This window comes from Amygdalobacter indicium (genome assembly GCF_029101545.1).
Taxonomy (GTDB): Bacteria; Bacillota; Clostridia; order Saccharofermentanales; family Fastidiosipilaceae; genus Amygdalobacter; species Amygdalobacter indicium.
The window spans coordinates 345,001-402,671 of record NZ_CP118866.1; the positions used below are offsets into that span (position 1 = coordinate 345,001).

The following is a 57,671-nucleotide window of genomic DNA, read 5'->3' on the forward strand; positions in this document are numbered from 1 at the left end:
ACCACCCTCCAAGCCTAAATACTACATGGTGAGCGATAGAGAAGAAGTACTGTGAAGGAAAGGTGAAAAGAACCCCGGGAGGGGAGTGAAAGAGAACCTGAAACCCTGTGTTTACAAGCAGTTAGAGAGCGTTAAAGCTCGATAGCGTACTTTTTGTAGAACGGTCCAACGAGTTATGGCATTTAGCGAGGTTAAGGACTAAAGGTCCGGAGCCGAAGGGAAACCGAGTGTGATAAGCGCGTAAAGTTAGATGTTATAGACCCGAAACCGGGTGACCTACCCATGAGCAGGTTGAAGGAGAGGTAAAACTCTCTGGAGGACCGAACCCGTATCTGTTGAAAAAGGTTGGGATGACTTGTGGGTAGCGGAGAAATTCCAATCGAACCCGGAGATAGCTGGTTCTCCCCGAAATAACTTTAGGGCTAGCCCAGTGACAGAGTCTTACGGAGGTAGAGCACTGAATGGTCTAGGGGCCTTACCAGGCTACCAAAACTTATCAAACTCCGAATGCCGCAAAGATAGAAACTGGAGTCAGTCAGTGACAGATAAGTGCCATTGACAAGAGGGAAACAACCCAGATCGTCAGCTAAGGTCCCTAAATTACAGCTAAGTGGAAAAGGATGTGAGTTTGCATAAACAGCTAGGATGTTGGCTTAGAAGCAGCCACTCATTAAAAGAGTGCGTAATAGCTCACTAGTCGAGTGAATTTGCGCCGAAGATAAACGGGGCTAAGCTGTATACCGAAGCTACGGAATCGAAAGATTGGTAGGGGAGCGTACTGTAAGCAGGAGAAGCATGATCGTGAGGACATGTGGATGTATCAGTAGTGAGAATGTTGGAATAAGTAACGAGAGCAAGGTGAGAATCCTTGCCGTCGAAAATCTAAGGTTTCCCGGGGAAGGTTCGTCCGCCCGGGGTTAGTCGGGACCTAAGACGAGGCCGAGAGGCGTAGCCGATGGATAACAGGTCAAAATTCCTGTACCACCGTTTCATGTATAAGAGAAGCAGGGACACAGGAGGATAGTAACGCTCACTGCAAAAAGAGTGAGTTTAAGCAGAATAACCGGTATGTAGTAAAGTACGCATACGGAAGGTAAGCTGTGATGAGGAGGGAAATCAAGTACCGAAGGTTATGATTCCACACTGGCGAGAAAAGCTGCTATTTAGTGGAAAGGTGCCCGTACCGTAAACCGACACAGGTAGATGAGGAGAGAATCCTAAGACGAGCGGGAGAAGCGTTGTTAAGGAACTCGGCAAATTAACCCCGTAAGTTAGCGAGAAGGGGAGCCTAAGAAATTAGGCCGCAGAGAAATGGCTCGAGCAACTGTTTAGCAAAAACACAGGTCTCCGCTAAATCGTAAGATGAAGTATGGGGGCTGACGCCTGCCCGGTGCTGGAAGGTCAAGGGGAAATGTTAGAGCAATCGAAGCATAGAACTTAAGCCCCAGTAAACGGCGGCCGTAACTATAACGGTCCTAAGGTAGCGAAATTCCTTGTCAGGTAAGTTCTGACCCGCACGAATGGCGTAATGACTTGAGCACTGTCTCAACAACGTACCCGGTGAAATTGTAGTACTTGTGAAGATGCAAGTTACCCGCAACTAGACGGAAAGACCCCATGGAGCTTCACTGTAGATTGTTACTGGGATTCGATATTATCTGTACAGGATAGGTGGGAAGCTGAGAACTTAGCTCGTCAGAACTAAGGGAGCTGTCGGTGGGATACCACTCTGATGATATTGAGTTTCTAACCAGTTACCATGATCTGGTAATGGGACAATGGCAGTCGGACAGTTTGACTGGGGCGGTCGCCTCCAAAAAGGTAACGGAGGCGTTCAAAGGTTTCCTCAGCACGGTTGGAAATCGTGCAACGAGTGCAAAGGCATAAGGGAGCCTGACTGCGAGACATACAAGTCGAGCAGATACGAAAGTAGGACTTAGTGATCCGGCGGTAGAAAGTGGAATTGCCGTCGCTCAACGGATAAAAGTTACCCTGGGGATAACAGGCTGATTCCTCCCAAGAGTTCACATCGACGGGGGAGTTTGGCACCTCGATGTCGGCTCATCACATCCTGGAGGGGAAGTCCCTTCCAAGGGTTCGGCTGTTCGCCGATTAAAGTGGTACGCGAGCTGGGTTCAGAACGTCGTGAGACAGTTCGGTCCCTATCTGTTGTGGGCGTTGGAAATTTGAGAAGAGCTGTCCCTAGTACGAGAGGACCGGGATGGACAAACCTCTGGTGCACCAGTTGTCATGTTTATGGCACAGCTGGGTAGCTATGTTTGGACGGGATAAACGCTGAAAGCATCTAAGCGTGAAGCCTCCTTCAAGATGAGATTTCCTAAACCTTTAAGGTTATAAGATCCCTGAAAGATAAACAGGTTGATAGGTCTGGAGTGGAAGACAGTAATGTACGTAGCGGACAGATACTAATGATCGAAAACTTGACCACAATTTCAACTCAAGTAAATCATAGATGAACTTGGACTGAAGTTTCAGAGTGCTTTGAGCTCTATGTAGTTTTGAGGGTGTTTCACCCTTACCATTCCGGTGAAGATTACGAGGAGGCCACACCTGTTCCCATTCCGAACACAGAAGTTAAGCTCCTTTGTGCCGAAGATACTTGGCTGGAGACGGCCCGGGAAAATAGGTTTTCGCCGGATTTTTATTAAGATTAATTTTATGTTATAATAAGCACATTCAGTGCTTATGCCTGGTTAGCTCAATGGTAGAGCATTCGGCTGTTAACCGAAGGGTTGAGGGTTCGAGCCCCCCACCAGGCGCTTAAGGAGTTCTTCGGAACTCCTTTTTTTTATTGCTTATTATCGGAGATTTTGGCATAATGATGATAACTAAACTTTAGGAGTGTTTTTTATGCGGCGTTTAGGTGTATCTATTTATCCTGAAAAATCCACAAAGGATGAGATTTTTGCTTATTTGACGGAGGCGGCTAAGATCGGAGCTTCACGTATTTTTTCCTGTTTGTTGTCCGTTCCGCATGATCCGGCTTTGATTAAAGCTGATTTTATTGCGATTCACGATTTTGCTCATAAATTGGGTTATGAGATTATTTTGGACGTTAATCCGGCAGTTTTTCAAAAGTTGGGTATCAGTTACAATGATTTAAGTTTTTTTAAAGATATTCATGCTGACGGTATTCGCTTGGATCAGGGATTCGGCGGCTTTCAAGAGGCGATGATGACTTTTAATCCTTTTAATCTGAAAATTGAGCTTAATCTCAGTAATTGTACCCATATGTTGGAGACTATTATGGATTATCAGCCGGATCGTTCCAATTTGTTGGCTTGTCATAATTTTTATCCGCATAAGTTCAGCGGTTTAACGGTCGATTTTTTGAATCGCTGTACGAATGTTGCGGCTGAATACGGATTGCGTACGGCGGCTTTTATTTCTTGTGCTGACGGTTTCGGACCGTGGCCGACGCGTGAAGGCTTGCCGACTTTGGAGATTCATCGTAATTTGCCGATTCAAGTTCAGGCAAAACATTTTGTGGCTTTGGGTAATATTGATGATATTATTATTTCCAATTGCTATCCGACGGCAGCCGAGCTTAAGGCTTTGGCACAGGTTAATTTGCGCCAGGTTAATTTCAGTTTTAAACCTGTTCCTCAACTGCCGGATTTGGAGCGGTCTATTGTCTTGGATGAGTTGCACTTTAAGCGCGGCGATGTTCCGGCGCATATGATTCGTTCTTCTGTAAGTCGGATTAAGTATGCCGATCGCAATTTCCCTTTGTTCAATGCGCCTGATGTTCTTAAGCGCGGTGATGTCGTGATAGAAAGCAGTTTGTATGATACTTATGCCGGTGAATTGCAGGTGGTGTTGCAGGATATGCCCAATAGTGGTTGTAGTAACGTCGTCGGGCAGGTGGCGCCGGAAGAAATGTTTATTGCCGATATTTTAAAGCCTTGGCAAAAATTCAGCTTTATTTAATTAGTGTTTAAGTTTGTTAAATACATGAGCGGTGGTTAGGTGGCCACCGCTCTAAACTTTTAGTTCTGATTTTTATTATCCTTGAATTTCAGCTCTATCTGTAGGTGATAGTTGGCGTGACGTTCTGCTTCGGGTTTATTTCGTTGAGAAATGTTGTAATAGTAAAAATGCAAGACTGTGTCTTTAGTTTTGGCCAGATTTATCTTATATATAAGTACACCGGGACTTCCTCCGTCACGTACTTTATCAACAGGTACGGAAAAACGTTCTTTTCTATATTCAAATGATTTAACATCAACCAGTTCATTTGAAAATTTCCAAAAATAAAACATACTGTCAGGCAAAATAATTTCCCAATCTGTGCGTGCAGTATCTGTATGCACGGTTAGAGTTTCATTAACAGTTTTCAGGTTTTTAGGGCATAATCGGGCGTTAGTATCAGGATTGTTAAAAATAGGCAACTCATATGTTTGGCCATTGATTAACAATATTCCCTGCTTAGGATAATAATTATTACAAGGGAAGTTGCGCCAAGTTAGTTCTTCCTTAGGTCCCAAGAATTTATATAGCAGGAAAATTCCTATAAGTAGAAGGCAAATATATCCTAAAATTCGCTTGTTCCTATCCATGACATCTCATCTCCTTCAAGTACATATGTGAAAATCCCATTGGAATTAAGTGTTACACTTTTACTTTTCCATCCTTGAATTTCAGCTCTATCTGTAGGTGATAGTTGGCGTGACGCTCTGCTTCGGGCTTTTTATATTGAGAAATGTTGTAATAGTAAAAATGCAAGACGGTATCTTTAGGTTCTGTTAAGTTTATGTTGTAAACAAGTACGCAGGGCTTAGCGCCTATAACCTTCTCTTTACGCTTAAGAAGAATTTCTTTTTTTATAAGGTATTCTCTTTTTATATCATAGTGCCTGGATACGTTTTTCTGTTTGGGAAATTCCCAATAGAAAACAATAGAAGAATCAGGCAAAACAATTTCCCATTCATAATCGGCAGAAGCGGAATTAACAACAATTGTTTCATTAAATGTGTTTAAATTTTTTGGACATAAGTGTACCGGTAAGTTCGGATTTTTAAATATCGGCAAATCGTACTTTTTTCCGTTAATTAATATTACGCTGTGTTTAGGATAGCCGGTGTCGTCATAGCAAGGGTAATCTCGCCAAGTTAATAAACTATTAGCGGGAGGGATGAACTTATATAGCAAGGAAAGGCTTATAATCAGTACAGCGAAACCGGCTAAAATTCGAACGTTCCTATCCATAGATAGCTTAGATAAATTGTGTATTATGCTGAACTTTCTCATCCATAAGCCTCCTTAATTAAAATTGCTTTTATCTTATCATTAGAGCTGCATAGGAAACAAGCCGATGTTTAGGAGGTACTTGCTTTTCTCTATTTTTACCAAATTTCAAATAATAATTTGGACACTTTGCATAAGATAGGGAGGGATATGTATGGAGGAAGCGAAACTACTGGTTTTTGATGTCCTGCATGTATTCGTCGTAAATAGCTTGCCACGAACCTATGTCGCGGAAGTTTTCCAACTTTTCCAAGGTTTTCAAAGGCGGATAGGCATTCTGATCCTTTTGCACTTCTGCAGGCAGTAATTTTTTTGCGACACTTGCAGGAATTGCGTAACCGACTTCTTCGGCGTTGGCTGCCATATTTTCCGGTTGCAGCATAAAGTTGATGAAAGCATGTGCTCCTTTGAGATTGAGAGCGTTTTTGGGAATACACATGGCATCAGTCCAGATATTGGAATTAGGCGGAATAAAGTAGCGCAGTTTCGGGTTTTCCGCTATAGCGTCCAAAGCATCGCCGGAATACAGGACGGCCAAAGCGCACTCTTCGTTAATCATATGATCTTTGGCCTGATCGACCAGGTAGGCGTAAACCAGCGGAAATTGTTGCATCAGGTCGGATTTGGCGAGGTTTAATTCGTTTAAATCGGTGCTGTTGGCACTGAAACCTCTTTGACGCAGGGCAATCATAAAATTATCGCGCGAAGAGTCGAGCATAATGATGTTGCCCTTGTATTTTTTATTAAACAGAATGTCCCAACCTGTAACCGGGTCGGATACAAGATCCGGGTTATAGAGAATGCCGACTGTTCCCCAGAAAAAAGGCTGCGAATAGCGATTACCGACATCATAGCCGGCATGTTTGAATTTATCGTCTATATATTTGCTGTTGGGTAATAGTGTGTAATCCAAAGGATAAAGGAGTTTTTCTTTTATCATTCGTTCTACCATATAGTCGGAGGGGACGATGACGTCATAACGATTGGAAGAGTTGGTCAATTTGACATAAAGGTCTTCATTGCTGTTGAAAGTTTCATATATGACGTTTATTCCTGTTTCGGCGGTAAATTTCTGCAGTAATTCAGGGTCGATGTAAGAGCCCCAATTATATACGTGAATACAGTTACTGTCGGCGGCGCCGGAAGGAACGAGGCTGCAGGCTTGCAGTGTGAATGACACGGTTAAAGTTAATATTAATAGCAACAGGAGTTTGTGTAATTTTCGGTTCATAGTTATCGTTCGCTTTCCAAGCTGCAGTTTTGCTTTGAGACTGCTTTGTCGCTGTTCAAGTCCGGTTCCAACAGATTCAGTTCCGCCTGAATGTCACCGGAAGTTTCACCGGCAGCCTTGCGGGCTGTTTGATAATTAATGATTATTAATAGTAGTAAAGTTATTAAAAACATAACGGTAGAAAGGGCGTTGATAACAGGGTTAATGCCTCTTCTGGTCATTGAAAAGACGTGAGTTGCGACCGTGCTGACCCCGTTACCGCCGGTAAAAAACGAGATGACGAAATCATCAATTGACAGTGTAAATGCCAGTAAGGCGGATTGCAGGATTGCCGGTTTGATTTCAGGTAATATAATTTTGTATACGCATTGGCCGGGAGTTGCGCCCAAGTCCAAGGCCGCTTCGGGTAAGGAGCTTTCCATCGTGTTCAAGCGTGGCATGATTGACAGCAGAACATAAGGTATCAGGAAGATTATATGGGCCAAGGTGAGGGAGAAGAGCCCTAAATTGAGATGAAATATGTGGAACAGTACCATCAAGGAAATAGCAGTCACTATATCGGGGTTAAGGACCGGAATTTGGTTTAAGGCCAAAATCAGGCGCCTTTGCGATTTTTTCATATAATACAGGCCGATGGCGGCAAAAGTTCCGATAATTGTGGCAATGACGGTAGCGATAACAGCAATCAGCAAGGTGTTGGTCATGGCGGAAATAACGGCCGAGTCGTGTAACAGCGCATCATACCATTTAAGGGAAAAACCGGTCCAATGTCCGCGGGTTTTGGAGCTGTTAAAGGAAAAGATAATCAAAATAGCAATCGGTAAATAAAGGAATAGGAAGATAAACGCCAGGTAAAGACCGGCGAACAGGCGCTTGATAAAATCGGATCGCTCAGGCATTTTGATTTTCCTCCTTGTCAAATAATAATGAAATTAAAATAAAAATCATCAAAATTAACGAGATAGTCGAACCGTAGTGCCAGTCACCGACCACGGTAAATTGTTGTTCAATCATATTGCCTATTAAGTTGCTTTTGTTGCCTCCAAGTAAAGCTGTGATTTCAAAGGTAGAGATAGCGGGAATAAAAACCATGGTTATACCGCTGATGATACCGGGTTTGGAGAGCGGCAAAATTACATACAAAAAAACTTGGCGCCGATTAGCACCCAAGTCCAAGGCGGCGTCGATAAAACATTGCTGATTTTGCTCAAGGACGGTGTAGATTGGCAGGACCATGAAGGGAAGAAAGTTATAGACCATGCCTAAAATGACGGCGGCTTGAGTATAGAGCAAGTCGGTCGGCGCTAAGCCGAGTTGAACTAAGAAACTGTTTAATATACCTTGGCGTGAAAGGATACTGACCCAGGCATAAGTGCGTAAAAGGAAGTTCATCCACATGGGGATGATGACAAGTAAGCAGGCGGTAGTCCGATATTTGACCGGTAATTTGGCCATTAAATAAGCTAAAGGATATCCGAGAACTAAACAGATTAAAGTGGAGAAAAAAGCGCATTTTACGGCATTGAACAGGGGTTTCAGGGCCGAAATTTGTAAAAATTTGCTGAAGTTGCCGAGGCTGAGGACCCCGTTGCTGTCGGTGAAACTCAGATAAAGCATCATAAATAGAGGCACAATTATAAAAGTAATCAGCCAAACATTATAGGGATATACAAATCGGCGAAATTTATGCACGCTTAAAGCTCCTTTCTCGTTTATTCAGAAATGTTGGCACTTGTGTTTTCACTCAGTGCTAACGGGTCATCCGATTTATGCATAATTTGGAGGTTATCGGGAGTTACGGAAAGGCCAACCGTCTGCCCGACTTTGAAATTACGGGTATTATGGGCTTTGAAAGTGAAGTGTTCCGTCGCGATAATTAATTCGTAATGAACGCCTTTGAAAAGGGAGGAGAGTATGCGGCCGTTCAGTTGACCGTAATCGGGGTTGTCGTTAATTTCTATATCTTCCGGGCGGATGACAACGTCGACTTCTTCATTCGGGGCAAAACCTTTGTCTACGCAAACAAAGTCACGGTGACAGAAATTTACCAGACAATCTGCCGGCATAACGCCGCTGATGATGTTGGATTCGCCGATGAAGCGGGCAACAAAGCGGTTACACGGTTCGTTATAAATATCGATAGGCGAGCCGATTTGCTGGATTTTGCCGTTATGCATGACAACAATGCGATCGGACATGGTTAAGGCTTCTTCCTGATCATGCGTGACGTAAATGAATGTAATACCGGCAATTTTTTGAATCCGCTTCAGTTCAATCTGCATATCTTTGCGCAGGCGTAAATCCAAAGCCGCCAAAGGTTCATCCAACAGCAGAACTTCCGGCTCATTAATTAAAGCGCGAGCGATGGCGACTCTTTGCTGTTGACCGCCTGAAAGGGTTTGCGGCATGCGGGAGGCGAAATTTTGTAAGTTGACCAGATCGAGCATCTGCTTAACTTTAAGGTTGATTTCCGCTTTGGGCCGCTTTTTTAATTTCAGACCGAAAGCAATGTTGTCGTAAACATTCAAATGCGGAAACAGAGCATAACGTTGGAAGACCGTGTTGAACGGCCGCTTGTACGGCGGAATATTCGTTATGTTTTCTCGGTTGAATATAACGTCTCCGCAATCGGGCAAAGTGAAGCCGGCGATAATTCTCAATGTTGTAGTTTTACCGCATCCTGATGGACCAAGCAAAGTCAAAAATTCGTCCTCTTCAACAGTTAAATTCAAATTGTCCAGGACTTTTTGACCGTCAAATGCTGTACTGATCCCACGAAGTTCAATTTGTGTCGCCATCAAACAGCCCCCCATAAGTCATTTATTTTGGTACAGCTTGTCAGCCGGTAACTGACAAAACAGTGTATCCTCAATGATAAGGTATATTCTCTATATGTGCAAATGAAAAATTTCGGCGGCATTTGGCGTGGCAGTTTATTATGCTCCCGGATTTGCACAGTTCAAGGAAAAAAGCTTAAAATTATGCTATGAAAATATTGCGTGAAAGAATTTTAACTTATAGGAGTACTTTGTTTTTACAGGTGCTTCTGCTTGTCAATTATATTTTCAGCTTTCTGTGGCAAGCTTATTTGACCGGAGTTTTAGGTAATATTATTTACGGCAAATTGTTTATGGGCGACAAGTTGATGTTTACCTTGGCGTGTCTTTTGGATTTGGGGTACTTGCCGACGGCGGCGGCTAAGTGGCAAAGTGTAGGGAAGGAAGAGCGGCAGCAATTATTCAGTTGTGTAATTATCTGTAAGTTATTGACGACGCTCCTTTTTATCGGTGTGTTTTTTCTTTTTAATTACGCATATTTGCACTTGGAGTTGACGGACAAAATAAATTATTTGTTTTTCTTTCTTTCTACTGTAGCTGAACGTCTGGTTGCCGATTTTGTTTATCGGGCGATACATAAGATGTATTTATTGTTATTGTTTAATTTGCTTACGCGTTTATCTATCAGCGCCGGTTTGCTTTATTTTGTGCGGGATGCTGCAAGTTATGCCGCTGTTGCTTTGATTTTTGCCGGCGGTAATTTGCTTTTGTTGCTGTTAAGCCTATTACCGTTGCTGTATCAGCATTTTAAGTTGTTTACGCGTGTATCGGCGGCGAAGGTTAAAGCTGTGGCGCGACAGGCATTGCTGCTTTCCGGCGACAAGTGGGCTTTACTCGGGTTTAATCTGATAACCTTTTTAGCTTGCAGTTCGGGAAAATTATCATCGGAAAGTGTCAGCTATCTGGTTTTGTTGGACTTATTGATGCTTACCGGTCGCAAAGTTGTTTTTCGCCTGGGCGAGTCTTTTTATGTGCATTTAGTGCATACGCGGGATTTTCGCTGGTATACGGTACGAGCTTTATGCTTATTTTCGGCGGTTGTTGCAGTGCTGTTTATCTTGATTGTTCAGGCGCGCCTTTTTCTGACATTATTATTCGGCGAGCATTTTCAGGGAGCGACACAATATTTGCAAATTATGGCAGTAGGAGCGATATTTATTTCTTTTGATGCTCTTTTGGCTTATCCGCTGTTGGCGGCGCAGGGTTTGCTCAAGCAGTTGAATCGGGCTTGCTGTAGCGGAATTATTATGTATGCTGCGATTCTGGGCATTTTATATTTTTCAGATTGTCTGAATGCGCTTAATTTGGTGCTGGCATATACTGCGGCTTTGTTCGGGGAATTTGTTTTTAATCTTTTTTTCCTGCAAAAGTACCACTTGTTTCATTCTAAAGGGTATAATGAAGAAAGGAGTGTTTATGAAGGTTGAGTTTTCTTTATATCGAGGTAAAATTTTATTGCAGACGGAAATAGAGGAGTGTAACGATTATTCTATCCCCTTTAATATGCGTTTGCAGAACTGTTTGGAGGAATTTTGCCGTAAGTGTGATGCGGATCTGCCGATTTGGATGAGTAATAATACCAAGGAATTGGCGGCCTTTCACTTAACGACCTTCAGTGAAGAACATTTTTTACGGAAACCGTTTTTTGATCGTCTGGTGTTGAAATTTCTCGGCGATTAGGTGAATTTTTCCGGAGATGAGATGGCCGGAGCTTGGACGGGAGCAGCAAATGCGAATAGACAAATTTTTGAAAACGGCACGAATTATTAAGCGCCGTACGGTAGCTAATGAAATGTGTGATGCCGGCAGGGTGGAGGTTAACGGCAAAGTGGTGAAAGCTTCCTGTGAAGTTGTCGCCGGTGACTGTGTGACTTTGCATTTCGGCAGCGGTGATGTAAAATTCAGAATCAATGCAGTCAAAGAAGTTGTGCGCAAAGATGAAGCGGGCGATTTGTATGAACAGTTATCCTGACGGTGATACTAAAAGGAACGGATATGGCGGTAAAACGAAATAGCTTTAAGTTGAGCGATTTATATAATAATGACTACGGTTCATTATTCTGGTTAATTATAGTTGTAGTTACTTTGTTGTCTTTGGTTATAGTCAGCGCTTTGTTTTTCAAGCAGAAGGACGAGTTTACGGCCAATGCCGCTATTAACAGGCAATTAAGGCAGGAATACAGTAATTTGCAGCTTGATGCCAAGCAGTTGGAACGTAAAGAACTTAATGCCGACGTGAAAGAATTTATTGAACAGCTGGCTCGGAGCGAACTTAATATGGTGCGCCCGGGAGATAGGGTTTATGTGGAAAAAAGTGAATAATGTCGGCTGCCCGGTTTGGCGTGCAGATAGTGTGCTCAGCTGCCGGGTCGCTCGATTTCCCTACGATTGGAAATAGCCTGTCCCAAAGTTACCTCATCGGCAAATTCCAAGTTGCTGCCGACCGGAATACCGTGAGCCATTTGACTTATTTTTATACCTGAAGGCTGCAATAATCTGGCAATATACAGAGCGGTCGATTCACCCTCCGTGCCGACGTTATTGGCCAAAATGATTTCGGAAATTGCCGGATTCTGTAAAAGTCGGTTGAATAATTCTTTGAGGTGAATATCATTCGGGCCGATATTGCGCAAAGGTGAGATTGAGCCGTGTAAAACGTGATAAAGGCCGTGATACACTCCGGTTTTTTCGATAGCTTCGACATCCGAAGCACTCTCAACAATACAAATTATATTGCGATTACGTTCTGCATCGGCACAGATGGGGCACAAGTCGGTATCGGTGAAATTGCAACATTCCGGACAAAGGTGAATGCTGGTACAGGCTTGCAAAAGTGTATCGCTGATTTCCTGCCCCAGTTCACGATGCTGAGACAAAATATAGAAAACCAGACGGTTAGCGGTTTTTTGGCCGATACCCGGAAGTTTGCTTAAAGCTTTGATTGCTTGTCTAATAGTTTCAGGCTGACGCATCAGAACATTTTACCTAAATTATCCAAACCGGGGATGCCGGCAGTGATTTTTTTGCTTTCAGCATCAACTTGAGCCAAAACGCCGTTTACGGCCGTGAGAATTAAATCACTCAACATTTCGGGATCTTCAGGATCGATAATTTCAGGTTTGATGTTAATCCCGGTGATGACTTTCTCGCCGTTACAAGTGATGGTTACAGCACTGCCGCCGACAGAATAAGTAAATTCCTGCTTGGCCAGATCGGCTTGCTTTTGCTGTAATGCCTGCATCTGTTGCTGTGCCTGTTTCAACATTTGATTCATATTAAAGCCGCCGGGCATTGCGCCGCGAAATTTATTTGCCATATTTACCTCGACATAATTTATTGTTTACCTGCATATCTTACCACTCCGAAGGGGAGTTTGTCTGCTCTTCTTCTACTTGAAAGGTCAGTTGTTCCGCCTGCGCATATTCCTGCAATTTTTGCAGCCAAAGCGGGGCGGCAGCGTCGTTGCCGTTCGCTGTTGCCGTTGTTACTGTTGCTTTCGGCGGGCCGAGAACTTCGATTGTATAAGGCGTTGTTGCACCTAAAACTTTTTTCAAAGCTTGATTTAAGGCAGCCTGAGCGGAGGCACTGCCGGCTATTTGCTCAAAGTTCTGTTCCCGGTCATTGAAAGGAATCAGGATTTTACGGCCCTGCAATTTCAGCGGTCGATAGGTCAAAATTAAACTGAGAGCGGCCTGTTTGGCATCTTTTAAGGCTTCAAGCAGTTTCTCCGAAAGTTCATTCAAATCAAGGTCAGGGTCAGGGCCGTCGGCCGGAGAAGCGGCAACAGGTAGATCAGCTGCTTTTTCTGCTCGGACGGGCAGAGGCGGGACTTCAGGTTGTGTATCTGTGTCCGGCGCTAGCGGTTGTGGGGCGCAAAGCGGCTGTTGTTCGGGTTGCTTCGGCTCAGGCTGCTGAACGGGCTGCAGAACGGGTGGCTGTTTAATCTGCTGTTCGGGTGCAGGCTGCGGTGCCTGCTGCGGTTTAGGCTGTGTTACCTGTTGTGTTGCAGGCTGCTGTGCCGGCTGCTGTTTCGGTTGCGGTACCTGCTGTTGTGCCGGCTGTGTTGCAGGCTTTGGTGCCGGCTGCGGTACCTCTTGTGCTGCAGACTGTGGTGCAGGCTTTGGTGTCGGCTGTTGTGCCGGCCGTGGTGCAGGTTCGCAATTTGCCTCCGCTTCTACGCTATTTTCCTCGGCTGCAACTTCAGACTTAAGTTCCGTTAACGGCACCGGCGTCGGTGTCGTTGTAGGTGTAGGCATAGGAGCTGAACTTGTATCGGCGGAACGCGCCGGTTCCTGCTTGATTTTTTGCTCATCCAAAAGTGATAAAAGCCCGATTTCCAAGGTGAGACGCGGCTGAAAACTGTAATGTAAATTATTAATTAAGGTATTAAGAGCTTGAATTCGACGTAAACAGCTGCTTAAAGTTAAATTTGCACTCATAATTTTTAAAGCCTGAAAATCGTCCGCATTTAAATCAGGGAAATCGGCCGCCGTCACGGCCGGAGAGAGCTTGATTAATAATAATTGGCGAAAATCATAGGCCAGATCAGTCAAAAAGCGGCCGTAATCCAAACCGCTTTGCGCCAAACTTTCAATTAAGCGGGTCAATTCCACGGCCTGATTTTGCATTAGAGCCTGTAGACAATTCAGGACAAAAGCACTGTCAGTCTTACCCAATAAGCGTTCCAAAGCGCTTAAACGTAAAACATGATCGGCTTGAATTGCAGTTTTAGCTTGGTCAAGTAAAGAAATGGCATCGCGCATACTGCCGTCGGCTAAACGGGTTATAAGCTGTAAACAGGCCGGTTCCGGTTGGATGTTCAAACTTTGAGCGATTTGGGTCAGATGATCAAGAATAGATTGATTATCCAAACGGCGAAAATTGAAACGTTGACAACGGGATAAGATGGTCGCCGGAATCTTATTGATTTCGGTCGTTGCCAGAATGAAAACGACGTGTTGCGGCGGTTCTTCCAGGGTTTTCAATAAGGCGTTAAAGGCGCTTGTAGAGAGCATGTGGACTTCATCGATAATATATACCTTATATTTAGTGAGAGAAGGTAAGAACGGTACTTCGTCGATCAGACGCCGGATATTATCGACACTGTTATTGGAAGCGGCATCCATTTCCGTGACGTCCAAAGTTTGTTCCTGTAAAATCGCCTGACAAACGGAGCACTTATTACAGGGCTCGCCGGCCTCAGGCTGCAGGCAATTAATTGCCCGGCTGAAAATTTTGGCCAGGGAAGTTTTGCCCGTACCGCGCGTGCCGGCAAACAAATAGGCATGAGAAATATCTTGATTGATTACTGCCTGCTTCAATGTAGAAGTTATGGCATCCTGTCCACATACTTCGTGAAAAGTCATGGGCCGCCATTGCCTGTAAAGAGCTTGATGTTCCGCTGCTTGCATAACTAACCTCGCTATCAGCTTAATTATAGATTATAGCCAAATCCCCCGGGTGAAGTTGTTTAGACTGATCTACGGCACATCATCGTCGACTTAGTGCTGCTTCCTTCCGGACCTGACACGATTCACCGATTAAGATTGCGTAGGGCCCAAACAACTTGACCCGAGGGAAATTACTTTTTCATTATACCATAAATTGTGGCCGCAATTGTGGCGGCGGGAAAAATAAAACTGCGGCCGGAAAGCCGCAGTTCGGTTATAGCATTCAATCTTTGCCGGCTTGGCAGTGCAAACCCGAGCCAAGCAGGGATTGAGATGTCAGCATTTGTAACGGCGTTTGATTGCATAAACGCAGGTAGCGGCGATGAAACAAACTAAAGACAGGGAAATGGAAGCTGCCGTTTCACCGGTGCTTTGCACAACACTGGTGTCGTTGGAGGCGACAACTTTGCTGCTGTATTTGGATTGTTTACGTTCTATAGAAGGAGCAGCCGACTTTTCGTCACTGCTTTTTTGCTCGGATACTCCGGCTTGAGCGCCGGCTTTAGCGGAACTCTGCTTGTCCTTTTTGGCGGAACTGCGATCGCTGTCTTTGCGCGTTGACAATTTGCCGGTATAGACATCGGGCAGGTTTTTCTGCAGGACAGGGAGGACGAACAGATCGTTATCATTATTATTCGATTTGCCATCCTTGATCATTGTGTAACTTAAAGTATAAAACCCGTAATTTAAGTCTTTTTTCGGATTTTCAGCGGCCCAAAGAGCAGCAGATGCGGGCAATTTATCGTTGGCGTCGTAAGTTACGCCTTCTATTAAATCGACAATTCTTTTAACATCTCCGTTTAATTTCTGCTTGTGATTTAATTCTTTGATTTTTTTCGTCACGTTGGCGAAAGTGCTCTTTTCACGGCTCGATTCACTGTTTAATAAACCGGTGAAATAGGCCGACGGTGCTTGCGGCGATTGACTGCCTTCATAATACAATTTCAGGACTTTATCAGTTTCATCGTAGCGAACTTTCTTTAAAGTGTAATTTTTCAATTGCAAATTCAGCAACCAGGCTTCCGGTTTAGCGGCGCGGAAATAAAATTCATTGCTGCGCAAATTCTTGGCAGTTTCGCTTGTTCCGCTTAATTTTAAATTGTCGCTTTCAGGTGAAAAACAGAGTGACGGTAAGTCCGCTTCGGAAAATTTCATCTGTTTCGGAGCTTTCTCAATTGTGCTGCGATCGATGATCATAGCGGTAGATGCGAAATTGAGGAAATCGATCTGCTTGATATCTAATTTTAACGGCTTGTTCTGTTGCGTCCAAAGCTCGACTTTAATTTTCGCATCCGTCTTTTGCGCGGCAGAAGCAGCTTTACTGGTTGCGGGGAGGAGTAATGCCGGCAATACTGCCAGGGAGATTACCCATGCGCCTAAACGGCGTTTTGCCTGATTTGTAAACATAAGTTTTACCTCTTTATTTTGCACTGTCAAACAAGAAGATTACATTTGTGTTACAAAAGCGGAAGCTGAAAAACGTTGATATCCACATTGTTTACCTAAAAAAGAGCAAAAATATGATATAATGCAGCTTAAACAGCTTCATTTCCGAACAACATTTCATCTCTATAACTCGTTTGTTACAGTGATATTACAACAGAATTACAGTGAGGTCAAGTGCCGATGCGCAAAAATTTCAAATTGAGAAGCGGTAGTCCGCGGCCGGGAAGCAGAGAAAAACTGCTCTATTTCATTGGTTTAAGTGTCCTGATTATCGTGTTGCTATTTATTGCTGTATTTTTTTATTTACCGGCAAATTATTACAAGGATCGGGCGCAGGAAAGAGAATTGGAGGCCAATATTAAGAATTATGTGGCTGAAGCTGTAAATTCCGCCGATAATGTGCTTTTAGCAGCTTCAGCGGAGCCGGGAAGCGACGAAATTACCTTGACAATGAGAAAAATTACTGATTTGGCAAGTTTTGTAAAGAAATCCAAACGACCGGTTCTTCTGGCCATCAGAGAATTGGGAAACGGGCGGGCCGAACCGGTGATTGAGCCGCTTTTGGAAGATCTGGCGGAGAAATATTACCGCAAACTTTATGTTGTACTTGTCGATCCGGATCAGAAAGACGATTTTCTGGAAAACTTGGATTTTCGCTATGTTCCGACTTTTTATTTATGGCAAAGCGGTATAATAAAGGCAGAAATCAGCGGCTATACGGATCAGGCACTGCAGGAGCTGCAGCAGAAAGTACAGGAGATAACTTTAAGTAATCAAAATCATTGATAATGGTGATTGAATATGTTAAAATATACTTATAAAGGATATTGCCGTGAACACATCTAATATCACCAATTACAAAAAACGATAATCGTCAGATTGTTATTTGTGCCGGAGTATCTACAAGAAACTTTTGTAAGTATAAAAAACAAATAGAAGGGGATGAGGAAATTGCTAAAGAGCTTCAAAACGGAAATAAATCCGACAGTTGAGCAAAAAATCAAGATTAACAAGACTATCGGCACTTGCAGATATGTTTACAACTTCTATCTTGATCACAACAAAGCCTTATACGATAAAGGTGAAAAGTTTATGACCGGCAAGAGCTTTAGCGTCTGGCTCAATAATGAGTACATTCCTAATAACCCTGAAAAAGTCTGGATTAAAGAAGTGTATGCAAAAGCTGTAAAAAAGTCTATTGAAAATGGATGTACTGCATTTACAAGATTTTTTAAACATCAAAGTGCTTTTCCTAATTTCAAAAAGAAAGGTAAATCTGATGTAAAAATGTATTTCGTAAAGAATAATCCTAAGGATTGCAGAAGTGAGAGACATAGGCTGAACATACCTACTTTAGGTTGGGTACGCATTAAAGAAAAAGGCTATATACCGACAACTAAAGACGGCTGGAAAATCAAAAGCGGTACAGTATCCATCAAAGCGGGCAGATATTATGTGTCAGCTCTTGTGGAAATGCCTGCCGCTAAGATTGCTGATAACAGCAATGACGGTATAGGAATTGACCTTGGATTGAAAGACTTGGCGATTGTTTCTAACGGCAAAACTTATAGAAATATCAACAAGTCGGCAAGAGTTAAAAAATTGGAAAAGAAATTGCGCCGAGAACAAAGATGTCTCTCACGCAAGTATGAGAATTTAAAGAAAGGAAAGTCCACTCAAAAGAATATACAAAAGCAAAAGCTTAAAGTGCAAAGAGTTTATCATAAAATGGATAATATCCGTACTGACTATATCAACAAATCAATAGCCGAGATAGTGAAAGCCAAGCCGTCTTATATAACTATTGAAGATTTGAATGTATCAGGAATGATGAAGAACAGACATCTATCCAAAGCCGTTGCATCACAAAAGTTCTATGAATTTAGAACTAAGCTTAAAGCTAAGTGTGATGAAACAGGTATTGAATTAAGAGTCGTAGACAGATGGTATCCATCGTCCAAAACGTGTCACTGCTGTGGAACTGTCAAGAAAGATTTGAAGCTTTCAGATAGAATATACCGTTGTAATTGTGGCTATGTCGAGGATAGGGATTTTAATGCAGCACTTAATCTGAGAGATGCTTTAACTTACGAAGTTGCATAATGAAAGCAAACGTAAGTATGTACTGCGGGCTATCGCAGGAATTTACGACTGTGGAGTGTACAAGAGCTTGTGAGTAGCGTATTGTTTGCAATCGCCAAAGCATACACGTTGAAGCAGTAAGAAGTATCCGCAAGGACTTTAATTTCTCGATGTGGTTGAGTATGTTTCAACACATTTTGAGTGGCAGATAACGGAATGGTTGTTACACGGGTAGGATTTGGGGAAGATTCGCATGCTTTTGTCAGGGATCTTGTGTCTTTACAGGCGGAACATAATGTTTCCGTACTTTCCGCCGACTATATCACTTTAGCGGGGGCGAAGATCAATACCCCGCTCAAACTGCAGGCCAACAGTGACGGAGATGTAGTTTTGCATGCTGTTTGTCGAGCTTTGCAAACTTTAAGCGGTCGTGAAGTTTTAGGTGAAATTGCCGATAAGCGCGTTCAGGCCGGTCACTTTGACAGTGCCTATTTTGTCAATTTGGCTTTACAGGATTTATATGCCCAAACTTCAACTGTTTATCGTTGCTGGCGTAATTTGTATATCAGTCAAATTGCTTTGCAAATTGAAGCGGCTGCACCGAAGCTTTCGCCGTATTATGCAGAAATGAAAAGTAATATTGTCCGCATCTTTAACAGTTCACCGGTAACGACTGAGTATCCTTTGACAGTCGAGCAGGTAGGAATAAGTGCTATGAGCGGTGAAGGTTTGACGGCTGTCGGCAGCGGCAAGGGTATTGCCGTAAGAGCTTTGGTGACGGTATGTACTGAGATAGAAATGTAATTTGGAGGACATTAAAGACAACTCCAATATGAAGAAAAGAGGTAAAAATATGTTTGATATAATTATTGTCGGCGGCGGTCCTGCCGGAATAAGTGCAGGCATTTATGCTCATACTCGCGGCTTGAAAGTTTTGCTGTTGGAGCAGAAGAGCTTAGGCGGTTTAATTGCCGGCGTGTCTGTTGTTACGCACTATTTGGGAGCTTTACCGCAGGAAAACGGGCGGGCTTTTGCGGACAGAATGGCGCTGCAGGCTGAAAGTTATAATCTGCCTGTACGTTATGAGCAGGTAAAAAAGACGGAATTGGCGGAACATATCAAGACTGTTTGTACGGATAAAGAGGAATATCGGGCTAAGTGCGTAATTATAGCTAACGGTTGTCATCCGCTGGATTTGCAAATTCCCGGAGAAAAACAGCTTTACGGAACTTATTACGGCTTAAATGCGGTCAGAGACGGTCAACGATTCCGCAAACATAGAGTGTTTGTGGTCGGCGGCGGTGACGGAGCGGCAAAAGAAGCCCTATTTTTATCTACATTTGTGCAGGAAGTGGTAATTGTCAATCTGACTGCCGGTCTCACCTGTATAGACGAGTTCAAACAAAAAATTGTGCAGGCACCGAATATTACAGTATGGAATAATACTTCGATTCAGGGTATAAAAGGCACAAATCAATTGGAAAGCATAACTGTTTGGCATCGGGAAACGGGGCTTTCGGAAGAGGTGGAAGCGCAGGCCTGCGGTATTTTTGTGTATGCCGGTATTACGCCGAACAGTGAAATTTATCCGGAATTGCATTTGCAACAAGGGTATATAAATACAGATGCGAAGATGCAAACGGAACTAAGCGGTGTATTTGCCGCCGGCGATATTCGTTTGAAAGATGTGCGCCAGATTTCTACGGCCGTCAGTGACGGAACAATAGCGGCAATCAATGCACAGAAATATATTCAGAGTGAAAATTTCTGATTTTTTTAGCTGCTTTCTGCAGCTTCTAAGGCGGAACACCGACATTTTGTCGGTGTTCAATTATTTCAGACGCTCCAGATCGGAGAAAGATGTCAACTTAAAATTGTTTTCCTCTCCTTTAACATAACGGATATCGCCACCGTAAGCGGCATAAAGACTGCTGTCATCGGTGAAATGCTCGTAAAAACTTTTGTGTTCCGCGGTTATCGGCGGTAAAAAGGATAAAAGATAGGAGAGAGCGGTGGAACTGAAAACCTGCGGTGTCTGCAAGGCGAACAAGCGGCTGCGGTCCAAATGCTCCGGTTTATTATTTTCACCGGCATTGAAATAGACAACCGAGTCGCTGAGCGGCAACATAGGAATTGCCGTGTGATAAAGCCAAGCGTTGATTAAAAGGCGATCAAGCAGTTCGTCCGACACCTGCAACCGAGCCGCATCATGAATGAAAAACAATTCTTCTGCCGGCGTAAAAGTTACGGGCGCAACTGAAGATTCAGGCAAATTTATCGATCTTAAAGCCTGTATCGCTGTAGCTTCTCGGGCAAAGCTGCCGTCAACAAAACAAATTTCTACCGGATTTTCCGTATAACATAAGGGAGAGAATAATTCCCGCTCTTCTTTCCGGGTAGCTATTATCAGTCGGAATTTCAGGTTTATTTGTGCCGATAAGGCGAGTAATTGCGCTTTTTTTGTCGGCGGACAGGATAATTTCTCTGCTTCCTGTTGTAGGCGTCGGCGGAAAATTTCAGGGTTACGGTAATAAACGTCGATGTATTCCGTCAGACGGCGCCAAAGCCGGGAAAAAATCACTTCACCGTTATATTTGTACAACAGTTTATTGACCGCTTGCCCGAAACGCTGTCCCTGACCGGCTGCCAGGAGCAAAAAATTAATTGTTAAATTATTCATCATTGCCTCCGCTTTTGACATTATAGCAAGTTTTGGAATTTTTGAATGAAAAAAATTACTTTTTTCCCGTGACATACTTTACAATTAAAGGATGAATTGCAAGAGGTGGAATTAAACATGGCCAAGACGAAGAAGATATATATTTGCTCCGAGTGTAATTATGAGAGCATTAATTGGTTGGGACGCTGCCCCAATTGTCAAAGCTGGAACAGTTTCACGGAAGAAACGCGCATCCCGGAAACTGCCGCCACTGACAAAGGCATTAATTCGTGGCTTGAAGATACGGCGGGCCGAAGCGAGGCTGTGGAATTGAATCAGGCTGCCGGTGTAATAGAGAGCCGTTTCGCACCGTTAAAAGATTTTACGGATTTTAATCGGGTTTTAGGCGGAGGTCTGGTTAAAGGTTCGTTAACTTTGTTGGGCGGAGAACCGGGAATAGGAAAATCCACCTTGCTCCTGCAATTATGTCGCTCCGTTGCCGCCGCCAGAATTTTATATGTTTGCGGAGAAGAGTCGCCGGCCCAAATTAAGTTGCGGGCGGATCGCCTGGGTATCAAAAGAAGCGGCATTTATTTGTATCCGGAAGTCAATTTTCATAAAATTTGTCAAATGGCGCAGAAGTTGCAGGCGGATTTGTTGATTGTTGATTCTATTCAGACTGTATATATGCCTGAAAGCAGCGGAAATCTGGGCGCTGTCAGTCAAATCAAGAATGCGGCCGCCGGCTTTTTGCGCTTGTGTAAGTCCAAAGGTATAACCGGGATTCTAGTCGGCCATGTGACAAAAGAGGGCCAAATTGCCGGCCCTTTGGTTTTGGAACATATGGTTGATACGGTTCTGATGTTTGAAGGCGATGCCAATCATGATTTGCGGATGCTCAGAGCGACAAAAAATCGTTTCGGTACAGTTAATGAGCTGGCAGTTTTTCAGATGACCAATACCGGTTTGCAGGAGATTCAAAATCCGTCACATATGCTGTTGGCCAATCGCCCCGAAGGAGTAAGCGGTTCGGCTGTTACGGCTCAACTTGAGGGGGTACGGCCGCTTTTGCTGGAAGTACAGGCTTTGCTGAATAATGCCAATATCGGTCAGGCGATGCGGATGACGCAGGGCTTTGATCGCAATCGTCTTAACATGCTGCTTGCCCTGCTCAGTAAGCAGTTTTCACTTAATTTGTTGAATTACGATGCTTTTATTAATGTAATCGGCGGTCTGCGGATTATTGAACCGGCGTGTGATCTGGCAGTCGCTGCAGCCATATTGTCTTCTTATTATGATATGCCTTTGCCGAATAATAGCCTGTTTTTGGGTGAGTTGGGTCTCACGGGTGAATTAAGATCGGTCAATAATATAGAAAGACGTTTGAATGAGGCTAAAGGTTTGGGAATAAATCAGGTCTTTTTACCGTCGGCCGATAAGAGCGCTTTAAGTAAAAGTTCTCTGTCCACCTCGTTGAATCTTTATTTTCTCGATCAGCTGAAACAGTTGACAGATATCTGTTGGCAGAAAACAACTTAATATTAAATTTGTCATATTAAGTTCGACATATTTTAAGAGGAAAAAATTCAAGTAAGAATTTCGGCTATGTGTTAATATGATAAATGGAACGGTAGGAATGAACAGTGTTGGATGTTGTACTGAATTTATTTAAGCGTTTGGTAGCGGAGGTCAGTCAGGGCTTTTTGTTGTTCGGCGGACCTTTGGACATCGTGGCCATGCTGCTGGATGTTTTCGTTACGACGTGTTTGTTTTATTTTATCTTGAAACTTTTGAGTGAAACTCGTGCCTGGCAACTTTTGAAAGGGGTCGTATTTCTGATCCTTGTCGGCCAGTTGTTTTCTCTTATGGGTTTGCAGGCGATCTCGTTTTTGCTGAATTCGGCTTTGTCCTTTTTAGCTTTGGCTTTGCTGGTGCTTTTCCAGCCGGAATTGAGAAAAGCTTTGGAAACGGTCGGCAGAAATACTTTGAATTTTATGCAAAGTTCACCTTTTGAGGGAAAGCCGGCGGAGGTTGTCGAGCTTATCGAGGCGATTAAAGTTGCCTGCCGTGATATGAGTGCGGAATATACAGGCGCTTTGATTTTAATTGAGCGCCAAACAAAGTTAGGGGAAATTATTGAAAAAGGTCAGGCTGTGGTGCTGAATGCCAGTATTACGTCGACGATGTTGGAACAAATTTTTTATAAAGGTTCGCCTTTGCATGACGGGGCTTGTGTTATTCGCGGCAATAAAATTTATGCGGCTCGCTGTCATGTGCCTCTATCCGGCTCCACCCGCTTGAACAAAGATTACGGCACCAGGCATCGGGCGGCTATCAGTGCCAGTGAAATCAGCGATGCGATTGCTATTGTCTGTTCGGAAGAACAGGGTTCGATTTCCGTTGCTGTTGACGGCAATTTAATTAAGGTGAAAGATGCCGACGTGTTGGCCGAAGTGCTGGAGAAGTTCCTGATTAGTAAGACAAAAGAGGAATTAACGAAGAAAAGAAGCTTATGGCAGAATTTGAACTTCTTTTTCAACCGACAATTTGAATTAAATGCCGATGTTTTGGATGATTTGGCGAAAAATGCCGGATTGAATGCGGACAACGAAAAGCCGGAGGAAGCGGACGTTATTGTTGAGAACAGTGCCAATTTGCCGACTCCGACCTCGACGGTAAGAAAGGGTAAAGCCAAGCGCCGTTACAGCCGCTCCCGGATTGTTTTACAATTAACGGCTTTGATTTTAGCGCTTTTCGTTTGGTTGTATGTGCAGGCTACTACCAATGTTGTCAGCAGTCGCAGATATAATGTGAAAATTACGGCCGTCAATCATCAGGAACTGGATAAATATAATGTTGATTATCGCCTGAGTTCCTGGAATACGGATGTGCTTTTGCAGGCCAGAGAGAGAAATTTACGTAATATTAACGCGGCCGATATTCAGGCGACGATCGATTTTAAGAGCCTGGAAGAAAGTATGAAGGAACAAATCCGGCAAGCTGTCAGTGAGAAGAAAACATCTTTGAAGGTTAATCTTCCTATTAAAGTTTCCGTGCCGGCCAAGCCCTACTACTCTTATCGCATTTTGAATAATAATCCGGCGACGATTGAAGTTGTATTTTTGCCGATATTGCAAAAAAATGCCGACGGTACGAAAGCGGCGGCGCCTGTGCCGACAAAAGTTAAAAAGGCAGCGGAAAATTGGGATAAATTGTTGAAAGCGACAGTATCTGTGCCCAACGGTAAATCCGCGAAAGTGACGAAGATGACGAAATAAGAGCTGTCTCGGTCGGGTTAAGGCCGACGGGAAGTTCACAAATTTGAAAAATTAAGTATAATTAATTCAACTGTTTATTTAGGCGACAGTCCGGAGACTGTCTGCAGGAGGTTTATATGTGCGATGATAAACAAGATGTGACGGAGAATATCAGTCGGCAAACAGCTAGTGCCGCAGCCATTGATGAAATACATGATGATGCTGAATATATGCAGCATTTTTGGCATACGACCTCACATATTTTGGCACAGGCGGTTAAACGTTTGTATCCGGAAACTAAATTGGCAATAGGGCCCAGTATCAAAAACGGCTTTTACTATGATATGGAGCGTGAACCGAAATTCACGGAGGAAGATTTACGGGCGATTGAGAAAGAAATGAAAAAAATCGTCAAAGAGAATTATCGCCTGGAACGTTTCGAGCTACCGCGGGCGGAAGCTATAAAATATTGGGAAGACAGAAATGAACCTTACAAAGTTGAATTGATTCACGATATGCCGGAGGATACGACAATTTCTTTCTATAAGCAGGGAGAGTTTGTCGATTTGTGTCGCGGCGGTCATTTGGATTGCACGGGCAGAATCAAGGCGTTCAAATTAACTTCTATTGCCGGTGCTTATTGGCGCGGTAACGAAAAAAATAAAATGTTGACCCGTATCTACGGTATCAGTTTCCCGCAAAAAGCGAAGTTACAGGAATACTTGGAGCAGTTGGAGCAGGCTAAATTGCGGGATCACCGGAAAATCGGTAAAGAAATGAACATCTTTATGATGTCGGAAATGGGACCCGGCTTCCCGTTCTGGTTACCTAACGGTGTAAAAATTAAGGAAACTTTGAAACAATTGTTGATCGATAATCAAAAGCGTCTGGGCTATCAACAAATTGAAACACCGATGATTTTATCCCGGCAATTATGGGAAACATCCGGTCACTGGGCCCATTATCAGGATAAGATGTATACAACGGTGATTGATGACGAAACTTTCGCCGTTAAGCCGATGAACTGCCCCGGCGGTGTTCTGGTTTATCGCAGTCAGCCGCGTTCTTATCGCGATTTGCCGTTGCGTCTTTCGGAATTCGGTCATTGCCATCGCCATGAAAAATCCGGAGAATTGCACGGCTTGATGCGGGTTCGCTCTTTTACTCAGGATGATGCGCATATTTTTATGACCGCAGATCAGATTGAGAATGAGTTGGAACAGGTAATTTCTTTAATTGATAAGATTTACAGCCGCTTCGGTTTTGAATATCATGTTGAGTTGTCGACTCGGCCGGAAGATTCTATGGGCTCGGATGAAGATTGGAATTTGGCGACAGCAGCTTTGGAAGCGGCCTTAAAGAAACGGCAGATGAAATATATTGTTAATCCGGGTGACGGTGCTTTCTACGGCCCGAAGATCGATTTCCATATTCAGGATGCTTTGGGACGTGAGTGGCAATGTGGAACGGCGCAGGTCGACTTCCAGTTGCCGGAACGCTTCGCCTTGGAATATATCGGCAGTGATAATGAAAAGCATCGTCCGATTATGTTGCACCGGGCAATTTACGGTTCAATGGAACGTTTTATCTCGGTTCTGATCGAACATTATGCCGGTAAATTCCCTTATTGGTTGGCACCGGAGCAGGTAAGAATTTTGCCTATTTCCGATAAGGTTGCAGAGTATGCCGCCAAATTGCAGGATCAGCTCTTTGATGCGAATGTGCGTGTGACGACAGATGTGCGCAACGAGAAAATCGGTTATAAGATTCGCCAAGCCCAGGTAGAGCATGTACCTTATATGCTTGTTGTCGGCGAAAAAGAAGCACAGTCGGGGCAAGTGGCAGTTCGCAGCCGGGATGAGGGCGATTTAGGCGTTATGGATTTGGCCTCTTTCCTGCAGCATGCGCAAAAGTAAGCGCCAATAGAACTTAGTTATTTAAGCATAGGTGTAATTCAACGCCTATGCTTTTTATTTGTCTTTTGACCGTAGAAACAGGCGGAGATGAAAGAAGTGAGCGGAATGGTTAGAAGAATGGCAAAGGTGCCGATGATGCCATTAATTACTTCTACCGCAAAGTGTTCCCGATTGAAAAAGAAATTCCAGGGCATGCCCGAGGCACTCAGCACCAAAATTGTTAATAAGGCGGTACCGATGTAAGCCATGATTAAAGTATTGGATAAAGTTGAGATCAGATCCTGTCCGATTTCAATACCTATTTTGTAAAGTTCCGGTAAGGTCAGATTAGGAGCCTGGGCTTTTACTTGCGCCAAAGCGGAAGAAATATCCATAGCAACGTCCATTACGGCACCTAAGGCTCCGATTAAAACCATGGAAAAAACCAGAGCTTGTAAATCGAGCTTGTGCGGTAAAGGTAAATTACCCAAAGTAATTGCCTCATCCCCTGTTATACCGCTGATTTTTAACCAATAGTTGCAGATAACGGCCAGAAAACCGGCAGCAATTACCCCCGCCAGGCAGCCGGAAACGGCAGCATAAGCTTTGGCATTATAACCGATTACCAAAAGATAACTGCTGAGAGTGGCATACAGGCAAACTAACAGTGTCATTAAGTAAATGTTGTAGCCGGCAATTATACCGGGGATAAAAACTAAAAGAATCATCAGAATTGTCAAAATCAGAGACAGCAGAGTATTGAAGCCTTTAACTTTACCGAATAAGAGTATAGCTGCACAGAAAATGCCCAACAACAGCAGCAATTTACCGCTGCGATCGTATTCGACGAAGACATAATTGCTCAGATTGGTCAAACTTTCGCCGCTTTTGTGCGGTTCATATAATAAAACCCGATCACCGGCTTTAACTTGAGCGGTACTGTTAGCCGGATTGTTAAAATCGATGCTTTGATAGCCGATAACTTTATTTCCCTGATGTTCGCCGCTGTTCAGAGTAGCCGAAAAATTAATACGTAAATTAGGCTTCTCGGCATTTAAACCGGAAGGACTTTCTTTAACTGAAATTATTTTTTCAATTTCAGCCTTAATTAAATTTGCCCGATTTTCCGGCAAAGCTGGGAAATTACGCATGACCAGCAAATGGCCGGAGAAGAGCAATAAACAGCTGATAATAATTGTCAAAATGTATAATGAACGCTTGCTGCCGCCTGCAGGCAAACGTTTCGGCTCAGGTTGAAGACATGATAACGAAACATCGGAGCTTACTGAATTATTCACGATCGCACTTCCTTATTCTTTTTTAGTCAAAAATATTTTTTCTCATTATACTAATTTAGCTGCGGCTTGAACAGATAAACAGGTGCAGCAGTTTGTTCGGTATGAGTCACAAATGATAATGTCCCGGTATAACACAAATGAAAATGTCCCAATATTGGGGTTTCGTTTTCATCAATTAACCGTTGGGAAAGTGGAAAAACCAAGCCTAATATGTCAGCTATGAACAAAATAAAAGATTTTTGCGAGACGCAGGGTATTGATTTTAGTGCGTTGGAAGCAGAATGGAATGCAAGATTTAACTTGGCTGTGTATTAATGAAAAATGCAATTAACAAATTAGAAGTTAAACTTTCGAAACTGAAGAACGTCCTTCAGAAACAACAATCTGATATTGGCTTCCTTTCCAATAAAATCTCATTTTTAACGCTTCCCAGCCGGAAGGAAGAGAAGGAGAAAAAGTGGGGATTCCGCTGTCGAAATTGGCCCCCAAGAAGCCAAAGAAAATGCTTGACCATGTTTCGCCTAAACAGGCAAGATGAAGGCCTTCTTTTCCCGTATTGTTCATAATTTCGTGGAGATCAAGATAGAGAGCTTTTTTTAGGTACTTTTCGGCAGCACTCTGTAAACCATTTTGTGCCGCAAAAAGCGCATGGCTGGCGAAACTCAAAGTGGAATCGTGCAAGCAACATGGTTCGAAATCTTCCCAAGCGTTCAGACGTTCCATGTGAGTGAATTTCTTTGGCATTCGGGACATTAGGAGCAGTGTATCAGCTTGTTTGATGACTTGATATCTTTGCAGACGATCAAAGCAAACATGATGATAGCTGGCACTATCATCGGTTTTTAGTGTTTTAATGTCAACCGGCTCTAACCGAGCAAAGGTTTCATCTGGCAGATATCTCCCTGTTTGAGAATCGCGGCATTCTTTTAGGTTGTCGCGAAGAGAATGCCATGCAAGAACTTCTTCATCACTGAGAGAAAGCTCTGTATATCGGCCAGGATCTGCTTTCTTGAGCTTTAGGGCTGCATTGATGGCCAAGTCAATATTGAACTTTACCATACAATTGGTAAAAAGATTGTTGTTGGTAATGCCGCAATATTCATCAGGACCCTTACAAAACATGAGGTCGGCGGAGGCATCGGGATGAATAATACAGCGGCTATACCAAAAGCGGGCTGTTTCGATGAGGACTTCCATAGCTTGCAAGTAAAAGTCTTCATCGTCCGTGGCACTAAAGTATTGCTGCATTGCAAAGGGAATGTCCGCAGTGATGTGCAACTCACTGGCACCGATATCCCAGCTTTCACATTGCTCAGAGCCGTCGAAGGAGGTCATCCATGGATATCGAGCACCGTAATTGTTCATTTTCTTGGCGTTCTCTTTCGCTTGCGGGAGAGTATTTACACGATACATCAGTAAGCTTTTGGCAGCTTCTGGATGGGTATATAGGAAGAAAGATAGCATAAAGAAATCGGTATCCCAGAAATAGCATCCCTTATACCGTGTATGTGTCAATCCACGGGCACCAATGCTTACGCTGCTGTCACGAGCAGAGCAGCTGGTAATAAGCTGAAATATATTATACCGCACAGCCGATTGATCATCTGGTGCGCCTTCAATTTCGATATCAGACTCGCTCCAGCGAGAGGCCCACGCAAGAGAGGATTTGGCAAAAAGTTCGTCATAAGTGTCTGAAATCTCGTTGCTCCCAATAAGTGAATCTATGTCCCGACTTGTAGTAATGCGCGTGGTCGTTTCCAAAATAAACTTTTGACCACTTTGCAAAATCCCGCACCACTGCTTTCCAATGCTGTCATCAGAGATATAGTCTTCAGATTTGGCAAAGGAAGAATGGAAAATCATTTGCTCCTTTACGATCAGGCCGGTGCCTAAAATAGAAAAGGTGCAGCTAACACTATCTTTTTGAAGATCTTTATTGGTGAGCTTAGCAAGTTTAATAGTCTCGTGATTTTCTTTTACTTGGTCATCTGGGATAGGGCAGTTGCAGCAAGCAGTATGAATTCCTGCATGTACTGTAATATCAGAGGTGCGCGATGCGGAGAAAGAAAGCTGCTGTACGAGTAGTGAGGGATCGGAGATACTGCAGAATACCTGATGCTCAATATTTAGAGTGGTTTCACCGCTTTCGACCAAAAAAGATTGTGAGCGAACGCCTGTTTTCATATCTAACGTGCTGTGTACAGGAGAGGAAAGCGTAATAGGGTGTCCATCACATTCGATGCTTCCCCAGACAGGTGTGGGCAGGTTCACGAAATCGGTGATACCGGGTTTGATCTCACCGAAGATGCCGGCAACAAACAGACCTGTCTCAAAGGTGCGCTTTTCCTGCCAGAATGGGAGATACCCACGGATGCCCATGCGGCCGTTCCCGGTGAAGAAAATGCTTTCTTCAAAACTGTCTTTTGTGCTATTGGTTGTAAGCTCAATTTGCCAAGGCTTTAAAATTGTGTCTTGACGCATAAAAACATCCTTCTTTCTTTTATAGTAATGCTTCGCGGATAGAATGGCAAAGGAATCCTGCACAGGTAGCGAAAGCTTCGCCAGTGGTGCAGTAACCAGTCACTTCATCAACGCTTTCGCAAGCGATTCCGTTGTCCATGGAGATTTTTCCCAAAATGACGCGACAATGTTCTACGCGCCCGCACAACAAACTATTGGCTAAACTTAAAATCCAAGGGTGAGGTGCATGGGGACACCCAATTTCATCAATTGGACTGTTAGCAAAGCTGTATTTGTATTCCGGCGAACGAATCATTGCAACGGTGTTGCGGTATACTTCATCGGAGGGACTGCAAAAACCGAACAAAGGAAGCAACTGCAGACTTCCCGGCGGTTCGTCATAAACATCATGGCTACCGTTCAAATCAATAGACCATCCGAAATAAGGTTTTCCATCTGCACTTTTTTTGACACAATGCGTGAGGATGGCCTCTTTGATTTCCTCTGCGGTTTCCTCCAGATGTGTATATTGTGGTGCGAGTTTGGCCAAATCTTTAAGAGCTTTCCACACAAGAACATTATCGTATGTAATATAAGGGTAAATGTGTTCGTCGTCTGTTGGTTGCAGGAAAGTATCATATAATCTGCAAGATGTGGCTTCGTGCTGCCGTAGGCGATTCAAAATTAGGTTTATGCCTTGAACGATATCGGAATAATTTAAAATGGATTTGTCACCGGTTTTGTTAATGTAGCGTTCAAGCGCCAGAAGAGGTGCAACGAGTTCGTCCAGCTCAAAGCCTGGCTCCAAAACAGTACCATCAATGTATCGAGAATGAATGCCAAAGTTTCGGCGCTGCCGGCCGAATACATACGAAAGCATTTCTTTGGCACGTTCTGGATCGGCATCCAAAATGGCAGGAAAACTCCAAAGCAGACTGTCGCGATCCCAGTAGGCAGCACTTACGTAGTAGCGGGGACTTCTGCTGGTAACAAGCACTAATTCTTCCGTGTCAAGCGTAATACCGGTTGAGAAGAACATACAGAAGAACAAATTCGTATTGTAGAGCTGCGTGAGCTTTGCATCACTGCCAAAAGTGACGCGGCGCTCTTGAAGCCAAGTTCTTGTTTTTGCAAGTTCCACATCGAAGGTTTGCCGGAGCATTTCTTTGGCGCTTGTTGCTGCGGCAACTTCCTCGAAACCGAGTCCCCAATAAAATACAACCGAGGTTGTTCCATTAGCAGAAATTGTACAGTGATTGGATAAATCGTAGGTGACACTGCCGTCATCAGAACAAGTAAAAGAAGAATCTGTTTGCGCATCGGCCATAGGGGCAAAGGCGAACATTGGGAATCCTGCATGATATTCGAAAATCAAGCTACTGTTCCAGCCGCTGCGGAAACAAGTTGCTTTACCACTTAGCGGCTTGTCCTCGTTTACACAGTGCCAAGATGATGCCCAGCATCCATTCAGCCCTATAGCAACATTTTTTGCGCTTTCAGAGGTGTTATGAACCGTTATTTGAATTGCAAATCCACGCTCGTCAATTGGCGGCAGATAAAGCGTTTTTATTTCAAGACTATCAAACTGTGCAGTAAATTGAGGAATCCAATCATCGAGGCGAGTCCATATAAGTTGTGTTGAAGAAAGGGAGCAATCTCCATCCAAATGAACATAAGGCTGAATCAAAGGAGCAGATTCGCTCCCCCGAATATCTATAAGCCCCTTTGCAGCCATATATAAAAATGTTATATCTTCTATTCCACCTGTGCTTTCATTGATGCACGGTAAAGAAACAAAATCATTGCCAGTAGGTAGATATTTTTCCATAGTGAGTCCCCTTACAATAACGAAATAAATATGCATAAAAAGATTAAGCGATTAACTTTGTTGCTGCAATCAATATAACAGGAATATTCGGCATAGTCAACAATATTTTTTCAAAAACAGCAGGTTAATTTGTTAACTGTTGACATTTTTCTGCCACCGTGCTATTGTAATGCCATGAAAAAGAGTTAAACGCTTAAATAAATTTCATGAGATTGGTGGAGTCAATATGGCAAGACGTGCAACACTTAAAGATGTGGCAGAGCGCGCAAAGGTTAGTACGGCTACGGTGTCTTATGTTTTGAACGACAAGAAATCTATTTCTGAGCAAACGAAGACCCGCGTATATGATGCAATCCGGGAGTTGAATTATGTTCCTGATCTCAATGCGCGGAGTTTGTCCGGCAGAGATTCAAAGTTGATTGGTATTGTTGTTCCACAGACAGAACCTGGCAGTAAACTTATGCTACAAAACGATTTTTATAGTGAAATTGTCGGAAGCATCGAGTATTATGCAAGGCAACGTGGCTACCATGTGATTATTTCGGCTACAGATGTAAATGAAAGTTACTTGACTTTGGCCAAGGAACGAAACCTTGATGGAATTATTGTTATCGGCATGTATCCGGATGACTTTTACCGTCAAATGAAGAAAACGCAGATTCCAATTGTGTTAATCGATAGTTATTGTAATGATCACTATTATCATAGTATACGGATTGATGACGCATATGGAAGTTATCTTGCCACCAACCATGTGATTGGGTATGGACATGAAAAAATCGCTTTTTTCTGTGGTCAAATCAAGGAAAACGGCGTTATAAAGAAAAGGCTCTATGGGTATCAGCAAGCATTAGAAGAGGCTGGCATCCTATATGATCCCTCTCTTGTTTACGAGGGAAAGGTTGATTACGACAGCGGTATTGAACTTGCACGAAAACTGTGCAAAGGGAAAGGTGATGTTACAGCAGTAGTTGCTACAGCAGATATCTTGGCTATCGGGGCTATGAAAGGTTTTTACGAGCAAGGGGTATCCGTTCCACAAGATATTTCCATTGTTGGCTTTGACGATTTGGAGATATCTAAATATCTTACCCCGGGACTTACAACCGTTCGCCAAGAGATTTCTCAAAAAGGTGAAAAAGCAGTTGAACTGCTTTTGGATAACATTCAAGACTCGGATATGACAAAGCGAGAGATTATTATTCCGGTTAGCCTTTCCCGTAGAGAATCCGTTCGAGATATGAGAAAGGAGGAATAGAAAAAAGGCTGCACCAACTGCCCAAAGTCTGTGCAACCCAAATCCAAAGAGTGTCTTATTGCTCTTCTAAAATAAGTGTAAGCAAAGAAGAGCAAAAAAATCAAGTGTTCCATTATTTTATAAGGAGGAAAAACAATGAAAAAAGCAATTTCTTACATGGCATGCTTAATGGCCGCGATGCTTGCACTTAGCGCTTGCAGTTCGACGGCTTTGCCTGCGAGTACCACTGCAAGTTCTTCTGAGGCGGCTTCTACCGAAAGTACGGCGGCTTCGGAAACTTCAAATAAGCCTGTGACAATTACATTTGCGCAGTATTCCGGTTCTGGTGATAATGAGCAGTATTTGAAACGGATGGTTGACAAATATATGAAGGAAAACCCAAATGTTACCATCGACCTGCAGACCTATGGTTATGACAACTACTTTACGCAGATGACGGCAAAGGTCTCTGGTGGTCGGGCTCCCGATGTTTTCGAACTGGACTACCAGAACTTCGTTTCTTACGCAAAAAAAGGGGCTTTGATGCCTCTGGATGAAATCTTGACGAAAGATGGCATCAATACTTCTATTTACAATAATATGGCACTGAAAGCCTTCAGCGCTGACAGCGTACAATATGGCGTGCCAAACAGTTTCTCGAATGTTGTGCTTATATACAACAAGGATTTGTTCGATCAGGCAGGAATCAATTATCCCACGAACGATTGGAAGTGGGAAGATGCAATGGCAGCAGCGAAAAAAATTCGTGCGCTTGGGGATAATATCTACGGTTATTATCATTCCATCTCTTTCAACGAGTTCTACAAGACAGTTAAGCAGAACGGTGGTAGTCTCTTTAATGATGATCTCACCAAGTTTACGATGGATACTCCGAAAAACATCGAAACACTGCGGTACATGGTTGATATGCAGCAGAAAACCAATGTTATGCCTACCGAGAAACAGATGGCTGGCATGGGTGACTGGGACTTGTTTGAATCTGGCCGCCTTGGCATGATCGTTACAGGTATTTGGGCATTCCCTGAATACACTAAGAACTGCAATTTTCATTGGGATATCGTTGTGGAACCCGGTCATACCCAGAAGGCTACGCACTTCTTCTCGAATGGATATGTTATCTCTAAAGACTCTAAGGTTGCTGATGAAGCGGTTAAGTTCATTACATACATTTCTTCTAACCGTGAAGCAACACAGATTCGTCTGGATGCAGGCTGGGAGTTGCCTCCGGTTCAGGACGAAGACATCATCGCTCAGTACAAAGAAAAGACTCCTCCGGCAAATCGAGAAGCGGTCTTTAAGAGCCTTGGTTACCTTGTGACACCTCCTGTTATCACCCAGTATGCAGAGCTGCAGGATATTGTTGGGCAACATTTGAGCGCTGCGGCGGCTGGCACTGTCACCCCGGAGCAGGCGCTGAAGGATATGCAGGCTGAGTGCGAACAGAAAATTGATTTGACTAAATAAATAGGTTTTAATGGGGGCAGGTGGGAGCCTGTTCCCGTGCTTTTATCGGAGAGGTTATAGAATATGAAAAATTCCCGATTGGCAAGCTGGAAAACAGCGTTACCTTTTTTGCTTCCAAGTTTGGCTGCTTTCGTTGTGTTCAGTATCATCCCAATGATTATGCAAATTTTTGTCAGCTTTACCAGTTGGGATGGATTGAGTGAACTAACGCTGTTCAGCGATTTTAGCGGATTCATGAATCAATTCTATGTGGGGATAGAGAACTATAAAAAAATTCTTACGTCAAAAGAGTTTTATCAGGTAATTGGGAATACGCTGGAATTCGTGGCTCTTTACATTCCTCTGATACTTATCGCCGCTACGACTGTTGCACTCATTTTAAATAGCCGTGTGAAAGGTGTTGGAGTTTTCCGCGTTCTTTACTTTATTCCGGTTATCACATCATGGGTTGCGGGGGCGTTGATTTGGAAATGGGTGCTTAGCCCGGAGTATGGTGCCATCAATAATATTCTGGCATTGTTAGGTATTGATGGCCCATCGTGGCTTCAAAGTTCCAAGTGGGCAATGCCTGCAATTGTTTTAGCCTCTGTTTGGAAAGATATGGGATACTTTGGTCTCATGTTGATGTCCGGACTTCAGGGAATAAATCAGGAATACTATGAGGCAGCGGCAATTGACGGCGCTGGGAAAATTAAACAATTTACAAGGATTACTTTGCCATTGCTGACCCCAACACTCTTCTTTGTCTTGATTATCAGTTTGATTAACTCTTTCCAGCTTTTTACACAAATCATGATTATGACACCGGATGGTGGACCGCTTGGTTCGACAATGGTTATGGTAGAGCGCATTTATAAGTATGGTTTCCGTTACTATGAAATGGGTATGGCTGCTGCAAATAGTTGGATTTTGTTTGCAATTCTGCTGCTTTTGACAATGGTTCAGATGAAACTTCAGAACAAGTGGGTGAATTACGATGACTAACTCTAAACATTCTTCTTTGATTGGATTAAAACAGAAACGGATTATTGGGAAAGTGGCATTCTATGTGTTGGGGCTTTTTGTCGCAGTGGTCGTCTGTATACCGTTTTATTGGATGATCATCACCAGCCTAAAAGGCCGCGGAGCTATTATGAGCATTCCGGTGGAGTGGATTCCCAAAGCCCCGACGTTTGATGCATATAAGAAACTTTTTGCTATGCCGGAATTTGTGAGATCCATTTTTAACAGCTTTTTTGTATCGGTTCTTTGCACAGCTGTACGCCTTTTGTGCGCCGCCATGGCTGCGTTTGCATTGACTAAAATTTCGTTTAAAGGGCGTAATGCGGTATTTGTAATTTATGTTACGGCATTAATGATTCCATCGCAGATTACCTTTATTCCACTGTTCATTATCATGACGAATATGCACCTTACCAATAGCTTGAATGCGTTTATGTTGCTGCAATTGTTTAATGCATTTGCCATTTTCATGCTGCGGCAAAAAATGATGACAATCAATGATGCTTACATTGAAGCAGCTATTATTGATGGCGCGAGTATGTGGCGTATTTTCTTCAAAATTGTTCTGCCTATGAGTGGTAGTACTATGGCAACGTTGGCAATTCTCGCATTTATGGATATGTGGAACGATTATCTGCTACCGTTGGTTTTACTGAGCGACAGAAGCAAATTTACGCTTCCGCTGCTGCTTAGCACATTGTCCGGCCAGTATAAGAACCAGTATAATCTGACAATGGCTGGTGCGCTAATTTCGATTATTCCTATTCTGGTAGTTTATATTTTTGCACAGAAATATTTCAAGGAAGGCCTTACGATTGGCGGTGTGAAAGGATAAGAGCGTATGTTTGAGTGGGAACCTAATAAGAAAGACAGCAATCTTAAAATATCGGTAAACGGCCAGACGGCTTCTTTGTACTGGAATGAACAGACGAAAATTCTCACTATTAGTCTTCCATATTCTGCGGTGTATGGGATGGGCGAACGATATAATGGACTCAATCAGAATAATCGTATTGTGAAAATTGAGGTGGAAGAAAAGTTCTGCAATCAAGGAGATAAGAGCTATTGCCCTTCACCATTCTTTTTCACGGACACAGGATTTTCTTTTTGCGCATTGTCTGGCAGCACTTTGATATTCGATTTTACGCAGAAGAATGTCATAACGCTTCATACACCCTGCGGATGCAAGTTTGTGTTGAATGCAGGGACGCCTGCAAAGCTAATTTCCGAGTATATGTCCTTGTCGGGACCGGCAGTCCTTCCGCCTGACTGGATTTTCGGACCGTGGATTTCTGCAAACCATTGGGATACGCAAAAGGAAACGGAGAAACAGCTTGAAATCCTAAAAAAGCATGAATTTCCAGCCACAGTGCTAGTCTTGGAAGCATGGAGCGATGAAGCAACCTTTTATATTTTTAATGGCGCCAAATATCAAGAAAAGCAGAATGGAGAACCTTTTGCGGTAGGTGATTTTGACTATTCGGAAAGTGCTTATTGGCCTAACCCTCAAGAGATGATTAACAAACTGCACAAGGCAGGGCTTCACTTAGTACTTTGGCAGGTTCCGGTTTATAAACAGCAGGGGAAAGGTGAAGTCATAAATCGACAGAACAATCTGGATTGGGAGGACGCAGTAAAACGCTCTCTCTGCATTCGAAACTTGGATGGTACACCCTATAAAATTCCGGAGGAACATTGGTTTCCAGGTTCAATGATTCCTGATTTCACAAATCCGGCAACTTACAAAACATGGTTTGGAAAAAGACAATATCTCCTAGATATGGGCGTAGATGGGTTTAAAACTGATGGAGGAGAATTTGTCTGTACAGATGCAGTCGCTTTTTATGATGGCAGTACTGGCAAAGAAAGTAGAAATTACTATCCGCAGCAATACACAAGTGCCTATACCAAATTCCTTGGCAATAATCATGTCCTTTTCAGCCGTGCCGGCTACATTGGGCAGCATACAACGCCATGTCATTGGGGTGGAGATCAGCAGTCTACAAATGACGAACTACAGCATGTCCTTTCTGCTGGATTGAGTGCAGCCTTAAGCGGTATTCTGTTCTGGGGATTTGATCTTGCCGGATTTGCAGGGCCACTTCCAACATTGGACCTTTATCGCCGTGCAACAATGCTCGCGTGCTTCACCCCGATTATGCAGTGGCATTCTGAACCGGATGGTGGTCAGTTCAAGGAATTAATGCCGGGCGGTGAGGGAAACAATGAGCGCAGTCCGTGGAATATGGCAATGGCTTATAATTCTCCTGAATTTGAGGCGGAAATACGTTATTGGCATTGGCTCAGGATGAATCTGCAGCCTTACTTGACTGCGACTGCGTTCAGGTGTGTAGCAGACAGTGTCCCGATGATGCGTCCGCTTGTTTACGAATGGCCTCAGGACAAAGCCGCAAGTAAAGCGGAAGATGAATTCCTTTTAGGGGATGCTGTCCTTGTCGCACCATTGTTGGAAGAAAATCAGATTACAAGAGAAGTCTATCTGCCGGAGGGGAAATGGTACGCCTTTTTTACAGGGGAACGCTATCAAGGGTGTCAGACAATTTCCACAACGGAAGCTACGAAATTTCCGGTTTTTATCCGTGACGGCTATGCGGTCCCTTTACAGGCCAGTAATATTGATTCTCTTGGCAAGCCCATTTCACAAAGTTCAGACTCAAAGCTGATTCTGCTTGTTGCCGGTGCAACAGGTAAAAGAACATTCACCACAAATAAATCGGTTCTTACCTGTGAATGGAAAAACGAAGAGGTCAGTGTGTCGGGAATTGCCACAGACACTATCCAGATTCACCATTTCTGCTGACGGCGAGAAACTTTATTGTTCAGAAAAAGGATTTATCTATGAATGCTATTATTTTCGATTTAGATGGTGTTCTGTGCCATACAGATGAATATCACTATATGGCATGGAAAACAATCGCAGATGAATTGGACATTCCTTTTAATAGAAAAGTTAATGACCAGCTCCGAGGGGTTTCGAGGATGGAAAGTCTCAATTTGATTCTGCGTAATTCGCCGATCCGTTATACCGAACAGGAAAAAAATCTGCTTGCAGAAAAGAAAAATAATATCTATAGGAATCTACTGCAAAATATTACATCGAAGGATTTAGCAGAGGGTGCATGGACAGTACTGGAAAAGCTGCATACTGTCCATATCCCACTTGCCATCGGATCTTCAAGCAAGAATACACCACTTATTGTGGAAAAGCTTGGAATTGGAAAGTTCTTTGATGTTATAGTAGATGGAAATCAAATTTCACATTCAAAACCAAATCCGGAGGTCTTTTTGTCTGCAGCAGAGAAACTGTATCAGAAACCAAGCGATTGCCTTGTTGTTGAAGATGCAGAGGCAGGAGTAAAAGCGGCCATCAACGGGGGATTCCCGGTGGCTGGAATTGGAACAGCAAAAGCTTGTCCGGATGTAAATTATCCGCTTCTATCTTTAAGTGAATTGCTTACAATAGCAAGCCATTAGACTTGATAAAGCAGCGAGGAAAAGAGTAGTATCATTACTTTTGGGACTAACATTGATTCTTTCGTTAATAGCACCATCCGCATTCGCTTTGGATTGCATTTATGATGTTGGTGAAACAGAACGTACACCTCGTAATTCTTCTGAGGGCGAAAATGTTATAGTAAAGGGGACCACATGGCCGATTGAACCGGGGCAGTCCGTATGGGTCACATATACGGTTAATGGAAATCCCGTGACGGATAAAGGCGCTGAGTGGAAATATAACAGCGGGAACAATACATATTGGGAAATATCTCCGGGAAGTTTTGCAAAAGGAGATACGGTGGAATACACCGTTTGTGCTGCAAAAGATGGAGCAACTTTCAAACGAGTAGGTCCCTTTTACATTCCGTGTAACAGGGTGCACGGTTGAAGGGATAATCGCATCAATTTTAGCTTACATACGCTGGCTCTACAGTAGCAAAGAGAAACGAAAAGCTCTGCAAGCTTCTTGATGGTGTGGCTGATATGAATCGTGGTGATGTTAAGAACCACGATATTGGTGCATTCGGTGATGCTTATGAATACCTCATGACAATGTATGCATCAAATGCAGGTAAATCAGGTGGTGAGTCCTTTACCCCTGCGTGGGTCTTATGTCATAATTATGGTAACGGCAAATAGTAGCGATGAATACAAGGTTTTAAGCCCTCTACTAAAAAATAGAAACTAAAAACAAACCACATTTTAGGAGTGAATATGGAAGAAATTATAATTGAAGAAAATCTAAAACTAATTCCATATTATCCAAATCAAGAAATTGCTTTGAAGTGGTATCAAGATTCAGATGTTTGCAAGCAAGTAGATAACATAGATACTCTCTATACTAGAGACAGGCTAGACACGATGTATAATTATCTTTCGACAAACGGGGAATGTTATTATGTCCAATTTAATAAAACTTTAGTTGGAGATGTTTCGCTTTATAATGGAAATGAACTGGCAATTGTGATTTCCAAGGAATATCAAAATCAGCATATTGGGCGAAAATGTATTCAGGAAATGATACAACAAGCAAAAGAAAGAGGTTTAAAAGAATTAATAGCAAATATATATTCATTTAATCAGCAAAGCAGAAAAATGTTTGAATCAATTGGATTTAAACAAGTAGATGAAGAACTATATATGTATAAGCTCTGAAATAGGAGGCTAAGATGGAGAAATTAGATTTACTTGCAGACAAAATATACATGCATTTGATGTATTTTATAAAATTAATTCCGGCTCTGCTTGGATTTCAGCAACAAAATATTGGGTGAATTAAATGAGCATACATAAAAAATTTTTAAGTCCAATTATTCAAGCCTTGTTGTGGTTCTTTATATATGTGATTTTTAGCTTAGTGGATAATTCACATTATTTGTTTGGGTGGATAATTCATAATAAAGTTTTTTACATTGCAGTGGCATTAATTGCAGTTTTGATAACTTTTTTGCAAAAAAACATAGGTTATTCCATAACTTTAGGAAATATTTGTGGTTTATTTTTAGGGCGTTTTATGGGTGATTATATTAGAAATCAGTCTATGCTTAAGATTACTGAAGATATGAGTGCACAAAAAAATATGAACTAAGTAAGGATTATGGAGTTTTTATATGGATAGAATGTATTCTTGCATCGATAATAATCTCGTTGATTATAGAACTAATAAAAAAATAATAAAAAAATAAGGCGAAATGTATCTTAAAGTAAATGAGAAATTCCTAAGCGTGAACCTGAATCTAAAAACTTTTAAAGACCATTTCCCGGCTTAAGTTCATTATATATGCCCCGTTTTTCGGGGCATTTTCATTTGTGCTTGAACAGATAAACAGGTGCAGCAGTTTGTTCAGCGCTTGTAGGAACTTGTATAATATAACTTAAAACAAGCGAGGGGAGAAAAAAAGTGCAGATAATTGCCGGAGCCGACAAGTTTCAAATCTTGGACAGATTAGTCGACAAAATTCAGGAACGTCGTTTACAAGGAGATAAGAGCAAAGTTATCGTTATTGTCCCGGATAATCGGAAGTTATCGGTAGAACAGGCTTTGCTGCAGGTAGACCAGGGAGCTTTATTATTTACTGAAGTTCTGTCAATTAAACGTTTTGCCTCCTTATTGTTTAAGGAAGTTCTTTCCCGTAAGCAACAGGAAGTAAGTCCGGAGTTGGCAGCTTTGTTGATTTATAATTATGTGCAAGATTTATCCGAACGGAACGATTTAGATGCCGACGAAAATTTCCGTTGCCTTTCGATTTATTTCAACAAGCCGGAATTCCGGGAAAAATTGTTGCAGACGGAAAAAAGTGTTAAAAGGTTGCGTCTCGATTTAAGCGACTTATCCTCGAAGTTAGCTGATTATACGGCACCGCAGGCCCAAAAATTAAGACGTAAGTTGCAGGCTTTGCAGGAACTGAGCGAAGCATATCGCTTGAGTCTGGCCGAGGCGGAATTAACGGATACTGTCGGTGAAATAGATGAATTGATTAATTTGTTGCGCGATTTTGCTTTCGCCGCCGGCAATTCCGACAAGTGGACACAGCGGCATTTGCAATTCTTGCGCCGAACGCATATTTATTTTTACGGCATGGCGGAAGATACTTTGATTACACCGCAGGAGTGGCAATTAATTAACTGTCTGCAACATGTGGCAGCTTCCTTGACGTTGACGCTGAAATTACCCGATTTAACTGCCGATTATCAGGGAAAAGAAAAATTAGCCGCCGATTTAGCTGTTTCTTTAAGCTCCGGCGAAAGTTCCGCTGAAAATTCCGACCGGAAAAGTTTACGGGTGGAAAATTTGCGCTGCTGTTCGATTAATACCTGGTTGGAGTTTGCGGCCAAGTTGCCTTATCGAGCTGCCAAAATTTATGAGGCGGGCTTTCGAGCACTGTTCGATTTGTATCAGCAGGATTTTACTTCCGTCAGTCTGGAGTATCTTTTACCGGCTTATACGGCGGCCAAAAAAAGAGTAGAAGCTTGGATTTGTCAGTTGGAGGCGAATGCGCCTTTGCAGGATTTGCGGGACGACAGTGTTGTTTTGCGCCGAGTTTCCGAAAAGAAAACGGCTTTTTGCCATATTTTGCGTGAGATTAAGCAAATATGTACTTCAGGCGGCGCATCGGCCTGTCAGTGGCAGGATTGTGCGGTGATTCTTGCCGATTATGTTAATGATTTGCCGGATTTATTGATGGCGGCCAATGAAATTAATGTGCCGTTATATCTGGGGGAAGGCGAGAAGCAGAGCTGTATATTAAGTGCTTATTTGCATAATTTGTGGAAATTATTGAATTACGGTTTGAATCGTACTTATGTTTTGGCTTTTTTACGTTCGCCGCTTTTGCCTTTCAGTGAAAATGAGATAGCAACATATGAAAATTATCTGATCCGTAACAACCTGAATTATCATGACTTATTACAGTTCGCTGCCCCTAAGGCTGAGGCTGAGAATGAGAATGACGACGAAAATGAAGCGGATTTGCTTTTACAGGCGGATTTGCAGTTGGCCGGGAAAATAGCCCATGATATTCTCTTGCCTTTAGCTGAACTGCAAAAGCAATTACGCAGTGCGGAAAATCGCCCCCGACGTTTGCATTTACTTTTACAGTATTTTATTGATTGTAAGTTGGAGGATACCTGTCGGGCTTTATATTTGCAGTCGCTGCAAGAGCCGGGGGCCTTTGTGCAGGAGGCGGCGAGGACTTTGGTCGGTGCTTTTAATAAATTTGCCCGGCATTTGCATGACCTCTTGACATATAGCCGTGATTTGGAACAGGAGACTTTGAGTGATTTTCTGCGCAGTCTGGAGTTGGACTTCCAAGCTTTGGAAAATGAAATTCTGCCCAATCCGGCCTTTCAAGTGTGGGTAAGCGGCTTGGAGAAAGCGCAAGGTACTCGCTTTAAGCAGATATATTTGGTTAATTTTACCGCAACGAGTCTGATGAACAGTTCCGGTTTTGCCGGCGGCGTTTTCAGCCGTAATGATTTGACTTTATTATTGAATTTGGCGGAAAAAAACTGCACTGTGGCTTTAGATAGTGATGCGGGTGTATATCGTTGCTTTGTTTCCTGGCTTTATGATGCTTTACTTTTAGCCGGTTCCAAAGTTGTAATTTGTACAGCCGGCAAAGTGGAAGGAGCATTAACCGAAACTTTAAGTAATTATCTGTCGCCGGTGGAAAGTATCGGTTCACTTACATCGACGAAGCTGCAAGTTCTACCGAATAAACCGGAAATATGCGATTATTTACGGCACGCCCGTAGCCTCATTAATTTAATTATTGCTCAAAAAATGACAGCGGCGGAACGGCAACGTCTGCAGAAACTTATACAGGCGGACTTTGCTGCTGCCTATTGTCTTTTGTGCCATGAACCGAACGGTGCCGCCGGGGCTTTGTATCAAACGAGTGTTTTAAGTGTTGTCAGCCGAGCTTATGAAGTTTTACCTTTGTTGGAGCGGGCCGCGCAACTGCAAAGCAACTTGCAGACAGCCGTTACGGCAACTAATACAACGTACAATATCACCGGCAATTTGCGCTTAATTTCCTCTGTTGCCGATTTTCAAACGCTGGACGGAGACTTAATTACACGTTTGTTGAAAAGAAAGAAAACTTTATCAATTAATGAACTGGAATGCTATGCGGCCAATCCTTTTGTTTTCTTTTGCCGTTATTTACTCGCTTTGCAGGAAAAAGCCGGTGCGAATACGTATCAAAAAAATTTCGGAATATTGTTGCACGCTTTCGCCGAAGAGGCCATCAACCGAATTTATGCGCAGGCGACAGCTCTGGCCGCCGAAGAAAAGCAGCTTGAGCAGCTGACTGAAATGACCGGCGACAGAGAATTATGGCAATTTTTACAGGCGGATAAGGTGCTTGAACCGGAAAATCCGGCACATTTACAGTTGCATAGAAGTTTTGCCCCGCAACTTGATGCCGTTTACGCTGCATATCAAACTTTAGTTGCTGCTTACAGTAAGGATTACAGTCGGGAAATCAGTATTTTGCGTTATAATTCCTCCCGCTTCTCTCAGCTTGCCGATTCTGCGGTTTTAGAAAAACATTTGGCGGATTTGCAGGCTGCCGGGGCAATCAAAGCGGAGATTGTCAATGAGATTTTGCAAACGGCGGAAAGTAAAATTCGCAATATTGCCGGTTTATCGACTCCGCTTTATAGGGAAACTGTACGACCGCAACTGTTAAAAATCGCCAATTTCGGCCTTTCTACAATTTTGCGGGGAGCAATGTCTTTATTTTCCCCGGATATTAAGGCTGTTTTCCCGGCAACCTTGGAAAGCCGCTTTATGTTGCCGCTCAAAGAGGCACAACGTCAGGTTAATCTTTTGGGTAAAATTGATCGTATAGATTACTGTGACCCGCTGCAAAATCGCACGGAACCGGGGATTCTGCTGCTCGATTATAAAAGCGGCCGGAAGAAGTTTGAAGCGGCAAAATTACTTGCCGGTTTGGATCTGCAAATGCCTCTATATGCTAACTTGATCCGCTATAATTTGGATGGAAATTTGAGCAGTGAGGGCAACACCCGGATGATTAAATCCGCCTATATGTATCTGCAGAACCTTTACAAACGTAATAACGGCAGTAATTTAAGTCTGGCGTGGGAAAAAAGTCCGGAAGACCTGCAAACTGAATTTACCGGCGAAGAAAAAAATGACCTTGGCTCCAAATTGACTTTGACGGAGGCCGAAGAAAGGGCGCTGGAAGATTACAGTTACAATTTATGCTTGGCAGAATGGCAGGATATCTGTGCCGGTAAATTCCCCTATGAACCGGTACTTGCAGCCGATAACACTTGTCAGGTGCCATATCAGGGCTTGGCTAAATTTTCACCCGAGTCGGGACAAAGACGCTTGTTATTGAACCGCATGACGCCAATGCCGGCAACAGTTAAGGACAAAGAGGCCTTGGAATACGCTTTGAAATTATGGCAACAATCTGCAATTACAGGAGAGAAAACTTTAAGTAATCAAAATCATTGTTAATGGTGATTAAATATGTTAAAATATACTTATAGAGTATATTGCTATGAACACATCTAATATCACTAATTACAAAAAACGATAATCGTCAGATTTTCATGTAGATTGCACGGCCTTCGTAAGTATAAAAAACAAATAGAAGGGGATGAGGAAATTGCTAAAGAGCTTCAAAACGGAAATAAATCCGACAGTCGAGCAAAAAATTAAGATTAACAAGACTATCGGCACTTGTAGATATGTTTACAACCTCTATCTCGATCACAACAAAGCCTTATACGATAAAGGCGAAAAGTTTATGACCGGCAAGAGCTTTAGCGTTTGGCTCAATAATGAGTACATTCCTAATAACCCTGAAAAAGTCTGGATTAAAGAAGTGTATGCAAAAGCTGTAAAAAAGTCTATTGAAGATGGCTGTACTGCATTTATAAGATTTTTTAAACATCAAAGTGCTTTTCCTCATTTCAAAAAGAAAGGTAAATCTGATGTAAAAATGTATTTCGTAAAGAATAATCCTAAAGATTGCAGCTGCGAGAGACATAGGTTGAACATCCCTACTTTAGGTTGGGTACGCATTAAAGAAAAAGGCTATATACCGACAACTAAAGACGGCTGGAAAATCAAAAGCGCTACAGTATCCATCAAAGCAGGCAAATATTATGTGTCAGCTCTTGTGGAAATGCCTGCCGCTAAGATTGCTGATAACAGCAATGACGGTATAGGAATTGACCTTGGTTTGAAAGACTTGGCGATTGTTTCTAACGGTAAAACCTATAAAAATATCAACAAGTCGGCAAGAGTTAAAAAATTGGAAAAGAAATTGCGCAGAGAACAAAGATGTCTCTCACGCAAGTATGAGGATTTAAAGAAGGGAGAGTCCACTCAAAAGAATATACAAAAGCAAAAGCTCAAAGTGCAAAGACTTCATCATAGAATGGATAATATCCGTACTGACTACATCAATAAATTAATAGTCGAGATAGTGAAAGCCAAGCCATCTTATATAACAATTGAAGATTTGAATGTATCAGGAATGATGAAGAACAGACATCTATCAAAAGCCGTGGCAGCACAAAAGTTCTATGAATTTAGAACTAAGCTTAAAGCTAAGTGTGATGAAAAAGGTATTGAATTAAGAGTCGTAGACAGATGGTATCCATCATCCAAAACATGTCACTGTTGTGGAGCTATCAAGAAAGATTTGAAGCTTTCAGATAGAATATACCGTTGTGATTGTGGCTATGTCGAGGATAGGGATTTTAATGCAGCACTTAATCTGAGAGATGCTTTAACTTACGAAGTTGCATAATGAAAGCAAACGTAAGTATGTACTGCGGGCTATCGCAGGAATTTACGACTGTGGAGTGTACAAGAGCTTGTGAGTAGCGTATTGTTTACAATCGCCAAAGCATACACGTTGAAGCAGTAAGAAGTATCCGCAAGGACTTCAATTTCTCGATGTGTTTGAGTATATTTCAACATATTTTGAGTGGCAGAGAAAAAATGTTAAAACAGGCAAATTCGGCCGGATATAATCAGCTTAATCCGCTTGTTGCTTATCGCTTGGCAAATATTAAGTTGAATGCGGAGCAACAGCAGGCCGTGACGGCACCTTTAGGCAATATTGTAGTTTCAGCAGCAGCCGGCTCAGGCAAAACTTATACTATGACGGAACGCATTATGCTGCGGGTCTTGAGTGAAAAAGCGGATTTGACGGAAATGCTGATTTTAACTTTTACTGAAAAAGCCAGTCGGCATATGCAAACAGCTTTAGCGGCAAAAATTGATGATATTATTGCCTCTTTTAACAGTGAAGATAAGATTAAGGGCAGATTGACTGCAGAACAAATTAATGCGGCGCGGAAAAATTTAAGTAAAAGTGCCGCTAATTTACCCTTTACTCAAATTTCGACGATTCACGCCTTTTGCAAACAACTGGTAACGGAAACGGCTGAGAAAATGCAGAATGAGAATGCTTTGGTTGCAGCTGTCGGTCAAGGGCAAATCGGAGAAGAAACCTATTTGGATAATTTGTTGACCGAGGCGGCGGAACGGGTTTTTGAGTACGTAATGCTGCAGATTAAAAGCGGTGCCAAACTCGATTTCAGCGACCTGATTGCGGACCTGACTACTATAACTTCCGAGAAAATTGCGAAAAAAGAGCCGACAGCCGCTGCTGAGATTCGGGGACGACAAAATGATTTGCTGCCGGAATATCTTAATTCGCTTGAGCGACAAATAAGTGCCCGGGAATTGCCGGAATTATGGCAATCTTTACTGGCACAAACCAAATCCGTCAAATCTTTACAGGAAATCACGGCGGAAACCAAACATATACTCAGACAATTTCGGACCTATGCCGATTATCGTCGCAGAATGCAGGAGGCGGCACTTTATGCCGAGCAAGCGGCGCTCAATCCGGCTGCCGCCCCGGAATTTTACTATTTGTTGCAGGAAGCGGTCGATTTAATGCCGCCGTTTATAGAAGCGGCATCTTATTGGCTCAGCCGGGCGGAATTTGCCGATTTGAATTTTCTGGCCCAAAAAGCTGCGCCGGCCGATATAAAAGCCGTTAATGCTTATTTGCAAAATCTGCTGCAAACATTGTTGCCGGCATTACAGGACTGGTTGACTCGCTATCGTCGGGCGCAGCAATTGCAGAAACCGGAAGCTCTGAAGTTGTTGAAAAACGACGTTTTTCACAGCCTGTATGCAGAATTGGTGCAGCTTGGACGCAGTTTGCCCAAACCGCCGGAAGTTACGCGCGGTAAGACGTGTAAACCCTTTACTTTCAGTCCGTTGCCCAAGCAGGAAAATTCGCTGGAATACGCTGCATTATGGTTGGAAAAAATCATGCCTTTACTTTGTCTGCTGGCACCGCAAATTAAATTGTGCAGCGATATTAAGAAGAAGGAATACAAACTGCTGTTGCCGGCTTTACCGCTGTTGGAACTGAACAGTGAAAGCAGCTTGGCTGCGCTGCGGGCCAAAAAGATTATTTTCTGGACAAGATTATTATTGGCCGTTGATGAAGTTTATTTTTTGCTGAAATATCAGAATCATACAATTGATTTTACCGATTTGGAACAGGCGGCGTATTCTTTATTGCAGGACAAAGCGGTTTTAACTTACTGCCGTGAACGTTATAAAGAGATTTATGTTGATGAATATCAGGATACATCCGATATTCAGGAAGCTATTTTGCAAAGTCTGGCGAATAATAATCTGTTCGTTGTCGGAGATATTAAACAAAGTATTTATGCTTTTCGTAATGCTAAACCGGCCAATTTTACGGAAAAGGTCGAATTGGCGAAGTTGACCGGTACCTGGCGACTGATTAATTTTAACGCCAATTATCGTTCACAGGCGGGGATTTTAGCTTTTTGTAATTTGCTGTTTCAAAATTTGCTAAAACCTGATTCGGTCGGCTTCGATTATATTGCCGACGGCCATGCGTTTAATCTGGCACCGCAGTTGCAGCAGGCGGAAGCCGAGAATAAAGTGCCTTTGGCAGTTGAAATTGTCAGTGTCAACGAAGCGGAGGAAAGCTGCCGGGAGGAGGCAATGAATTTGGCGGCCGCTCAAGCTGCTGTGGCCCAATTTAAAGTCGCCGGCAAGTTGCGTGGCGGAGATAAATTAATTAAAGAAAAAGTGAAGGTAGGCGATATAGAAGCGGACTTAATCGCTTTCAGTATCAAAAAACTGCTTGAACGGGAGCCGGAAGCGGAGATTGCCGTTTTGGCAAGATCACATGCTAAGTTAAGCAAAGTAAAAGCTGCTTTACAAAGACTGAATATAGCGTGCCGGCTCAGCGAACGTAAAAATGACGAAACGACGGAAGAAACTTATGATAATCTGCCGAATCGGGAACAGTGCAAATGGTATTTTCTGGTACAGGCGCTGCATAATCCGCTTGATGATGAAGTTTTAGCGACCGCTTTAACTTCGGATTATATGCCTTTACCGCTCAGCTTGAATAATTTGGCGGAAATAAAAGCGACAATACAGGATCTGACCGAAGAATTGAAAGATACGGATGAAGTGTGTCGAACGACTTTAACATATGCGCCGTTTTATCAGCTTGTGTATTTGTATGCGGCGTCAGGGTGGCTGAAGTTGAGAAAAGGAACAGATTTGCCGCCATATCTGCAAACCGGACTTTATGCTTTATTACAGAAACGTCTGGCGGAAAATCCGGTAATTCCGGAAAAATACATAAAAGTTGATTTGGCTGAAACTTTACTGACAGATTTGCAGCATCTGCAAAGATGGCAGGCTTTGTTCCGAACTTTGAGTTTTTCTAAAGCGTGGAAAATAATTCTGAGTGAATATATTTGGGCCAAAAAAGAAGATGATTCTTTGCAACCTCTGTATCTTGCGGCTTTCAGGCATTATCTGAGTCGGGCAGAGCAAAGCAATCCCCGGCTGACAATAGCCGATTTTGCCGGAATTTTCACTAGACCGACAGATTTGTGCCCGGAAGAGGAGCTTAATTCCGAGCAGGAAATTAACTTGTTGACTTTTCATGCGTCCAAGGGCCTGGAATTTGAACACGTTTTTATCGCCGGTCTGGATTACAGCATTAAGAATAAAACGACCGCTGTCAGTTTTAATGAGCAATTGGGTTTCAGTATGCATGACAGCGTCATTGACGATTTGCTGCAAGTTATCAGTACGACGGGTTTAGCGGAAAAAATCCTGGAACGGCGAGAAACTTATGCTGAAGAACTCAGATTGTTATATGTAGCTTTGACCCGCGCGAAAATTTCCTTGCACCTTTACGTTAACAGCCGGCCCTCGAAATTGCCGACCGGTGAGAAACTCGACCTTAAACCTGAACTTAATCTGCTTTATAGAAACAGCAGCTATGAAAAATTGTTGGCATATGCTTTACAACAGAAATTACCGGTGACGGCAGAGACGAAGTTATTGCAAAATCGCACTTTTTTGCCGGACCTTTTATTGCAGCAAAGCTTTAAGCCGGAGATTAAAGCCCAAGTGAAAAAGGGCCCGGAAGCTTGCTATAATGTGACTTGTTTGTCCTTAGCGGAACGTTACAGATTATTGGCGGAGTGTTATTTGCCGCCGGCGTTGAGAGATAAATTGATTGCAGCTGCAGCTATAGATGTTGCAGCCGCTGTGCCGGAGCCTGAGGCTGAGCCGATTTTGCCCGAGGTAAAGTTGAGCGGTACGGACAAGGTAGAAAAAGCCAGATGTCTGCGAAATCGGCAGTTACCTTTAATTGTCCCGGAGAAAAACGACCTGAACCTTTTGCTCGATTCTGAACAGGCACAAAATATCGCTCCGATTTTAGCCGGAGTTTTACAAAAAACGACAGCGCTGGCCCAAGAGGACTGTGCCGGGGAAACGGCGCTTATCCAGGCGGAAAAGCGGGGATTGCAGCCGGAATTCGAGGCTGTCGGTGCTGATTATTGGCATAATTTTGTTAAACAAAGTCAAGCGCAACAACAAATATTGCAGGAACGCCAATTAGCTCCGTTACAAAGTAAATATGCAGTCAGTGTCCTGAAAAAGGTTGCCGACAAGTGGGAGAAAGAAGAGGCCGTCGCACTTTTACCGCAACTTGATTTGGCGGTGAACAGTATCAATGTGCGTCCGGCCGAGCTGCAATTTGCGCTTGCTGACGACAGTCGGAACAGAAACAAGCAGCCGGAAGCTGCTGCTAAAGGCACTTTAATTCATCGCTACTTACAATTAGTAGATATAACCTCACTGCAAACGCAAGCTTTGACCCTCGATTTTTTGACTCGGCAACTGGATTATATGCTGCAAAATAATATAATCGGCGCTGAAGAAGATAAAATTATTCGGCCGGTATTACCGAAATTGTTGCCTTTATATTTGCCGCAACAACAAAAATTATCGCTTGTAAACGCAACTGAAAACACCCAATTGTTCCAAGCCTGGCAGGCGGTGCAGGCGGGGCGGGAAAATGCGGCCGTCTATCGGGAACATCGCTTTACTGTTCGTTACCCGCTGGCCGATTTTTTGCATTTGTTTTCTCAGGCGGATTTTAATTTACCGCAGTTGCAGCCGGAGAATATGAAAGAAATAAAACCGTATATTACCATTCAGGGTGTTATTGATTTGTGGCTGCAGGTGGGAGAGGAAGTTTATCTGATAGATTATAAGACGGACTCTCTCTCCGATGCGAAGAAGAAACCCGGCGATATCGTCGCACACTTGAAAAAAATGTATACGCTGCAGTTACAGTTATATGCTTCGGCTTTGCAAACCGGCTTACATATGACAGCCGCGGAAGCGCGAAAACATCTGCATATTTACATTTACTCCGTTGCCGCTGCCGGGTATATTCCGATAGAATTCAAATTCAATTCGGACTGATAAGCGTTTTGCCGTGCTGCTGATAGGCTTTTTTTCGTACTTGTTTCGAACCGGCCGCCCGATTTCGTTGCCGCAGCCGGCGGAAGAAAGTGCGCAATAAATTTTGCCCTTCCGTACTTAAACAGGAATCTTCGTACTGTTTATATCCGGGGTGATAATTCAACCAGCTGAAATCGAATAAATTACTGCGGGAAACCAAAGCTCCGGCTTTATCGTTGCGTAGCAGAAAATGAACTTCCGCTATTTGAGCGTTGATTAAAGCCGCCGCACACAATAGGCACGGTTCCAAATTGACGTATAAATCATAGTCGGAGAGCCTCCGGGAATTGATTTTTTGACTGATTTCCCGGAGTAAAAGACATTCGCAATGCCCGAAAATATTTTGTGCCTCTTCCCGTTGATTGTAACTGTATCCGACAATTTCCCGGGCAAGCAGAGCCCAAATATCAGATTGAGTATTCAGGAAAAAATCCGTTCGAGTTGCCGGCACGTCGTTCTGCTGTTTCTCCGTTCGCTGGGTAGAAACCGGTAAGAGCGCAGACGACAGTAAATCCTTTTGCTGCAAAATTTGACTCGAAACGGTAAACTTGGCGGCAGACGGCAAGGAGACGAAGGTGAAAAGCGCCTGTTTCTGCTCTTCGGTTAAAATTTCTGCCAAACGGCAACGAATATTATGCGGCAAAATCAAAGCGGCAATCGGTGTTTCCCCAACTGCCGCGGCCATTTGCGCTGCCTGATGGCAGAGCCGGAAACAGAAATAGTCTAAAAAATCGGCTAAAGCTGTATTTAAGTTGTCGGACATGTTCTTCCCTTTCCGGCCTGCCTGATTTACAGGAGATTTGCGAGATTGAGCGAACCGTAAGGACGAATTTGCAAATCGTACACGGAACCTTGCCCTAAAACCTGCTCGAGAGTCTGACGGTATTCTTCCACCAGTTCTGTGGGAACATAAGCTTGAATTGTACCGGCGAAACCGCCGCCGTGCACTCTGCAGGCGCCTTGACCCTGCAAAACTTTTTCACTCAAAGCCAAAGCGAGGGATACGCCCTGCTGTAAAGGCGCATGATTGCTGTAAATGTTCTGTAAAAGCAAAGCGGAACTTAAACCTGAAGCTCGAACTACAGCGAAGAAAGCCGGTAAATCCTGCCGCTCCAAAGCAGAAATAGCCTGAGCAACCCGTTCCTCTTCCTGGAAAAAATGAAAAGCCCGCAACAGAGCCCGATCGCTGACCTGTTCGCGCAATTGGCCTAAACGACGCCAAAAATCTGCAGCCGGGACTTCAGCTAAATAATTTTTGCCGAAACAGTGTGCCACTTCTTTCATTTCTGTCGGAATTGCGGCATAATCAGCCGTTAAATCGGCATGACTGCCGCCGGTTTTAGTAATTAACAAACGGTAATTACTGGAAGTCAGCGGATTAGCAAGTTGTTTAACTTTAATTTGTTTACTGTCGGCAAAATCAAGCGCGATTAAGCCGCCGAAACTGGTACCGCATTGGTCCATCAGACCGCAAGGCTTGTTGAAATAGACATTTTCCGCATATTGAGAAATTTGTGCTCTCTTCAAAGGTGAAAGCTGATTGCCGTTATATAAATCATCAATAATAGTGACCAACAGAACTTCAAAGGCAGCGGAGGAAGACAGACCGGAACCTCCGGGAACATTGGAAATAACACAGGCATCGAATCCTCCGATTTTCAGGCCCTCATCCTGCATTTTGCGAACTGTACCGCGAATTAAGGCGGCAGTCTTGCCGAATTCGGATTCTTTGACCGCCAAATCGTTCAAATTAATTTCAATGAGCTGATTATATCCCTCGGAATGCAGGCGGATAATGCCGCTGTCCGTCGGCTGAACGGCAGCTATAATATCCAAACTGATAGAAGCGCAAATAACGTGACCTTTTTGATGATCGGTGTGATTACCCAGAATCTCACTTCTTCCCGGAGTGCTGTAAAATTTGACGTCCGTTCGGGCGGAAGCTGCGGGGAAAACACTGTAAAACAAATCTTCCAGCTGAAGATAACGTTTATAAGCTTGCTGATAAGTCTGTTCATCTGCCCCGTATAATTTCTGTAAGGCGGGCAAATAACGGGAAATTAAGGATGCATGGTCGCTCATGAAGGGATAAAACCTCTTTTCAATAATATATCGGTGCGGGAAGAGAACAAACAGGCTTTCACAAAAGGGTAAAAGTGCTTTTCTTGCTTTCATTCCCTGCACCAATTATAATGTTAAAAACGGAAAAGAGCTATAAGCGGGCCTGTGGTGCCCGAATTTAGGAGAAAATTTAATGGCATATATCGAAGGTATCTGTAAAAATTGCGGTTCACTGATTCAGGTTAATCCGGCTAAGCCCGAGGCGCGTTGTTTATTTTGTTGGGCTTTGACACCGACTGAAGAAGCGCAAGAAATACTGAAAGCGGATGTGAAACCCACTTTCCCGCATGCTGTAATCGCCGATGCGCCGCCGATGGATGAGCGCATGAGCAGTTGGCGGCTGGAAGCAGGAGACAATTCCCCTACTAATAAGGCAGTCAAATCCAAGCACAATTATGACAATATCATGCGCAAAGAAAACAAAGATAATGACTTGTCGGCAGTTTCCCGCTTGAAAATGATGAAATGCGACTTGTTGCAGGTGCCGAAAGTTAAATTACCGACAGCAATAGCGTTGGCTTTAGGTTTGGTTATTTTACCTTTAGCTTTATTGATAGCTTTGACTGTCCCGGGCTATTTGCGCTGTCAGGCGGAAACTGCGGCTTTATTCGGTAAACTGGATCAACTGGTTGATAAGTCATATTTGGCGGAAAACAGAACGGCGACAGATTGTCTGGCCGTATTGAATCAGGATATTACCAACGTTCGCCTGGTTACAGGTAAAGATTTGAGCGAGAAAGAGATGCGTAAATTGGGGGCAGATTGGTATACTGCCTGCTCACAGATCAAGAAGGACAAAGTTTCTCAGGTTAAAGTTCAGGTTATCAGTAGCAAAAACAGCAATGAATTGACGGTAAATTCCGCTGACGATATTACTGTCAGCCCGATGACCCGTACCCGTTAATTTTTAACTTGCCGCCACCTGATTGAAGGAGATTGTTATGGAGATATTAACAGGAAAAATATACAAACCGGAGTATTATCCCGATTTGAATTTGTATGATTTTTACACTCGAACTTTCAGGGAATACGCTGATCACATCGCCTTCCGTTTCCGCAATAATCCTAAAGATGAAGTTCCTGTAAGCAGAACTTATCGGGAAACATCTGAAGATGCCGAGGCTTTGGCGGTAGCTTTGAAAGATTTACAGGGCGATAATAAATCACTGAGAAAAATTGCCGTTGTCGGAGCCAATTCTTATTACTGGTGTTTGACTTATCTGGCTACGGTTATGCATTTAGGAACTATCGTTCCGTTGGATCCCATGTTGCCGGCCCAGGAACTTTTACCTTTGCTGGAACGCGGAAAAGTAGATACTTTTGTTTGTGATGCCGCCTATATGACGAAACTGGGAGAGGCAATTAAAGATTTACCTTTGCTGCAGAATAAAATTTATATGTGCCTGGAGAAAGAAAGTGAAAAGAATCAGGCTCTGCTGTTACAGGCAGCGCAGGACTTCGGTTATCAAAGCCTGAATTCACTGCTTAAGGCCGGCAGAGAGTCGGAACGTACAGGTGAAGAGGCGCAACGCCTGCAGCTCCTGCCGCAATCAACGGCTGCTTTACTGTTTACGTCAGGTACAACAGCCAGAAGTAAAGCCGTTATGCTGAGTCACTATAATATTACGAGCGATTTGACAGCTTTGTTGCGGGTAATTGACATGCCGCGGCCTTTGAAACACTTATGTTTGCTGCCTTTACATCATTGCTTCGAAAACACTTGCGGTTTTCAGGCGGTGCTGGCATTGGGCGGCGAAATCAGTATGTGTGACGGTTTACGCTATTTGAGCAAGAATTTGTTGGAATATCATCCCAATTTGTTAATCGGTGTACCGGCAATTTACGATGCTTTGTATAAGAAAATTTTCACAGCTTTGCGTAAACAGAAGAAATTGTTCCTGTTTAATATTTTGCGCGGCCTGAGTCGTTTCCTTTATAATTTGGGATTTGATTGCAGACGTCGCCTTTTCCGCCCGATTTTGGCTAACTTCGGCGGCGAGGTAGCTGTCGGAATTACCGGTGCGGCCCCTATTCGCCGCAATGTGGTGGACTTTTTCCATGAGCTGGGAATTGAAGTTCTGCAAGGTTACGGCTTAACCGAGTGTACGCCGGTTGTCGCCGGTTGTAATTCCTATTACGCGGTAGCCGGTTCCTGCGGTCAACCGTTAGGCGGAGTTACAGTAGCTATTGATAATGAAGAAGACGGACAGGACGGCGAAATTCTGGTTAAGATTAATGATTATCCTGCACTCGACAGTAAACCGGAAGAGCGGGAACTGCATATTACCATGTTGGGTTATTATGAAGATGAACAAGCTACGGAGGCCACTTTGTTACCGAGCGGCTGGTTACGTACTTTCGATGTTGCTCATATTAATAAGGAAAAGCAGGTCCTGGAAATTACCGGTCGTGTCAAATCGATGATTGTTCTGCACAACGGTAAGAAGGTTTTCCCGGAAGAACTGGAAGAACAGTTGGAAGTTAATGATTTAGTTAAGCGAGCTTTAGTTTGGGGTGAAACAATGGCCGACAGCGAAGTTATTCTGTTGGCACGTTTACAAACGGATGCGGAATATATCAAAGAGCAGGGATTAAGCAAGGAACAGGTGCGGGAGGCAATAAAAACACTTGTGGACAACATGAGTGCTACCATGCCGAGTTTCAAAAAATTGCGTTCAGTTTTCTATTCCGAGACGGATATGATTTGTACGACAACTCTGAAAGTGAAGCGGGAAGCGACCAGGGAACAGGTTATTGCCAAGTTGACTGCGAACGAAATAGATTATACCAAAGGTAGTCAGGTGCTTAATCTTGATGATTTAAGCAAATGAACTTGTCGGTAGCAGAAATTTGAAACAGCCGCTTGGCGGGAATAAGTTTCCCGGCGGGCGGTTTTTTCGTCTACTTGTTATTTTTCCGCTTAACAGCTAAGATAAACAAAATGGACTTAAATTTAAGGAAAAGGTGACACTATGACAGGTGAGCGCTTGATTGATACAACAATTTATGATGTGATTGTGGCAGGCCTTGGCCCGGCCGGATTGACAGCTTGTCTTTATGCTGCCAGAGACGGATTGAAAGTGTTGGGGCTGGATCCGGCAGGTTGCGGCGGTAAATTGTTAACTATTGACAACTTGGAGAATTACCCGGGCGAAACTTTAATTAAAGGACCGGAATTAGCAGCCAAATTGGAAAAGCAAATTCAAACTCTGCCGGTTAAAATCGCCTATGAACAGGTACAGGAAGTGACAGATATAGACGCTGCCGTCAAGTCGGTGCAAACCCGGCGGCATACTTATCGGGGGCGCAGTTTGATTCTGGCAACCGGCTGCCGGGAACGTACTTTAGGTTTGGAGGCTGAAAACGAACTTAGAGGTCGGGGCGTGAGTTATTGTGCCGTGTGTGACGGTCGCTTTTATAAAGATAAAGACGTTCTGGTTATCGGCGGCGGTAATTCGGCTTTCGCTGCCAGTACCTATCTCAGTCGCTATGTGAAATCGGTTAAGCAGGTTTTACGTCGAGATGTGGCCCGAGCGAATAAAATAGAAGTTGAGCGGGTATTGCAAAATCCTAAAGTTCAAGTTTTTTATAATCTGTTGCCGCAAGCTTTTTTACAGGAAAAAATCGACGGAGAAGAGCAGTTTTGCGGCATGCGCTTTTGCCGGCGCACAGATGGACAGACAGTAGATTTACAGGCGGACGGAGTTTTTATTATGGCAGGCGAAGAACCGAACAGCGGCTTTTTGCAAAATGAGGCAACTTCGCTGCTGCTTGATCGGCATAATTGTGTGCAGACGGATCGGGACCTGAAAACTGTTGTGCCGGGCGTATTTGCCGCCGGAGATTTGCGTGACACAAATTTAAGACAAGTTGTTACAGCGGCGGCTGACGGAGCTTTGGCAGCATATAAAGCCCAAGAGTATTTAAGCAGTTTGAATTAAGATTAAGGAGGTCGGGATGAGTAAGAAAGTTTTAGTTGTTTTGGCGGCAGGTTTGGCCAGCAGATTCGGCAGTTTGAAACAGGTACGGGCGGTAAACGCTTACAATGAAGTACTTCTGGATTACAGCGTTTATGATGCTTTGCGTGCCGGATTCAGCGCTGTAGTATTTATTATTAAGGCGGAAATGCGTGCAGCTTTTGAGGCGGCTATCGGCGCTCATCTGCGCCCTTATATTGAAGTTCGTTATGCTTTTCAGGACTTTAA

The 57,671-nt window shown here is 43.3% G+C and carries 45 protein-coding genes, 1 tRNA gene, 2 rRNA genes, 1 other RNA gene and 2 pseudogenes (2 of these 51 only partly in view); 34 read left to right on the forward strand and 17 right to left on the reverse strand.

Annotation, left to right across the window (positions count from 1 at the left end):
- The 4 genes from PYS60_RS01380 to PYS60_RS01395 all read left to right on the forward strand — a co-directional run.
- Nucleotides 1-2,449: ribosomal RNA gene (locus PYS60_RS01380) — 23S ribosomal RNA — on the forward strand (it extends 452 nt beyond the left edge of the window).
- Nucleotides 2,450-2,543: 94 nt separating this feature from the next.
- A 5S ribosomal RNA gene (gene rrf / locus PYS60_RS01385) occupies nucleotides 2,544-2,660 on the forward strand.
- A gap of 48 nt (nucleotides 2,661-2,708) precedes the next feature.
- Nucleotides 2,709-2,780, forward strand: a tRNA-Asn gene (locus PYS60_RS01390).
- A gap of 91 nt (nucleotides 2,781-2,871) precedes the next feature.
- Nucleotides 2,872-3,951 (forward strand): DUF871 domain-containing protein, encoded by a 1,080-nt coding sequence (locus PYS60_RS01395; RefSeq protein WP_315570173.1) that lies wholly within the window; start codon nucleotides 2,872-2,874, stop codon nucleotides 3,949-3,951.
- Nucleotides 3,952-4,010: 59 nt separating this feature from the next.
- Here PYS60_RS01395 and PYS60_RS01400 read toward each other — a convergent pair whose 3' ends face one another.
- The 6 genes from PYS60_RS01400 to PYS60_RS01425 form a co-directional block, all read right to left on the reverse strand.
- Nucleotides 4,011-4,580 carry a hypothetical protein gene (locus tag PYS60_RS01400; RefSeq protein ID WP_315570175.1) on the reverse strand — a complete coding sequence of 190 codons (570 nt, stop codon included), beginning with the start codon at nucleotides 4,578-4,580 and terminating at the stop codon, nucleotides 4,011-4,013.
- 52 nt (nucleotides 4,581-4,632) lie between these two features.
- Entirely contained in the window at nucleotides 4,633-5,271 is a 639-nt protein-coding gene (locus tag PYS60_RS01405; RefSeq protein ID WP_315570177.1) for a hypothetical protein, read from the reverse strand.
- Nucleotides 5,272-5,437: 166 nt separating this feature from the next.
- Nucleotides 5,438-6,499 (reverse strand): ABC transporter substrate-binding protein, encoded by a 1,062-nt coding sequence (locus tag PYS60_RS01410; protein WP_315570179.1) that lies wholly within the window; start codon nucleotides 6,497-6,499, stop codon nucleotides 5,438-5,440.
- A gap of 2 nt (nucleotides 6,500-6,501) precedes the next feature.
- Nucleotides 6,502-7,398 carry an ABC transporter permease gene (locus PYS60_RS01415; protein WP_315570181.1) on the reverse strand — a complete coding sequence of 299 codons (897 nt, stop codon included), beginning with the start codon at nucleotides 7,396-7,398 and terminating at the stop codon, nucleotides 6,502-6,504.
- Nucleotides 7,391-8,119, reverse strand: coding sequence for an ABC transporter permease (locus PYS60_RS01420; RefSeq protein WP_315570183.1), 729 nt, complete (start codon nucleotides 8,117-8,119; stop codon nucleotides 7,391-7,393). The genes PYS60_RS01415 and PYS60_RS01420 overlap by 8 nt, the downstream gene beginning before the upstream one ends.
- Nucleotides 8,120-8,211: 92 nt before the next feature.
- Entirely contained in the window at nucleotides 8,212-9,297 is a 1,086-nt protein-coding gene (locus PYS60_RS01425) for an ABC transporter ATP-binding protein (protein WP_315570185.1), read from the reverse strand.
- Between the two features lie 188 nt (nucleotides 9,298-9,485).
- Here PYS60_RS01425 and PYS60_RS01430 point away from each other — a divergent pair, with 188 nt between their 5' ends.
- Genes PYS60_RS01430 through PYS60_RS01445 form a run of 4 tightly spaced genes read left to right on the forward strand, consistent with a single transcriptional unit; the run spans nucleotide 9,486 to nucleotide 11,658 of the window.
- Complete coding sequence (locus PYS60_RS01430; protein WP_315570187.1) at nucleotides 9,486-10,763, forward strand: oligosaccharide flippase family protein; 1,278 nt, start codon at nucleotides 9,486-9,488, stop codon at nucleotides 10,761-10,763.
- Nucleotides 10,753-11,016, forward strand: a complete 264-nt coding sequence (locus tag PYS60_RS01435; protein ID WP_315570189.1) for a hypothetical protein — start codon at nucleotides 10,753-10,755, stop codon at nucleotides 11,014-11,016. The genes PYS60_RS01430 and PYS60_RS01435 overlap by 11 nt, the downstream gene beginning before the upstream one ends.
- Nucleotides 11,017-11,065: 49 nt before the next feature.
- Nucleotides 11,066-11,308 carry an RNA-binding S4 domain-containing protein gene (locus tag PYS60_RS01440; protein ID WP_315570191.1) on the forward strand — a complete coding sequence of 81 codons (243 nt, stop codon included), beginning with the start codon at nucleotides 11,066-11,068 and terminating at the stop codon, nucleotides 11,306-11,308.
- A 23-nt stretch (nucleotides 11,309-11,331) separates the two neighbouring features.
- The gene (locus tag PYS60_RS01445) at nucleotides 11,332-11,658 is read left to right on the forward strand and encodes an FtsB family cell division protein (RefSeq protein ID WP_315570193.1); all 327 of its coding nucleotides are present in this window, start codon (nucleotides 11,332-11,334) and stop codon (nucleotides 11,656-11,658) included.
- 35 nt (nucleotides 11,659-11,693) lie between these two features.
- Here PYS60_RS01445 and recR read toward each other — a convergent pair whose 3' ends face one another.
- The 5 genes from recR to PYS60_RS01470 all read right to left on the reverse strand — a co-directional run bounded on the left by recR (nucleotide 11,694) and on the right by PYS60_RS01470 (nucleotide 16,193).
- The gene (gene recR / locus PYS60_RS01450) at nucleotides 11,694-12,308 is read right to left on the reverse strand and encodes a recombination mediator RecR (RefSeq protein ID WP_315570195.1); all 615 of its coding nucleotides are present in this window, start codon (nucleotides 12,306-12,308) and stop codon (nucleotides 11,694-11,696) included.
- Complete coding sequence (locus tag PYS60_RS01455; RefSeq protein ID WP_315570197.1) at nucleotides 12,308-12,652, reverse strand: YbaB/EbfC family nucleoid-associated protein; 345 nt, start codon at nucleotides 12,650-12,652, stop codon at nucleotides 12,308-12,310. The genes recR and PYS60_RS01455 overlap by 1 nt, the downstream gene beginning before the upstream one ends.
- Before the next feature lie 37 nt (nucleotides 12,653-12,689).
- On the reverse strand, nucleotides 12,690-14,747 hold the full coding sequence (gene dnaX, locus PYS60_RS01460; RefSeq protein ID WP_315570199.1) for a DNA polymerase III subunit gamma/tau: 2,058 nt from the start codon (nucleotides 14,745-14,747) through the stop codon (nucleotides 12,690-12,692).
- A 54-nt stretch (nucleotides 14,748-14,801) separates the two neighbouring features.
- An RNA gene (gene ffs, locus PYS60_RS01465) (signal recognition particle sRNA small type) lies at nucleotides 14,802-14,899 on the reverse strand.
- Nucleotides 14,900-15,062: 163 nt separating this feature from the next.
- Nucleotides 15,063-16,193: a hypothetical protein gene (locus PYS60_RS01470; RefSeq protein ID WP_315570201.1), complete on the reverse strand. Its 1,131-nt coding sequence runs from the start codon at nucleotides 16,191-16,193 to the stop codon at nucleotides 15,063-15,065.
- A gap of 219 nt (nucleotides 16,194-16,412) precedes the next feature.
- Here PYS60_RS01470 and PYS60_RS01475 point away from each other — a divergent pair, with 219 nt between their 5' ends.
- The 4 genes from PYS60_RS01475 to PYS60_RS01490 all read left to right on the forward strand — a co-directional run bounded on the left by PYS60_RS01475 (nucleotide 16,413) and on the right by PYS60_RS01490 (nucleotide 20,085).
- The gene (locus PYS60_RS01475) at nucleotides 16,413-17,018 is read left to right on the forward strand and encodes a thioredoxin family protein (protein ID WP_315570202.1); all 606 of its coding nucleotides are present in this window, start codon (nucleotides 16,413-16,415) and stop codon (nucleotides 17,016-17,018) included.
- A 165-nt stretch (nucleotides 17,019-17,183) separates the two neighbouring features.
- Nucleotides 17,184-18,335: an RNA-guided endonuclease InsQ/TnpB family protein gene (locus PYS60_RS01480; RefSeq protein ID WP_390866544.1), complete on the forward strand. Its 1,152-nt coding sequence runs from the start codon at nucleotides 17,184-17,186 to the stop codon at nucleotides 18,333-18,335.
- A 195-nt stretch (nucleotides 18,336-18,530) separates the two neighbouring features.
- The gene (locus PYS60_RS01485; protein WP_315570206.1) at nucleotides 18,531-19,118 is read left to right on the forward strand and encodes a 2-C-methyl-D-erythritol 2,4-cyclodiphosphate synthase; all 588 of its coding nucleotides are present in this window, start codon (nucleotides 18,531-18,533) and stop codon (nucleotides 19,116-19,118) included.
- Nucleotides 19,119-19,167: 49 nt separating this feature from the next.
- Nucleotides 19,168-20,085 carry an NAD(P)/FAD-dependent oxidoreductase gene (locus PYS60_RS01490; protein ID WP_315570209.1) on the forward strand — a complete coding sequence of 306 codons (918 nt, stop codon included), beginning with the start codon at nucleotides 19,168-19,170 and terminating at the stop codon, nucleotides 20,083-20,085.
- Between the two features lie 60 nt (nucleotides 20,086-20,145).
- Here PYS60_RS01490 and PYS60_RS01495 read toward each other — a convergent pair whose 3' ends face one another.
- Complete coding sequence (locus PYS60_RS01495) at nucleotides 20,146-20,997, reverse strand: 2-C-methyl-D-erythritol 4-phosphate cytidylyltransferase (RefSeq protein ID WP_315570211.1); 852 nt, start codon at nucleotides 20,995-20,997, stop codon at nucleotides 20,146-20,148.
- A 114-nt stretch (nucleotides 20,998-21,111) separates the two neighbouring features.
- Between PYS60_RS01495 and radA the strand changes: the two genes are divergently transcribed.
- The 3 genes from radA (at nucleotide 21,112) to thrS (ending at nucleotide 26,146) form a co-directional block, all read left to right on the forward strand.
- The gene (radA, locus tag PYS60_RS01500; protein ID WP_315570212.1) at nucleotides 21,112-22,512 is read left to right on the forward strand and encodes a DNA repair protein RadA; all 1,401 of its coding nucleotides are present in this window, start codon (nucleotides 21,112-21,114) and stop codon (nucleotides 22,510-22,512) included.
- 104 nt (nucleotides 22,513-22,616) lie between these two features.
- The gene (gene cdaA / locus PYS60_RS01505) at nucleotides 22,617-24,251 is read left to right on the forward strand and encodes a diadenylate cyclase CdaA (protein WP_315570214.1); all 1,635 of its coding nucleotides are present in this window, start codon (nucleotides 22,617-22,619) and stop codon (nucleotides 24,249-24,251) included.
- A gap of 116 nt (nucleotides 24,252-24,367) precedes the next feature.
- Nucleotides 24,368-26,146: a threonine--tRNA ligase gene (gene thrS, locus PYS60_RS01510; RefSeq protein ID WP_315570216.1), complete on the forward strand. Its 1,779-nt coding sequence runs from the start codon at nucleotides 24,368-24,370 to the stop codon at nucleotides 26,144-26,146.
- Nucleotides 26,147-26,184: 38 nt separating this feature from the next.
- Here thrS and PYS60_RS01515 read toward each other — a convergent pair whose 3' ends face one another.
- On the reverse strand, nucleotides 26,185-27,423 hold the full coding sequence (locus PYS60_RS01515) for a YibE/F family protein (protein ID WP_315570218.1): 1,239 nt from the start codon (nucleotides 27,421-27,423) through the stop codon (nucleotides 26,185-26,187).
- A gap of 153 nt (nucleotides 27,424-27,576) precedes the next feature.
- On the opposite strand from PYS60_RS01515, the gene PYS60_RS06595 reads away from it, so the two are divergent.
- Nucleotides 27,577-27,738, forward strand: a complete 162-nt coding sequence (locus tag PYS60_RS06595; RefSeq protein WP_390866546.1) for a helix-turn-helix domain-containing protein — start codon at nucleotides 27,577-27,579, stop codon at nucleotides 27,736-27,738.
- A 27-nt stretch (nucleotides 27,739-27,765) separates the two neighbouring features.
- Here the strand turns inward: PYS60_RS06595 and PYS60_RS01520 are convergent, their stop codons facing one another.
- Nucleotides 27,766-29,904 (reverse strand): glycoside hydrolase family 65 protein, encoded by a 2,139-nt coding sequence (locus PYS60_RS01520; protein WP_315570219.1) that lies wholly within the window; start codon nucleotides 29,902-29,904, stop codon nucleotides 27,766-27,768.
- 19 nt (nucleotides 29,905-29,923) lie between these two features.
- The gene (locus tag PYS60_RS01525) at nucleotides 29,924-31,711 is read right to left on the reverse strand and encodes a glycoside hydrolase family 125 protein (protein ID WP_315570220.1); all 1,788 of its coding nucleotides are present in this window, start codon (nucleotides 31,709-31,711) and stop codon (nucleotides 29,924-29,926) included.
- A gap of 226 nt (nucleotides 31,712-31,937) precedes the next feature.
- On the opposite strand from PYS60_RS01525, the gene PYS60_RS01530 reads away from it, so the two are divergent.
- The 14 genes and pseudogenes from PYS60_RS01530 (at nucleotide 31,938) to PYS60_RS01595 (ending at nucleotide 51,306) form a co-directional block, all read left to right on the forward strand.
- Nucleotides 31,938-32,969: a LacI family DNA-binding transcriptional regulator gene (locus PYS60_RS01530; RefSeq protein ID WP_315570221.1), complete on the forward strand. Its 1,032-nt coding sequence runs from the start codon at nucleotides 31,938-31,940 to the stop codon at nucleotides 32,967-32,969.
- A gap of 135 nt (nucleotides 32,970-33,104) precedes the next feature.
- Nucleotides 33,105-34,433: an ABC transporter substrate-binding protein gene (locus tag PYS60_RS01535; RefSeq protein WP_315570223.1), complete on the forward strand. Its 1,329-nt coding sequence runs from the start codon at nucleotides 33,105-33,107 to the stop codon at nucleotides 34,431-34,433.
- A 63-nt stretch (nucleotides 34,434-34,496) separates the two neighbouring features.
- The gene (locus PYS60_RS01540) at nucleotides 34,497-35,417 is read left to right on the forward strand and encodes a carbohydrate ABC transporter permease (RefSeq protein WP_315570224.1); all 921 of its coding nucleotides are present in this window, start codon (nucleotides 34,497-34,499) and stop codon (nucleotides 35,415-35,417) included.
- The gene (locus tag PYS60_RS01545; protein ID WP_315570226.1) at nucleotides 35,410-36,270 is read left to right on the forward strand and encodes a carbohydrate ABC transporter permease; all 861 of its coding nucleotides are present in this window, start codon (nucleotides 35,410-35,412) and stop codon (nucleotides 36,268-36,270) included. The genes PYS60_RS01540 and PYS60_RS01545 overlap by 8 nt, the downstream gene beginning before the upstream one ends.
- Before the next feature lie 6 nt (nucleotides 36,271-36,276).
- Nucleotides 36,277-38,256 (forward strand): glycoside hydrolase family 31 protein, encoded by a 1,980-nt coding sequence (locus tag PYS60_RS01550; protein WP_315570228.1) that lies wholly within the window; start codon nucleotides 36,277-36,279, stop codon nucleotides 38,254-38,256.
- 38 nt (nucleotides 38,257-38,294) lie between these two features.
- Nucleotides 38,295-38,930 (forward strand): beta-phosphoglucomutase, encoded by a 636-nt coding sequence (gene pgmB, locus PYS60_RS01555; RefSeq protein ID WP_315570229.1) that lies wholly within the window; start codon nucleotides 38,295-38,297, stop codon nucleotides 38,928-38,930.
- Nucleotides 38,931-39,018: 88 nt separating this feature from the next.
- Entirely contained in the window at nucleotides 39,019-39,342 is a 324-nt protein-coding gene (locus PYS60_RS01560; protein ID WP_315570231.1) for a hypothetical protein, read from the forward strand.
- Nucleotides 39,343-39,377: 35 nt separating this feature from the next.
- Nucleotides 39,378-39,554, forward strand: a pseudogene (locus PYS60_RS01565) (N-6 DNA methylase); the annotation flags it as partial.
- A gap of 114 nt (nucleotides 39,555-39,668) precedes the next feature.
- Nucleotides 39,669-40,109: a GNAT family N-acetyltransferase gene (locus tag PYS60_RS01570; protein ID WP_315570233.1), complete on the forward strand. Its 441-nt coding sequence runs from the start codon at nucleotides 39,669-39,671 to the stop codon at nucleotides 40,107-40,109.
- A 124-nt stretch (nucleotides 40,110-40,233) separates the two neighbouring features.
- The gene (locus PYS60_RS01575) at nucleotides 40,234-40,542 is read left to right on the forward strand and encodes a hypothetical protein (RefSeq protein WP_315570234.1); all 309 of its coding nucleotides are present in this window, start codon (nucleotides 40,234-40,236) and stop codon (nucleotides 40,540-40,542) included.
- Between the two features lie 312 nt (nucleotides 40,543-40,854).
- On the forward strand, nucleotides 40,855-44,946 hold the full coding sequence (locus PYS60_RS01580; protein ID WP_315570236.1) for a PD-(D/E)XK nuclease family protein: 4,092 nt from the start codon (nucleotides 40,855-40,857) through the stop codon (nucleotides 44,944-44,946).
- Nucleotides 44,947-45,021: 75 nt separating this feature from the next.
- Nucleotides 45,022-45,150, forward strand: a pseudogene (locus PYS60_RS01585) (IS607 family transposase); the annotation flags it as partial.
- The gene (locus PYS60_RS01590; RefSeq protein WP_390866547.1) at nucleotides 45,098-46,249 is read left to right on the forward strand and encodes an RNA-guided endonuclease InsQ/TnpB family protein; all 1,152 of its coding nucleotides are present in this window, start codon (nucleotides 45,098-45,100) and stop codon (nucleotides 46,247-46,249) included. The pseudogene PYS60_RS01585 and the gene PYS60_RS01590, both read left to right, overlap by 53 nt.
- A gap of 194 nt (nucleotides 46,250-46,443) precedes the next feature.
- Complete coding sequence (locus PYS60_RS01595) at nucleotides 46,444-51,306, forward strand: UvrD-helicase domain-containing protein (protein WP_315570239.1); 4,863 nt, start codon at nucleotides 46,444-46,446, stop codon at nucleotides 51,304-51,306.
- Here PYS60_RS01595 and PYS60_RS01600 read toward each other — a convergent pair.
- Entirely contained in the window at nucleotides 51,293-52,108 is an 816-nt protein-coding gene (locus PYS60_RS01600) for a nucleoside deaminase (RefSeq protein ID WP_315570241.1), read from the reverse strand. The genes PYS60_RS01595 and PYS60_RS01600 overlap by 14 nt on opposite strands.
- 26 nt (nucleotides 52,109-52,134) lie before the next feature.
- On the reverse strand, nucleotides 52,135-53,427 hold the full coding sequence (locus PYS60_RS01605; protein WP_315570243.1) for a galactokinase: 1,293 nt from the start codon (nucleotides 53,425-53,427) through the stop codon (nucleotides 52,135-52,137).
- Nucleotides 53,428-53,599: 172 nt separating this feature from the next.
- On the opposite strand from PYS60_RS01605, the gene PYS60_RS01610 reads away from it, so the two are divergent.
- The 4 genes from PYS60_RS01610 to PYS60_RS01625 form a co-directional block, all read left to right on the forward strand.
- Complete coding sequence (locus PYS60_RS01610) at nucleotides 53,600-54,370, forward strand: hypothetical protein (RefSeq protein WP_315570245.1); 771 nt, start codon at nucleotides 53,600-53,602, stop codon at nucleotides 54,368-54,370.
- A gap of 37 nt (nucleotides 54,371-54,407) precedes the next feature.
- On the forward strand, nucleotides 54,408-56,297 hold the full coding sequence (locus tag PYS60_RS01615) for an AMP-binding protein (protein WP_315570247.1): 1,890 nt from the start codon (nucleotides 54,408-54,410) through the stop codon (nucleotides 56,295-56,297).
- A gap of 141 nt (nucleotides 56,298-56,438) precedes the next feature.
- On the forward strand, nucleotides 56,439-57,407 hold the full coding sequence (locus tag PYS60_RS01620) for an NAD(P)/FAD-dependent oxidoreductase (protein WP_315570249.1): 969 nt from the start codon (nucleotides 56,439-56,441) through the stop codon (nucleotides 57,405-57,407).
- Between the two features lie 16 nt (nucleotides 57,408-57,423).
- On the forward strand, nucleotides 57,424-57,671 hold the 5' portion of the coding sequence (locus PYS60_RS01625) for a sugar phosphate nucleotidyltransferase (protein ID WP_315570251.1). Its footprint extends 802 nt past the window's final position; only the first 248 of its 1,050 coding nucleotides appear in the window; the start codon lies at nucleotides 57,424-57,426; the stop codon falls past the right edge of the window.

Excerpts from the sequence above, each read along its gene's own strand:
- PYS60_RS01395 (WP_315570173.1), top strand. The coding sequence starts at position 2,872 with ATGCGGCGTTTAGGTGTATCTATTTATCCTGAAAAATCCACAAAGGAT.
- PYS60_RS01400 (WP_315570175.1), bottom strand. The coding sequence starts at position 4,580 with ATGGATAGGAACAAGCGAATTTTAGGATATATTTGCCTTCTACTTATA.
- PYS60_RS01405 (WP_315570177.1), bottom strand. The coding sequence starts at position 5,271 with ATGAGAAAGTTCAGCATAATACACAATTTATCTAAGCTATCTATGGAT.
- PYS60_RS01410 (WP_315570179.1), bottom strand. The coding sequence starts at position 6,499 with ATGAACCGAAAATTACACAAACTCCTGTTGCTATTAATATTAACTTTA.
- PYS60_RS01415 (WP_315570181.1), bottom strand. The coding sequence starts at position 7,398 with ATGCCTGAGCGATCCGATTTTATCAAGCGCCTGTTCGCCGGTCTTTAC.
- PYS60_RS01420 (WP_315570183.1), bottom strand. The coding sequence starts at position 8,119 with ATGATGCTTTATCTGAGTTTCACCGACAGCAACGGGGTCCTCAGCCTC.
- PYS60_RS01425 (WP_315570185.1), bottom strand. The coding sequence starts at position 9,297 with ATGGCGACACAAATTGAACTTCGTGGGATCAGTACAGCATTTGACGGT.
- PYS60_RS01430 (WP_315570187.1), top strand. The coding sequence starts at position 9,486 with ATGAAAATATTGCGTGAAAGAATTTTAACTTATAGGAGTACTTTGTTT.
- PYS60_RS01435 (WP_315570189.1), top strand. The coding sequence starts at position 10,753 with ATGAAGGTTGAGTTTTCTTTATATCGAGGTAAAATTTTATTGCAGACG.
- PYS60_RS01440 (WP_315570191.1), top strand. The coding sequence starts at position 11,066 with ATGCGAATAGACAAATTTTTGAAAACGGCACGAATTATTAAGCGCCGT.
- PYS60_RS01445 (WP_315570193.1), top strand. The coding sequence starts at position 11,332 with ATGGCGGTAAAACGAAATAGCTTTAAGTTGAGCGATTTATATAATAAT.
- recR (WP_315570195.1), bottom strand. The coding sequence starts at position 12,308 with ATGCGTCAGCCTGAAACTATTAGACAAGCAATCAAAGCTTTAAGCAAA.
- PYS60_RS01455 (WP_315570197.1), bottom strand. The coding sequence starts at position 12,652 with ATGGCAAATAAATTTCGCGGCGCAATGCCCGGCGGCTTTAATATGAAT.
- dnaX (WP_315570199.1), bottom strand. The coding sequence starts at position 14,747 with ATGCAAGCAGCGGAACATCAAGCTCTTTACAGGCAATGGCGGCCCATG.
- PYS60_RS01470 (WP_315570201.1), bottom strand. The coding sequence starts at position 16,193 with ATGTTTACAAATCAGGCAAAACGCCGTTTAGGCGCATGGGTAATCTCC.
- PYS60_RS01475 (WP_315570202.1), top strand. The coding sequence starts at position 16,413 with ATGCGCAAAAATTTCAAATTGAGAAGCGGTAGTCCGCGGCCGGGAAGC.
- PYS60_RS01485 (WP_315570206.1), top strand. The coding sequence starts at position 18,531 with ATGGTTGTTACACGGGTAGGATTTGGGGAAGATTCGCATGCTTTTGTC.
- PYS60_RS01490 (WP_315570209.1), top strand. The coding sequence starts at position 19,168 with ATGTTTGATATAATTATTGTCGGCGGCGGTCCTGCCGGAATAAGTGCA.
- PYS60_RS01495 (WP_315570211.1), bottom strand. The coding sequence starts at position 20,997 with ATGATGAATAATTTAACAATTAATTTTTTGCTCCTGGCAGCCGGTCAG.
- radA (WP_315570212.1), top strand. The coding sequence starts at position 21,112 with ATGGCCAAGACGAAGAAGATATATATTTGCTCCGAGTGTAATTATGAG.
- thrS (WP_315570216.1), top strand. The coding sequence starts at position 24,368 with ATGTGCGATGATAAACAAGATGTGACGGAGAATATCAGTCGGCAAACA.
- PYS60_RS01520 (WP_315570219.1), bottom strand. The coding sequence starts at position 29,904 with ATGCGTCAAGACACAATTTTAAAGCCTTGGCAAATTGAGCTTACAACC.
- PYS60_RS01525 (WP_315570220.1), bottom strand. The coding sequence starts at position 31,711 with ATGGAAAAATATCTACCTACTGGCAATGATTTTGTTTCTTTACCGTGC.
- PYS60_RS01530 (WP_315570221.1), top strand. The coding sequence starts at position 31,938 with ATGGCAAGACGTGCAACACTTAAAGATGTGGCAGAGCGCGCAAAGGTT.
- PYS60_RS01535 (WP_315570223.1), top strand. The coding sequence starts at position 33,105 with ATGAAAAAAGCAATTTCTTACATGGCATGCTTAATGGCCGCGATGCTT.
- PYS60_RS01540 (WP_315570224.1), top strand. The coding sequence starts at position 34,497 with ATGAAAAATTCCCGATTGGCAAGCTGGAAAACAGCGTTACCTTTTTTG.
- PYS60_RS01545 (WP_315570226.1), top strand. The coding sequence starts at position 35,410 with ATGACTAACTCTAAACATTCTTCTTTGATTGGATTAAAACAGAAACGG.
- PYS60_RS01550 (WP_315570228.1), top strand. The coding sequence starts at position 36,277 with ATGTTTGAGTGGGAACCTAATAAGAAAGACAGCAATCTTAAAATATCG.
- pgmB (WP_315570229.1), top strand. The coding sequence starts at position 38,295 with ATGAATGCTATTATTTTCGATTTAGATGGTGTTCTGTGCCATACAGAT.
- PYS60_RS01570 (WP_315570233.1), top strand. The coding sequence starts at position 39,669 with ATGGAAGAAATTATAATTGAAGAAAATCTAAAACTAATTCCATATTAT.
- PYS60_RS01575 (WP_315570234.1), top strand. The coding sequence starts at position 40,234 with ATGAGCATACATAAAAAATTTTTAAGTCCAATTATTCAAGCCTTGTTG.
- PYS60_RS01595 (WP_315570239.1), top strand. The coding sequence starts at position 46,444 with ATGTTAAAACAGGCAAATTCGGCCGGATATAATCAGCTTAATCCGCTT.
- PYS60_RS01600 (WP_315570241.1), bottom strand. The coding sequence starts at position 52,108 with ATGTCCGACAACTTAAATACAGCTTTAGCCGATTTTTTAGACTATTTC.
- PYS60_RS01605 (WP_315570243.1), bottom strand. The coding sequence starts at position 53,427 with ATGAGCGACCATGCATCCTTAATTTCCCGTTATTTGCCCGCCTTACAG.
- PYS60_RS01610 (WP_315570245.1), top strand. The coding sequence starts at position 53,600 with ATGGCATATATCGAAGGTATCTGTAAAAATTGCGGTTCACTGATTCAG.
- PYS60_RS01615 (WP_315570247.1), top strand. The coding sequence starts at position 54,408 with ATGGAGATATTAACAGGAAAAATATACAAACCGGAGTATTATCCCGAT.
- PYS60_RS01620 (WP_315570249.1), top strand. The coding sequence starts at position 56,439 with ATGACAGGTGAGCGCTTGATTGATACAACAATTTATGATGTGATTGTG.